The organism is Herpetosiphonaceae bacterium (assembly GCA_036374795.1).
Lineage (GTDB): Bacteria > Chloroflexota > Chloroflexia > Chloroflexales > Kallotenuaceae > LB3-1.
The window spans coordinates 1-57192 of the sequence record DASUTC010000264.1 but is presented as its reverse complement, the minus strand read 5'-3'; the positions used below and the strand labels follow the sequence as shown (position 1 = coordinate 57192).

The 57192-nt window shown below is 63.0% G+C and carries 52 protein-coding genes (1 of these 52 only partly in view); 28 read left to right on the top strand and 24 right to left on the bottom strand.

Going from position 1 to position 57192, the window contains the following annotated elements; genetic code table 11:
• Positions 1 to 223 carry the final stretch of a protein phosphatase 2C domain-containing protein gene (locus VFZ66_19805; protein ID HEX6291439.1) on the top strand. It extends 614 nt beyond the left edge of the window, so 223 of the gene's 837 nt are visible here — the last part of the coding sequence; its start codon lies off the left edge, out of view; its stop codon occupies positions 221 to 223.
• A 237-nt stretch (positions 224 to 460) separates the two neighbouring features.
• Positions 461 to 1795: a zinc ribbon domain-containing protein gene (locus VFZ66_19800; GenBank protein HEX6291438.1), complete on the top strand. Its 1335-nt coding sequence runs from the start codon at positions 461 to 463 to the stop codon at positions 1793 to 1795.
• A gap of 52 nt (positions 1796 to 1847) precedes the next feature.
• Here the strand turns inward: VFZ66_19800 and VFZ66_19795 are convergent, their stop codons facing one another.
• Positions 1848 to 2807 (bottom strand): RluA family pseudouridine synthase, encoded by a 960-nt coding sequence (locus tag VFZ66_19795; GenBank protein ID HEX6291437.1) that lies wholly within the window; start codon positions 2805 to 2807, stop codon positions 1848 to 1850.
• Positions 2808 to 3038: 231 nt separating this feature from the next.
• On the opposite strand from VFZ66_19795, the gene VFZ66_19790 reads away from it, so the two are divergent.
• The 3 genes from VFZ66_19790 (at position 3039) to VFZ66_19780 (ending at position 7131) form a co-directional block, all read left to right on the top strand.
• Positions 3039 to 5312 carry a glycosyltransferase family 39 protein gene (locus VFZ66_19790; protein ID HEX6291436.1) on the top strand — a complete coding sequence of 758 codons (2274 nt, stop codon included), beginning with the start codon at positions 3039 to 3041 and terminating at the stop codon, positions 5310 to 5312.
• Between the two features lie 77 nt (positions 5313 to 5389).
• Positions 5390 to 6070 (top strand): phenylalanine--tRNA ligase beta subunit-related protein, encoded by a 681-nt coding sequence (locus VFZ66_19785; protein HEX6291435.1) that lies wholly within the window; start codon positions 5390 to 5392, stop codon positions 6068 to 6070.
• Between the two features lie 26 nt (positions 6071 to 6096).
• On the top strand, positions 6097 to 7131 hold the full coding sequence (locus VFZ66_19780) for a hypothetical protein (protein ID HEX6291434.1): 1035 nt from the start codon (positions 6097 to 6099) through the stop codon (positions 7129 to 7131).
• A gap of 101 nt (positions 7132 to 7232) precedes the next feature.
• Here VFZ66_19780 and VFZ66_19775 read toward each other — a convergent pair whose 3' ends face one another.
• From VFZ66_19775 to VFZ66_19765, 3 genes are all read right to left on the bottom strand, one after another.
• Positions 7233 to 8675 carry an MFS transporter gene (locus tag VFZ66_19775; protein ID HEX6291433.1) on the bottom strand — a complete coding sequence of 481 codons (1443 nt, stop codon included), beginning with the start codon at positions 8673 to 8675 and terminating at the stop codon, positions 7233 to 7235.
• Positions 8676 to 9235: 560 nt separating this feature from the next.
• Positions 9236 to 10129, bottom strand: a complete 894-nt coding sequence (locus VFZ66_19770) for a GNAT family N-acetyltransferase (protein HEX6291432.1) — start codon at positions 10127 to 10129, stop codon at positions 9236 to 9238.
• Positions 10130 to 10211: 82 nt separating this feature from the next.
• Positions 10212 to 13043, bottom strand: a complete 2832-nt coding sequence (locus tag VFZ66_19765) for a helicase C-terminal domain-containing protein (protein HEX6291431.1) — start codon at positions 13041 to 13043, stop codon at positions 10212 to 10214.
• A 267-nt stretch (positions 13044 to 13310) separates the two neighbouring features.
• Here VFZ66_19765 and VFZ66_19760 point away from each other — a divergent pair, with 267 nt between their 5' ends.
• The 4 genes from VFZ66_19760 to VFZ66_19745 all read left to right on the top strand — a co-directional run bounded on the left by VFZ66_19760 (position 13311) and on the right by VFZ66_19745 (position 16301).
• Positions 13311 to 13700 carry a DUF2089 domain-containing protein gene (locus VFZ66_19760; GenBank protein ID HEX6291430.1) on the top strand — a complete coding sequence of 130 codons (390 nt, stop codon included), beginning with the start codon at positions 13311 to 13313 and terminating at the stop codon, positions 13698 to 13700.
• Between the two features lie 86 nt (positions 13701 to 13786).
• A complete protein-coding gene (locus tag VFZ66_19755; protein ID HEX6291429.1) occupies positions 13787 to 14065 on the top strand; it encodes a hypothetical protein in 279 nt (92 codons plus the stop codon).
• Positions 14066 to 14095: 30 nt separating this feature from the next.
• Positions 14096 to 15535, top strand: coding sequence for a hypothetical protein (locus VFZ66_19750; GenBank protein HEX6291428.1), 1440 nt, complete (start codon positions 14096 to 14098; stop codon positions 15533 to 15535).
• A 154-nt stretch (positions 15536 to 15689) separates the two neighbouring features.
• Positions 15690 to 16301, top strand: coding sequence for an N-acetyltransferase (locus VFZ66_19745; GenBank protein ID HEX6291427.1), 612 nt, complete (start codon positions 15690 to 15692; stop codon positions 16299 to 16301).
• Between the two features lie 60 nt (positions 16302 to 16361).
• Here the strand turns inward: VFZ66_19745 and VFZ66_19740 are convergent, their stop codons facing one another.
• The 3 genes from VFZ66_19740 to VFZ66_19730 all read right to left on the bottom strand — a co-directional run bounded on the left by VFZ66_19740 (position 16362) and on the right by VFZ66_19730 (position 18247).
• Entirely contained in the window at positions 16362 to 16718 is a 357-nt protein-coding gene (locus tag VFZ66_19740) for a hypothetical protein (protein ID HEX6291426.1), read from the bottom strand.
• A gap of 314 nt (positions 16719 to 17032) precedes the next feature.
• Entirely contained in the window at positions 17033 to 17635 is a 603-nt protein-coding gene (gene rdgB, locus VFZ66_19735; GenBank protein HEX6291425.1) for an RdgB/HAM1 family non-canonical purine NTP pyrophosphatase, read from the bottom strand.
• Positions 17636 to 17650: 15 nt separating this feature from the next.
• Complete coding sequence (locus VFZ66_19730; protein ID HEX6291424.1) at positions 17651 to 18247, bottom strand: VTT domain-containing protein; 597 nt, start codon at positions 18245 to 18247, stop codon at positions 17651 to 17653.
• A 916-nt stretch (positions 18248 to 19163) separates the two neighbouring features.
• Between VFZ66_19730 and VFZ66_19725 the strand changes: the two genes are divergently transcribed.
• From VFZ66_19725 to VFZ66_19695, 7 genes are all read left to right on the top strand, one after another.
• On the top strand, positions 19164 to 19763 hold the full coding sequence (locus VFZ66_19725; GenBank protein ID HEX6291423.1) for a hypothetical protein: 600 nt from the start codon (positions 19164 to 19166) through the stop codon (positions 19761 to 19763).
• 154 nt (positions 19764 to 19917) lie between these two features.
• On the top strand, positions 19918 to 21717 hold the full coding sequence (gene lepA, locus VFZ66_19720) for a translation elongation factor 4 (GenBank protein HEX6291422.1): 1800 nt from the start codon (positions 19918 to 19920) through the stop codon (positions 21715 to 21717).
• A 244-nt stretch (positions 21718 to 21961) separates the two neighbouring features.
• A complete protein-coding gene (locus VFZ66_19715) occupies positions 21962 to 22831 on the top strand; it encodes a basic amino acid ABC transporter substrate-binding protein (protein ID HEX6291421.1) in 870 nt (289 codons plus the stop codon).
• Positions 22832 to 22916: 85 nt separating this feature from the next.
• Positions 22917 to 23699: an amino acid ABC transporter permease gene (locus tag VFZ66_19710; protein ID HEX6291420.1), complete on the top strand. Its 783-nt coding sequence runs from the start codon at positions 22917 to 22919 to the stop codon at positions 23697 to 23699.
• Positions 23686 to 24426 carry an amino acid ABC transporter ATP-binding protein gene (locus tag VFZ66_19705; GenBank protein ID HEX6291419.1) on the top strand — a complete coding sequence of 247 codons (741 nt, stop codon included), beginning with the start codon at positions 23686 to 23688 and terminating at the stop codon, positions 24424 to 24426. The genes VFZ66_19710 and VFZ66_19705 overlap by 14 nt, the downstream gene beginning before the upstream one ends.
• A 220-nt stretch (positions 24427 to 24646) precedes the next feature.
• On the top strand, positions 24647 to 25312 hold the full coding sequence (locus tag VFZ66_19700) for a thiamine diphosphokinase (protein HEX6291418.1): 666 nt from the start codon (positions 24647 to 24649) through the stop codon (positions 25310 to 25312).
• A 79-nt stretch (positions 25313 to 25391) separates the two neighbouring features.
• Entirely contained in the window at positions 25392 to 26819 is a 1428-nt protein-coding gene (locus VFZ66_19695) for a hypothetical protein (protein ID HEX6291417.1), read from the top strand.
• 130 nt (positions 26820 to 26949) lie between these two features.
• On the opposite strand, the gene VFZ66_19690 is transcribed toward VFZ66_19695, so the two are convergent.
• From VFZ66_19690 to secD, 3 genes are all read right to left on the bottom strand, one after another.
• Positions 26950 to 27285 carry a DUF2007 domain-containing protein gene (locus VFZ66_19690; protein ID HEX6291416.1) on the bottom strand — a complete coding sequence of 112 codons (336 nt, stop codon included), beginning with the start codon at positions 27283 to 27285 and terminating at the stop codon, positions 26950 to 26952.
• 86 nt (positions 27286 to 27371) lie between these two features.
• Positions 27372 to 28337 (bottom strand): protein translocase subunit SecF, encoded by a 966-nt coding sequence (secF, locus tag VFZ66_19685; GenBank protein HEX6291415.1) that lies wholly within the window; start codon positions 28335 to 28337, stop codon positions 27372 to 27374.
• Between the two features lie 77 nt (positions 28338 to 28414).
• On the bottom strand, positions 28415 to 29857 hold the full coding sequence (gene secD, locus VFZ66_19680) for a protein translocase subunit SecD (protein HEX6291414.1): 1443 nt from the start codon (positions 29855 to 29857) through the stop codon (positions 28415 to 28417).
• A gap of 245 nt (positions 29858 to 30102) precedes the next feature.
• Here secD and VFZ66_19675 point away from each other — a divergent pair, with 245 nt between their 5' ends.
• The 4 genes from VFZ66_19675 (at position 30103) to VFZ66_19660 (ending at position 32647) form a co-directional block, all read left to right on the top strand.
• Entirely contained in the window at positions 30103 to 30228 is a 126-nt protein-coding gene (locus VFZ66_19675) for a hypothetical protein (protein ID HEX6291413.1), read from the top strand.
• A gap of 183 nt (positions 30229 to 30411) precedes the next feature.
• Positions 30412 to 31131 carry an MBL fold metallo-hydrolase gene (locus tag VFZ66_19670; protein HEX6291412.1) on the top strand — a complete coding sequence of 240 codons (720 nt, stop codon included), beginning with the start codon at positions 30412 to 30414 and terminating at the stop codon, positions 31129 to 31131.
• A gap of 93 nt (positions 31132 to 31224) precedes the next feature.
• Entirely contained in the window at positions 31225 to 31500 is a 276-nt protein-coding gene (locus VFZ66_19665) for a hypothetical protein (protein ID HEX6291411.1), read from the top strand.
• Between the two features lie 109 nt (positions 31501 to 31609).
• Positions 31610 to 32647 carry an NAD(P)H-dependent glycerol-3-phosphate dehydrogenase gene (locus VFZ66_19660; GenBank protein HEX6291410.1) on the top strand — a complete coding sequence of 346 codons (1038 nt, stop codon included), beginning with the start codon at positions 31610 to 31612 and terminating at the stop codon, positions 32645 to 32647.
• Positions 32648 to 32770: 123 nt separating this feature from the next.
• Here the strand turns inward: VFZ66_19660 and rimI are convergent, their stop codons facing one another.
• Both rimI and VFZ66_19650 read right to left on the bottom strand, forming a co-directional pair.
• Positions 32771 to 33406: a ribosomal protein S18-alanine N-acetyltransferase gene (gene rimI / locus VFZ66_19655; protein ID HEX6291409.1), complete on the bottom strand. Its 636-nt coding sequence runs from the start codon at positions 33404 to 33406 to the stop codon at positions 32771 to 32773.
• A 90-nt stretch (positions 33407 to 33496) separates the two neighbouring features.
• Positions 33497 to 34414 carry a hypothetical protein gene (locus VFZ66_19650; GenBank protein HEX6291408.1) on the bottom strand — a complete coding sequence of 306 codons (918 nt, stop codon included), beginning with the start codon at positions 34412 to 34414 and terminating at the stop codon, positions 33497 to 33499.
• Between the two features lie 115 nt (positions 34415 to 34529).
• Here VFZ66_19650 and VFZ66_19645 point away from each other — a divergent pair, with 115 nt between their 5' ends.
• On the top strand, positions 34530 to 35216 hold the full coding sequence (locus tag VFZ66_19645) for a redox-sensing transcriptional repressor Rex (protein ID HEX6291407.1): 687 nt from the start codon (positions 34530 to 34532) through the stop codon (positions 35214 to 35216).
• A gap of 56 nt (positions 35217 to 35272) precedes the next feature.
• On the opposite strand, the gene VFZ66_19640 is transcribed toward VFZ66_19645, so the two are convergent.
• From VFZ66_19640 to VFZ66_19625, 4 genes are all read right to left on the bottom strand, one after another.
• Complete coding sequence (locus VFZ66_19640; protein HEX6291406.1) at positions 35273 to 36145, bottom strand: mechanosensitive ion channel family protein; 873 nt, start codon at positions 36143 to 36145, stop codon at positions 35273 to 35275.
• A gap of 114 nt (positions 36146 to 36259) precedes the next feature.
• Positions 36260 to 37246, bottom strand: a complete 987-nt coding sequence (locus VFZ66_19635; GenBank protein HEX6291405.1) for a glycine cleavage T C-terminal barrel domain-containing protein — start codon at positions 37244 to 37246, stop codon at positions 36260 to 36262.
• A gap of 152 nt (positions 37247 to 37398) precedes the next feature.
• Positions 37399 to 37803 (bottom strand): type II toxin-antitoxin system VapC family toxin, encoded by a 405-nt coding sequence (locus VFZ66_19630; protein HEX6291404.1) that lies wholly within the window; start codon positions 37801 to 37803, stop codon positions 37399 to 37401.
• Positions 37804 to 37809: 6 nt separating this feature from the next.
• The gene (locus tag VFZ66_19625; GenBank protein ID HEX6291403.1) at positions 37810 to 38154 is read right to left on the bottom strand and encodes a hypothetical protein; all 345 of its coding nucleotides are present in this window, start codon (positions 38152 to 38154) and stop codon (positions 37810 to 37812) included.
• A 229-nt stretch (positions 38155 to 38383) separates the two neighbouring features.
• Here VFZ66_19625 and VFZ66_19620 point away from each other — a divergent pair, with 229 nt between their 5' ends.
• Entirely contained in the window at positions 38384 to 39190 is an 807-nt protein-coding gene (locus VFZ66_19620) for a class F sortase (protein ID HEX6291402.1), read from the top strand.
• 298 nt (positions 39191 to 39488) lie between these two features.
• The gene (gene acnA, locus VFZ66_19615; GenBank protein ID HEX6291401.1) at positions 39489 to 42308 is read left to right on the top strand and encodes an aconitate hydratase AcnA; all 2820 of its coding nucleotides are present in this window, start codon (positions 39489 to 39491) and stop codon (positions 42306 to 42308) included.
• 77 nt (positions 42309 to 42385) lie between these two features.
• Here the strand turns inward: acnA and VFZ66_19610 are convergent, their stop codons facing one another.
• From VFZ66_19610 to VFZ66_19595, 4 genes are all read right to left on the bottom strand, one after another.
• On the bottom strand, positions 42386 to 42745 hold the full coding sequence (locus VFZ66_19610) for an Ig domain-containing protein (GenBank protein ID HEX6291400.1): 360 nt from the start codon (positions 42743 to 42745) through the stop codon (positions 42386 to 42388).
• 60 nt (positions 42746 to 42805) lie between these two features.
• Positions 42806 to 44857, bottom strand: coding sequence for a M4 family metallopeptidase (locus VFZ66_19605; protein HEX6291399.1), 2052 nt, complete (start codon positions 44855 to 44857; stop codon positions 42806 to 42808).
• A 56-nt stretch (positions 44858 to 44913) separates the two neighbouring features.
• Entirely contained in the window at positions 44914 to 45678 is a 765-nt protein-coding gene (locus VFZ66_19600) for a DUF2270 domain-containing protein (GenBank protein ID HEX6291398.1), read from the bottom strand.
• Positions 45679 to 45809: 131 nt separating this feature from the next.
• Positions 45810 to 47927 carry a hypothetical protein gene (locus tag VFZ66_19595; GenBank protein ID HEX6291397.1) on the bottom strand — a complete coding sequence of 706 codons (2118 nt, stop codon included), beginning with the start codon at positions 47925 to 47927 and terminating at the stop codon, positions 45810 to 45812.
• A gap of 197 nt (positions 47928 to 48124) precedes the next feature.
• Between VFZ66_19595 and VFZ66_19590 the strand changes: the two genes are divergently transcribed.
• Both VFZ66_19590 and VFZ66_19585 read left to right on the top strand, forming a co-directional pair.
• Positions 48125 to 49174 (top strand): tagatose 1,6-diphosphate aldolase, encoded by a 1050-nt coding sequence (locus VFZ66_19590; GenBank protein ID HEX6291396.1) that lies wholly within the window; start codon positions 48125 to 48127, stop codon positions 49172 to 49174.
• 111 nt (positions 49175 to 49285) lie between these two features.
• Positions 49286 to 49849 (top strand): phosphoribosyltransferase family protein, encoded by a 564-nt coding sequence (locus VFZ66_19585; protein ID HEX6291395.1) that lies wholly within the window; start codon positions 49286 to 49288, stop codon positions 49847 to 49849.
• A 33-nt stretch (positions 49850 to 49882) separates the two neighbouring features.
• On the opposite strand, the gene VFZ66_19580 is transcribed toward VFZ66_19585, so the two are convergent.
• Complete coding sequence (locus tag VFZ66_19580) at positions 49883 to 51331, bottom strand: LCP family protein (GenBank protein ID HEX6291394.1); 1449 nt, start codon at positions 51329 to 51331, stop codon at positions 49883 to 49885.
• Between the two features lie 87 nt (positions 51332 to 51418).
• Positions 51419 to 52159, bottom strand: coding sequence for an alpha/beta fold hydrolase (locus VFZ66_19575; protein HEX6291393.1), 741 nt, complete (start codon positions 52157 to 52159; stop codon positions 51419 to 51421).
• A 152-nt stretch (positions 52160 to 52311) separates the two neighbouring features.
• On the opposite strand from VFZ66_19575, the gene VFZ66_19570 reads away from it, so the two are divergent.
• The gene (locus VFZ66_19570; GenBank protein ID HEX6291392.1) at positions 52312 to 52566 is read left to right on the top strand and encodes a hypothetical protein; all 255 of its coding nucleotides are present in this window, start codon (positions 52312 to 52314) and stop codon (positions 52564 to 52566) included.
• An 87-nt stretch (positions 52567 to 52653) separates the two neighbouring features.
• Here the strand turns inward: VFZ66_19570 and VFZ66_19565 are convergent, their stop codons facing one another.
• Complete coding sequence (locus VFZ66_19565; protein ID HEX6291391.1) at positions 52654 to 53466, bottom strand: M55 family metallopeptidase; 813 nt, start codon at positions 53464 to 53466, stop codon at positions 52654 to 52656.
• Between the two features lie 1100 nt (positions 53467 to 54566).
• Between VFZ66_19565 and VFZ66_19560 the strand changes: the two genes are divergently transcribed.
• Positions 54567 to 55469, top strand: a complete 903-nt coding sequence (locus VFZ66_19560; protein HEX6291390.1) for a DMT family transporter — start codon at positions 54567 to 54569, stop codon at positions 55467 to 55469.
• Between the two features lie 14 nt (positions 55470 to 55483).
• Here the strand turns inward: VFZ66_19560 and VFZ66_19555 are convergent, their stop codons facing one another.
• Complete coding sequence (locus VFZ66_19555; GenBank protein HEX6291389.1) at positions 55484 to 56128, bottom strand: TetR/AcrR family transcriptional regulator; 645 nt, start codon at positions 56126 to 56128, stop codon at positions 55484 to 55486.
• Between the two features lie 255 nt (positions 56129 to 56383).
• On the opposite strand from VFZ66_19555, the gene VFZ66_19550 reads away from it, so the two are divergent.
• Positions 56384 to 57192: acyl-CoA dehydrogenase family protein (locus tag VFZ66_19550; protein HEX6291388.1), on the top strand; the 809-nt coding region annotated here is incomplete at its 3' end.

The window sequence follows — 57192 nt, the reverse complement described above, 5'->3', positions numbered from 1 at the left end:
CGAGCGTCTGGTGCTCTGCTCGGATGGCCTGCCGCTGCATGTCGCCGATTACGAGGTGGCCCGCACGATCTCGGACGCGCCCACGCCGCAGGCGGCATGCGATCGCCTGGTCGAGCTGGCAAACCAGCGCGGCGGTCGCGACAATGTTACGGTGGTGATCATCGCCGCCGATCGTCATCAGCCGCTCGTCTCCACACAGCCGCCGACCAGGCTTGAGGTCTAGCGCATCCGCTCCAACTTCCTCATGTGCATCTTCGTCCAGCCCATCCCGCTCCATGTGCCTATGCGATTGGCAGCGCTGGCACCTCGCGCGAGTTGGCTCTGCCGCCGCTCCTCCGTCTGCGCAACCCGGTGCCCGATTCTTGCGTCATAGTGCGTGGTCGATTGACGCGCTATGCTATTATGCGCATAGTTTATAGCAATACAATGCGGCATTCAGTGGAGCCTTAAGGAGGATCAAATGGCCCTTATCTGTCCGAACGGCCATGTCAACGATGAGGGAAATCGCTTCTGTGAGCAGTGCGGCGAGCCGCTGCAAGAATCGCAGGCGAGCGCCGCGCCCTCGGCAGCGCAGGCCGCCCCGTCTTCCGGCGCGACCAGCAGCACTTGTCCCATCTGCGGGCAGGAGAATGTTCCGGGCACGGCGTTCTGCGATAATTGTGGCGCGGCTCTACCGCCGCCGCTGCCTGCTGCTACAGAAGAAACTGCGGCCACCAGCGCGCCGGTCGAAGCGGCGAGTACATCCGGCGCGACCGCCAGCGCCGCGACGATCGCGTGCCCGCAGTGTGGCACCGAGAACGATGCCGAGAATCGCTTTTGCGATAACTGCGGCGCGAAGATCACGGAAGGCGACGCGCCAGCCGCAGCCGAGGGCGGGCCGTCCGACGCTCCTGTCGATCAGCCGGAGCTTACAGCGCCCGAAGCGCCCGATCTCGCCGCCGCTCCCGCAGAGGCAATCGTGCTGCCCGCGCCGGTCGAGGCAGCAGCGCCGGAGGCTGGCACAACCGCCGATGCCGCCGCAGTGCCCGCCGCGCCGGAAGCGCCTGTCGCTCCCGCAGCGCCGGATGCCAGCGCCGAGCGCCAGCGCCTGGAAGAGGTGATTCGGACGCAGCGCCAGTTGATCGGGCAGCTTGAGCAGATGCAGGCGAACTTTGGGGCGGCGACGCCCCCGGCGATCCTGCAAGGGCTGGAAGAGGCGCGCAAAATCCTGGCCCAGGCCGAGTCCGATCTGCAAGCGCTGACCGGCAGCGCGCCTGTCGTTCCTGTCGCGCCGGAAGCGCCACAGCTTCAGGCTGCCGCGCCCGTCGAGCAGCCCGCCGAGCAGCCCGTAGCACAGCCGCAGCAACCGGAAGCGCCCGCGCCGGTATCCGCTCAGGCTGCGGCGCCGAGCCAGCCAGCGCCGAGTCAGCCGGTTGCCCCGGCCATGGGCGGCACCAACCAGCTACCGCCGAGCGCCGCACAGCCTCAGGCGAGCGGCCCGCGCTTCGTCACCCGCGATGGCGGCGTGCTTAGCCTGCCGACTACCGGCAAGGAGATCGTGATCGGACGCGACGATCCCATCAGCGGGATTCATCCCGATGTGGATCTAACGCCTCACGGCGGCGAGGCTGGCGGTGTCAGCCGCCGCCATGCGCTCCTGCGCGAGCAGAACGGGCAGTGGCTATTGACGGACCTGGACAGCACGAACTACACCCGCGTGGACGGCAACCGGATCGCGCCCGATACGCCGACGCCGCTCCACGACGGCGCGCGCGTTCAGTTCGGACGGCTGGAAGTCGACTTCCGCATCGGCTAACCGTTTCGTCTCACGAGCACCGGCTTGTCGGATGGCAGGCCGGTGTTTTCGGCTAAGGCGCTGGCACGCCCAGCCGTGCCAGCGCGGCGGTCCAGGCGGGCGGCAGCGGCGCGCGCAGCTCGATCGGCGCTCTGGTGACGGGATGGCAAAAGCCAAGCTGCGCGGCGTGCAGCAGATGGTGCGGGATCGCGAGATCCTCGATGGTCGTCGCGCCGCCGTAGCGCGTATCGCCGACGATCGGATAGCCCAGGTGGGCCAGGTGGAGCCGAATCTGATGCGTTCGCCCGGTGATCGGCAGCGCGCGCACCAGCGTGGCCGCATCGGCGCGGGCGATGACCTCAAAGCGGGTGTGCATCAGGCGCACGCGCTGCGAGCCGTACGGCAGCTTCAGCCCGACATCGGCGAGCGGGTAGACGCGAAACAGGCCGCTCTTGCCGCGTCCGTGGCCGGTGCTGGCCTCGAACGTCTGCGCATCGATCCTGCCGGTAGCCAGCGCCAGGTAGGTTTTGTGCATGCCGCCGGTCAGAAAAAGCTGCTGTAAGGCCGGGTTGATCGCCGGATCTTTGCTCACCAGCAGCACGCCCGACGTGTCGCGGTCAAGCTGGTGCGCCAGATGCAGCGGCACGCTCTGCTCATCGCGGGCGCTCACAAACGCCGCCAGTGCATACGGCAGCGTGCCGTACACATCCCAGGGCGTGTAGTTCGCGTGCCAGCCGGGCCGCTTATTGATCGCCAGCAGCCAGCGATCCTCCCATACGATGTCCTCAGGCGTGATCGTGAGCGTGTCGTACACGCCGCCGGGTGGAAAATGAATCACAAGCTGCGTGCCGCGCTCCACCAGCAGATCCGGCTGCTGCACCCGGTGCCGGTCGATCCACACCGCGCCGCGCTCGATCAGCTCGTGCGCCGCCGTCAGCGTCAGCGCCGCGCGCTCCGCGACGATCCAGTCCAGCCGCGCTCCTGCCTGGGAATCGTCGATGATCTGCTCGATCTTGGGCCGTGCTGTCGTCATGCTGCAACCATCGCTTCGATCCGAGTAAGCTTGTTCAATATTGAAGGCTCAATCTTACCAAAGGTGGCATCAGTTTTGCATGAAGCGCGGCAGATGCTTCCTACGTGTGTTCGGCGACAGCGCGAACGGATGGCTTACCCACTGGCTGTGGACAGTTAGCAGGCATTGGCGAAGAGAGCAAGGCTTGGATCTGCCGCTCTGCGTGAGGCGGATCGTTTGATGGAGCAGGCTATGGATCATCGGCTGATCAAGCGGCGGATCGTCGCAGCCATCCTGGTGTTCGGCGCTGCCCTGGCAGTGCTGCTGATGCGCTATCTGCCCGCGCGTTCGGCATATCACGAGCTCGGCGATCCGGCCGAGGGCGCGATCCTGAGCGGATTTTGGGCGGCAGAGGCCGACGACGCTGCGGTTGTGCGCTGGGCGATGCCCGATGCCCGTCTGCGGCTGCCACTTGCCGACCGGCGCGGAACGCAGCAGGTGGCGCTGACATTGCGCGGAGACGCATCGCAGCCGCTCGTGCTGGGCGTCGATCGCGTGACGGCTGTGGCAACAACTGCTCCTGAGCTGCGGACCTACCATCTGTTGACGCCGCCATCGACCAGCGGCAGCGTCGAGCTGCGCCTGCAAACCACACCGGCTGTCGCGTGGCAGCCAGAGCGCGGCCTGGCCGTCGATCGGCTCGTGGTCGTCGGGCGTGGCGGATGGCCGCCGCTGCTGGATCTGGCGAATCTGCTGGCGCTGGCACTCGTGCCCGCGCTGCTGCTCATCCTGACCAGCCGCCTGCCGTTCGATTGGGCGCTGGTGCCGAGCATCCTGCTGCTGAGCCTCTACCTGGCGCTGCCCTCAGACGATCTTCCGGCGCTGCTGCTGTTCGGGCCGCTCGTCGCGCTGACGATCGCCGGGCTCGGGCTGCTGCCGAGCGCGCGCCAGCATCCGACGCTGGTGCTGCTGCTCCTGGCCGGCACTGCGCTGCGCGGCTATGCGCTTGGCTGGGGCAGCGGCTACCTGTTCCATCCCGACGAGCAGGCGCTGGTCCAGGGCAGCGCGTCCGAGCCATTGTATCGGATGATCGAGTGGACGGCGCAGCGGGCGGCGCGCGTGAGCGGCAACGCGGGCTGGGCCGATGCCTGGGGCCTGGTGCTGCTGGGCCGCGTCTGGTCAATGCTGCTTGGCAGCGCGCTGATCGTGGTGGTCTATCGCCTGGGCCGCCAACTGCTGCGACCGCGCTGGGTGCTGCTGGCGGTGGCCTACGTCGCGTTCGCGCCCGTGCTGGTGCAGCAAAGCCATGTTGCAACGCCGCTCCTATTCGAGACGCTGCTCGTCGCGCTGCTGATGCTGAGTAGCACCAGCGCGGCGCTCTGGGGCCGTTTGCGCGACTCGATCGCCTGTGGTCTGTGGTCGGGCGCGGTGCTGGCGCTCTGTCCACAGGGCGGCATCCTGTTGATCGCGCCGATCGTCGCGCATCTGGTGATGCGCCAGCGGCGCCGCCGCCTGCCAGCGCTCGGCACGGCGACGGCGCTGGCGATCGTCTGCGGCAGCCTGCTGCTCTGGTCCTTTGGCGAGGTTGGAACACCGGCTGCGGCATCGGCGGGGCTGCCGCAGCCTGCGGACGATGCAAAGGCCGCGATCGGTCGGCAGCTACCTTCGGCGATCGAGGCCTACGCCCACGCGCTCTTCAACGTTCTGCTGTGGAGCCTCGGCCCGCTGCTGATGCAGTTGAGCGTCGTCGGCTGGGGCGTTGGCCTGGTGCAAAGCCTGCACGAGCGGCGCTATCGCGTCTGGCTGCCGCTGCTGTGGAGCCTGGGCGTCTACTTCGCGGTCGGCGTGCGCAGCCCGGAGCCGGTCGAGAGCCTGATTCTGCTTGTGCCGCTGCTGTGTCTGACGGCTGCCTGGCTGCTGCAATCGTTCGGCGAGCGTCTGCCGCATCGTTTTGGACAGCGCACCGTCCGCCTGCTGGCAGGCACCGGCCTCTGCCTGGTGCTGGCGACATCGCTCGGCTTGATCAATGTCTATCGCGTGCCCGATCCGCGCATTGCCGCGAGCCGCTGGCTGATCGCGCATGCGCCCGCAGGCAAGCAGGTGCTTCACGATGCCTCTGTAGCCGAGCGCTTACCGATTGGCGCTGCTCATCTCTACACGACGACGGCGCTGCCCGCGTCGATGACTGGGGCTGATCCGCAGGCGCGCGCGCGCTACGTCGAGGCGCTGGCCCGTGCCGACTATCTGGTGCTGGCGGTCGATCGCGGCGATCTTGGCCTTGAGCAGCGCATCGCCGCCGATCCGGTCGCGGCCTGCTACTACCAGGCGCTCTTCGGCGGGCGGCTCGGCTTCATGCCGCGCGCTGGCTTCGACGCACAGCCGCGCATCGGCCCGTGGATCATGGATGATAGCTGGGTCAATCCCGCGCTGCGCAGGTACGATCATCCACATGTGCGGATCTTCGAGCGTGTGGTGACACCTACGCCGGAGGCGGTCGATCTGATGCTCAACTGCGCGGGATCGTAGCTACTCTCCGCCAGCGGTTCAAGCATGTGCTATCCTGAGGGGAGCAACATTCAATCCGTGCTGGAGGTTAGATCGACATGGTGGTTGTGACGCTCGATCCGCATGTGCAACAACTACTGCCGAAGCTGCTGGTGGGGCTGGTCGAGGCGGAGCAGCTTCGTGTCCAGGCGCATGATGCCGGGCTGTGGTCCATGCTGGAGGAGCTGTGCGAGCATCTGCGCTTCGAGCTGAAGGGCAAGGTTGCCGCTGATCATCCGCACGTTGCCGCCACGCGCCGGGCCTATCGCGCACTCGGCGACGATCCCACGCATTACCGGCCCGCCAACGAGGCGCTGCTCCGGCGCGTGCTGAGCCATCGGGCGCTGCCGCAGATCAATGTCGTTGTCGACATCAACAACTATATCTCGCTCGCGCACGGCTTTGCGGTCGGCTGTTACGATCTGGCGCAGATCGTCGGTGCCGCCGTTGTGCGCCGTGGCGAGGACGGCGAGCAGTACGAGCCGATCGGCAAGCAAGCGGTCGATGCGACCAACCGGCTGGCGCTGGCCGATGAGCGGGGCATCTTCGGCAGCCCCACCGCCGACTCGCAGCGTACGATGGTGACGGCTGAGACGCAGCGCGTGCTCGTTGCGATCTTCGGCTTCGAGGCGGCGCAATCGGCGATCGATCGCGCGGTCGACGAGACGGCTCAGTTGCTCAGTCGTTTTTGCGGCGGGCAGATCGTCGATCGGCGTGTGCTTGCCGCTAACGAGCAGTAAGCGCTATCTGAGGCTAAGGATCTGGCATGGCGGCGGGAAACAGCGCGAGCCTGGAGCATACGGTATCGTGGACGGCAGACCACCTCGAAGCCGACCTGCGGCGGACGTATGCGGTGGCTTTGCAGCGGCGCGCGATGCGCAGTATGCTGCTGGCGATGCTGGTGATGGCGCTTGGCGTGCCGCTGCATATCCTGGCCCTCGGCGCTCACGACGCTCACGGCGCTGGATGGTGGGCGATGCTCGTGGTCTGGTCGAGCGCCGGGCTGACGTTGCTAACCTTCTGGACGGCACGCGATCTGCTGCGCGAAGCGTGGCGGACGCTGCGCCCTGTCCGTCTGCGTGCCGCCGATCTTGTCGTCCTCGGCGCGCTGGCCGCGTTTGTCGCAAGCTGCCCTGCGCTGGCACAGCCGACCGCGCCGATGTACTTCGATGCGTCGGCGATGGCGCTGGCCTGGCTGCTGGCGGGAAGGTCGCAGGCAGCCGAGATCGAGCAGCGCTTTGTCGTCGTCCTTGAGCAGCTCTCCCCGCTCAACCTGCCGCACCCTGGAGCCGAATATCGCTCATGCCGCATCTCACACGAGCACACGATGACCTGGCTGGGTCTGGCGATGCTGGGCTGCGCGGCTGCGGCGCTGGGCTGGCACCTGTGGTGGACCCGCGATCTGGCCCAGAGCGGCCTGGCCGCGCTGGCGACGATCGCTGCTGCCTGCCCATGCACACTTGGTATTGCCACATCGTCGGCCTATCTCGTGGGCGCGGAGCGGGCCGCGGCTGCGGGCTGGCTCGTGCCATCGGGCGCTGCGCTGCGCCAGGCTGCGGATCGGCCCGATCTGCTGGCGGTGCCGATCGGATCTGCGGAGCCGGAGCGGCTGCGCATGATTGCGCGCTCCGTCCAGCGCGCGCTGCGCCTTAATACGCTGTGGGCGGTTGGCCTCAACCTTGCGCTGCTGCCGCTCGCGCTCCTCGGCCCGCTCCCCGCGCTGCTGCCCGCCGCCACGATGATGCTCGCCCGGCTGCTGATTTCTGTTACCAACCGGCGGATCGCGGCGCTGCCGCGTTGAGCCGCCGTCTGCCGAGTCGTCATAGCCCGCTGCGGCTGCCGGACACAGAACAAGGACGGTTGTAGCCCGTCCCTGCCGCGCATGATAGATCGAGGTTTGTCCTAGAACGATTGCTCTGGAACAGCCTGCTTCGCTGTCGGCTGAGGCTCTACGGGCGGCACACGCAGCCAGCGCAGGCTCAACACACCGATGACGAAGATGATAATCCCGATGGTGATAATCATCGTATTGATACGTCCTTCACCCAGCCAGGTGAGGAGCGCACCGGTTGACCAGCCGACACTTGCCGCGACCGAGATCGTGCTTGAGACTCGTCCTAACATCGCGCGCGGGCTGTGCTCCTGCTGCATCGTGCGTATGCTGGTGTAGATCAAGCTGTTGGCCGCCCCCTGGAGAAACACAAACGGCATCGCCAGCAGTAACAATGGTGTCCACGGGTTGCCCTCTGTTTTTGCGGGCAGTGACAGGTAGAAGCCGATGTCCGGCACCAGGCCGACGACTGTTACGGCTGCGCCATAGCTAATTATCCCACTCGCCAGCAGCTTCCAGCGCGTGATGTGCTGCCCGAATCGACCGAGAAGCAGCGTGCCGATGAGAAGGCCGAACACCGTCGCGCCTTCTAACGTCGAGTAACCGACCGCCTCCGTGCTGCCTAGCATCTCGACCGCGAACGGCAACTGAAGCGTTGCCAGCAGCGACAAGGTGAGCGGTACGATCAGGCTCAGGATCGCAAGCTTGCGCAGCAGCGGCAGTTTATTGATTGTCGCGAGGCCGTCGGCAATCTCGCTCAAAATATTGGTGTTTGCGCGGGTTTCGGGCGGTGTGGAGCGGACTTTGACGCGCCAGATCAGCAGCGCCGACAGCAAAAAGCTGACGGCATCGATGCCAAACGCGATCGCCGGGCCGAAGTAGCCCAGGACGATCGCTGCCAGGGGATAGCTCATCAATTCGCCGAGGCTGGTCGTCGACTGATCGAGCGAGTTGGCGGATAATAGCTCATCGTCCGACACAACCTCGGTGAAGATTGCGATTCGCGCCGGGTGGAAAATCTGGTGGAGCGCGGAGGATAAGAAGGTTATCGTATAGAGCGCGCCAAGCTGAACTAGCGACCCCAGGGGCAATAGCACAGTGGCGATCAGCGCACAAAGCAGGACGATGTTCAATAGATCGGTCACGATCATCGTCCGCCGCCGGTCCCAGCGATCGACGAGCGCGCCGGCAAGCAGCCCAAACAAGAGCGGTGGCAGCAGCGATGCAAAGAATGAAAGACCAAGATGTGTGTAGGAGCCTCCCGTGACTCTATAGACATAGATCGGGATGGCAACCCGGGTAAAATAGCTGCCGAAGGTGCTGATCGACTGGCCTAGCCAGAGCCGCCGGAAGTTGGGGTTAGATAATAGTTGCCGATATGAGACTGTTTGAGACTTTGCTGGTTTGTTTTGTGGATCTTTCTGGGGCTCAATGGATTCTTTAAACTCTTCGGTGTTAAATGTTATAGCTGTCTGTGCGGTATCGTGTGTTTCAAGTTGTGATTGCTTTGACAAGGCAGGCTCCCCTCAGAACATACGAATGTGTGCCTATCCCTACTCCGTCCGTTCGGCTATCTTGTACGTGTTGACGCTGAGCACAGGAGCGGATGGGAGCAGTCATCGGTGACGTGTGCAATTGTTATACTCCGGCAAGCCCAGCCATCTGCTCCACCATGTCAGCCCAAGGATGCCTGGTAACGCTAGCCCTAGCACATACCATCCTCAATCGGTAGTCGTGCTCGCGTACGTGTCGTCATGCAATACCTGACCTAAAATTAGGTGGAGTGAGAGCAGTTTTTTTGTTGCCAACGGGAGGCAACGCGAACAGGACGGCAAACTGGTTCAACCTGGAGGGTGAGACTTCCTTGATTCTATGAAGGGCCAGCCATTTCATAGCATGAAAGTCACGACGTTAAACATCTCCTCATCGTACTACAGATCCACGATAAGGAGTGATATTGTTGGCATAATACCATAGTGTTAAATTTCGTCAAGATAGTTTGGCGGCGCTGATTGGCGGCCCTAGAATAGTACCTCTGCCGGGTACGATGCTGCATCGATCCGCGTCGGCTGGCCTACGAGCCATAGAGCTGCGCGATGTTCAGGCGCATATCGAGCGCGCGTCCGGCGATCTGCATCCCAACATCCAGCAGCAGCCGAGCTGGCTTGCTTGGTTCGGGCTCAAGCGCGACGCGGAACATGGTTGTGGAAATATTCTCGAAAGCGCTGCGTGCGGCGAAGCTGAAGAGCGCGCGGATGTGTTCGAGGCCCGATCGTTCGGTAAGACCGATAAACATCGGGCGCACCCGGTTCGGATCGGCTCCTGATGCGCTCCGTGCGACGTAGTGCATACAAGCCACGAGTCCTTGGTCGTCGGCGACCGTGCAGAGCTGGGCATCGCCGTAGGTCAGCAGCGAAGGTAAGCCCCGATCCCAGCACGGCTCCGGCTCGTCCCGCGCGGCGGCGTACCAACCGATGACATCCTCGACCCGTCCTACGGCTAGCCGTAATCGCGGCGGCAGATCCAGCTCGCTGAGCCGCAGATCATCTCCTGAGGCTTCGACGTTGAGATACGTGCGCACATGCTGAAAGCCTACCCGCTGGTAGAGGCGGATCGCGTCGTCCCGCTTTTCCCACACGTCGAGCTCAATGCTTCGTACGCCCGCCTTGGCTGCCTCACGAGCGGCGGTCATCAGCAGGCGCGTGCCCAAGCCTTTGCCACGGTAGGCGGGCAAAATGCCGAAATCGTAGAGCCAGCCGTGCGCGCGGCGGCGACCAAGCAGGGCCAGTCCCATCAGCTTACGCCCGTCGTAGGCGATCAGGCTGTGCTCAAGATCGACGTTATGGACGCGAAAGATATCGGCGAGCTTTGTGGGATTCGATTTCCAGCCGCCGCCGTAGGTAGCCGTTTGCAGTTCCGCGACGGACGGGAGGGTAAGCTGAAGCGCACTTTGAAAGGTGATGCGCATAGCTGCTCCTTAATGTGTTCCAAGTTTCGCGTGCAGGCCCTCATCTGTGTTCTTTGTTACTTTGTTCCCTTGTTCTTTGATGCTATACCAGCCAGCGCGCTGCTGCCAGCGGCAAGTTTTTGAGCGGCCCCTGCTGGATACTACAATCCGGCAGCGATCCGAGAAAGAGCTTGCCGTAGCGCTTGGTGAGCAATCGCCGGTCCAGCACGGCGACCACACCGCGATCTTCTTTCGAGCGGATGAGCCGACCAAAGCCTTGCTTGAACTTCAGGATCGACTGGGGCACTGCGTAGCTGGTGAAGGCGTCGTCGAATAGCTCGGAGCGCGCCGCAAAGACCGGATCGCTCGGCACCGCAAAGGGCAGCTTGGTGATCACCAGCACGCTCAGCGCATCGCCGACGATGTCCACGCCCTCCCAGAAGGAGCTTGTGCCCAGCAGCACGGCGCGCGGATGCTCCTTGAAGCGCTGCAACAGCGAGCGGCGCGAGCCGTCCAGGCCTTGCCCCAGCACGACGATCTCTTGATCTTCGAGCGGCTCCTGAATCGCTCGGTAGGTCTGCCGCAGCGCGCTGTTCGAGGTGAAGAGCGCCAGCATCCGCCCGCCTGTCGCCGTCGCCAGCGCGATTAGCGCGTCTTCGAGCGACCGCTGGTAGCTGCGGTCGCTGGGTTCGGGCATGTCGTTGGGCAGGTAGAGCAGCGTCGAGCGCTGGTAGTCGAAGGGCGAGCCAAGCTGTAGCTCGTCCACGGGCGCGGAGTCCAGCCCCAGGCGCTGCTTGACGTAATCAAACGAGCCGTCGATCGAGAGCGTGGCCGAGGCCAGCACGACGGTTTCTTTGGCGGCAAAGAGCTTCGACTCCAGCAGCGGGCCGACGTGCAGCGGCGCGTCGTGGAGCCGCAGGTTGTCGCGCTGTCGGTCGAGCGCTAGCCACTGAATGCCCTCGGCATCGCCATAGATCACCCGCGCTCCGGCGATGGCCGTATCGATCGCCCAGTTCGCCAGCATGCCCAGGCGCAGCAGCAGCTCGTCATACTCGTTCAGGCCAGCGCCCTCCAGCGTTTTGATGTGCGCCTCAAGGCTCGCCAGGCCCTTGCCGATGTCGGCCAGCGGCAGCATGACGTTCTCCCAGGCTTGCTGGACCGTCGCCCAGATCGGCCCGCTGCGCACCTGGGGCGTGAGACGCACGCGCTGCTCGTAGCCGTTCTCCTTGGACAGCCGCTCGATACAGCCGCGCAACTGCCGCCACAGCTCGTAGGTCGCCTGACGGGTCCGATCGACCTGCGGACGCAGCGCCGCCGCGAAGCCCTCGGCGCGATCGAGGTCGTGTGGTGTTGCCGCCGAGTTTTTGAAGTAGTTGGGCAGCTCCGACAGCAGGCCGCTCAAGAGCCGCGCCCCGCCCGATTGCCACACCTCGTCCAGAAAGCGCAGCAGCTCACCCTGCTCAAGCGACCACCCAAGCTGGTCGGTGGCGACATCCTCCAGATGGTGCGCCTCGTCGATGATTACATGATCGTAGCGCGGCAAGACCTGGCTTTCGGCGCGCACGTCGCTCAGGAGCAGCGCGTGGTTGACGACGATCAGATGCGCGGCCTCGGCTGCGCGACGCGCGTTGTAGAAAAAGCAGCGCTCGAATTCGGGACAGCGCGGGCCGATGCAGGTATCGACTGTGACATTAACATCGGACCAGACGCGCGCCTCGCTCTCGTCGAGCGCCAGCTCCGCCCGGTCGCCGGTCTGGGTATCTTTGACCCACAGCCCGATCTTGATCAGCGCGCGAGCCTGTTCGGGTGTTGGCTGCTCCTGGCGGCGCAGCTTGGCGTAGCGATGCAGGCAGAGGTAATTGCCGCGTCCTTTGAGCAGCGCCGCCGTAAACGGCTCGACATCGACGCCCTGGTCGCGGATGATGCTGGTGTCGATCACGTGTTGCAGCGCCGGAATATCCTTGAAGAACAACTGATCCTGAAGGTTGATCGTGTTGGTCGAGACGACCACGCGCTGTCCGCGCTCGGCGGCGTAGCGCGCGGCGGGCACCAGATATGCCATCGACTTGCCGGTGCCGGTTGGCGCTTCCACCACAAGCGTGCTGCCCTCGTTAAACGCCTGAGCCACCGCCAGGGTCATATCTAGCTGCTGTGCGCGCTGCTCGTAGCCCGGAAACGCCTGCTTGAGCGGGCCGTCGGGCGCGAAAAACACGCGCACGTGATCGAGCTCCAGCGGCGCGGCCCGGTTGGTCGGTTCGAGCGGCTTGATGCCGCGCCAGGCGACGCCCAGCGTTTGCAGATCGACTGTGGGAGCGCCCTGGATTGGACGGCTGAGCGCCGTAAAAGAGCGCTCGCGGGCGATCGTCTCGAAGAGCACGCGCGGTGTCCAGTCGGTGTGCTTGCTCAGGCCGACGATCTCGTTGAGCATCGTGTCGTCGAGCGCCGTGATGCGCTGCAACAGGTTGGTGAAGAGCAGACGGGCAACGTCGGCGTCGGCCAGCGCGCGGTGGGCATCGGGATGCGGAATACCAAGCGCCGTTGCGAGCACGCCCAGGTTGTAGCTCGGCTGGCCCGGCAGCAGCAGCGTCGCCAGCTCGAAGGTGTCGTAGCTGGGCTGGGGCAATTTCACGCCCTGAGCGCTGAGCATGCGCACGTCGAAGCCGACCGAGTGACCGACGATCGGGTAGCTCTTCACGAAGCGCACGAAGTCGGGCGCGACCTGCGGGAAGGGCAGCGCGGTTTCCAGCTCCTCGGCGTTGATGCCGGTCAGTTGCGCGATCTTGATCGGCAAGCTATGGTTGGGCCGAACTAGCCGCTGGAACGTTTCCAGCACCTCCGTATCACGAAACTTTACCGCGGCAACCTCGATAATTTCGTCGGTTCCCGCCTCTAACCCTGTCGTTTCAACGTCGATGGCTACAAAAATCGTGTTCACAAGGCTCTCTTTCTATCTGCAACGGAGGCTTGCCCGTAAGGTGCGCGCTCTGGCTCGATCCGATGCTGCTCAGTCCAGCTTTGGATCGAGCCGCAGTGTGGTTCCCTCATTATACCGGAGTCGTTCAAGGGGTGTGTGCCGGGGATTCTGGTTGAGATTTTATAAAATCTACAAATGATATATTGACTTTTGCTATTTCAGTTGTAATATTGTGACAGATGATTGAGCGGTATTGATACAGGAACCGGTTCAAACAGGAGAAGTGCCATGGCCTACCCGATTCTAACGCGCTGTCCGATCTGCGACGGCGAGCTGATCGCCACCCGGCTCGACTGTACCAATTGCCACGGCGGCGTGGAAGGCGAGTTTGAGCTGGGGCTGCTCAAACGGCTGACGAGCGAGCAGCTTCAGTTGATCGCGCTGCTGGTGAAGAATCGCGGCAACATGAACCGCGTCGCCAGCGATCTGGGCGTCCACTACAACACCGTTCGTAATCGCATGGACGAGCTGGCAACGGCGATGGGCTTTCAGGAAAGCGCGCCGCAACCGGCGGAGCGTCCGCGTATGGATGTGCTTGAGCAGCTGGGGCGCGGCGAACTCAGCCCTGAAGAAGCGCTGGAACGGCTCAAATCGGCCCGCAGCCAATCGTCGAGCTAGCGCGCCGATGGGCCGGAGAACTGAGAACCGAGATTTAAGAACCAAGGATAGGAAACTTGGAACCAGGAGGCAAAGGCAGGTATAGCATGACCAATGCATCGCCAACGGGCGGCTATGCCGCATCGGCTGCGGGGCGAGCGCGCTCCCTGCGGCTACGGATCATCAATGTGAGTAGCGGGCAGGTCAAGGTCGCGCTGACATTGCCGGTCAGCCTTGTCAGCGTGGCACAGCGTCTCGGCGCGCGGCTGCTGCCACCCAACGGCTCGATCGAGGCGCTAACCACACAGGCCGAGCACCACGGCAGCGCCCATCTCGAATGGATCGATCCCGCGCACGATGAGCGGATCGAGCTGACGCTTGAGTAAGCCGAACGTTTCGATTAGGAGGATATGACGATGGCAACCTTTCATGCGGACGTAGACCCGGAGATGCAGCTACGAGTGCTTGGCTGCGGCGGCGATGTCGAGATCGCCGGGCATGAGGGCACCACGATCGATGTGACGGGCGAGGAATCGCTGGAGCCGTATCTGCAGCACGAGGACAATACGGTGACGATCAACGGGCATCCGACCAGCCTGCGGATCGCGCTGCCCCGCCGCGCATCGGTGGAGCTAAGCGGGATCGGCGGCGATGTCACCGTGCGCTCGGTGGGAGAGCTGGGCGCGTACACCATGACCAAGCTCAGGGCGCATAGCGTCGGCGGCGACGCGCGGCTCGCCGATGTAGCCGAGATCGAGCTGGAGGCGATTGGCGGCGATGTCATGATCGGTCAATCCGGCGAGGCGGCATCCGGCGCAAGCGCGACGGTCAAGATCGGCCATATCGGCGGCGATTTTCGGATCGACCGCGCGGACTATCTGAGCATCCGCGCGGTTGGCGGCGATGCCGAGATCGGTCGGATCGAGCGTGTGGGCCAGCTTGGTCACATCGGCGGCGATCTTAAGGTGACACTGGGCGGCAGCGTCGAGGGCGAGATCCGCAGCATCGTCGGCGGCGATGTCAAGCTACGCATGCCGCAGCAGCCCGATCTGACGCTGGTCGCGGTGGTCGGCGGTCATCTTAGCGGCTCCGGCGAGGAGTGGAATATTCGGCGCGGCGCAGGCCGTCACCGGCTGATCTTTGGCGAGGGACGCTCGCGGATGCATCTGATGATCGGCGGCGATCTTGAGGTCAAGGGCAGCGCGGCACCGCAGCAGGCGACCGGCTTTGCCGGGCATCACGGCGAAGGCTCCGCCGACTGGCAGGATATTCGCGGTACCATGGAAGGCTTCGGCGATGAAATGCGCGGCTTTGCCCGTGAGCTGGAAGAGATGGGCCGGACCCTGGCGCGTGACCTGAGCAACCTCGGTCGCGAGATTGCCCGCGAGGTCCGCGTAGCCGGGCGCGAGACGATGCGCGATGCCGCGCGCGGCTACAAGGCCGGACGGTACGGGCCTGGGCGCTGGCCTGGAGGTCCGCAGGGCGGCGATTTTGGCTTCGATCCTGAGCAGATCGAGCGGCTCAAGCGTGAGGCACGCGCCGCCGCAGCCGGCGGTATTAGCCGCGCGCAGGAGGCGATCGAGCAGGCATTGCAGCACTGGCAACAGTCACGTCCTGGGCGACCAACACCGCCTCGTCCGCCTGCGGCACCACCGCGACCGCCGTCGCCGTCGGGCTATACCGGGCAGACAGTACGGATCGAGCGCGAGGAGCCCGAAGCCGCACAGACCGAAGCTGCTCAGCCCGCCAATCGCGATGCCGAGCGCCTTGCGATCCTGCGGATGGTCCACGAGGGGCGGCTTTCGCCCGACGAGGCCGAGATGCTGCTGCGTGGCCTTGAGGATCGTGCGGCGTAGCGCACCAGCCAGATCAAACCGGCACGGGACGTACCAATCGGTATGTCCCGTTTTACGTCGCCTGCGATCAACCTCGGTCTATAATTTTGCAATCGGAACTATTAAATCGTACACTGCACGTGTCAAAGATGTGAGCTAAGCTGGAGGAGCGTGCTTGACCAAAGCCTTTGCGGTTCGTCCTGCAACGCGCGCGGATGTCCCGGCGATTGCCGATTTGCTGCTCGAAGGATTTGGGCATGAATACGGCGGCATGCTGCGCCAGCGCGCAGGGCGGCGCTTTATCGAGCGTATTCATGCCTTGCCGGGCCGTCTCAATGGGATTATTGTGGCTGTGGACGGAGAAAGCGCGCCGATCGGTGTGGCCGGGCTGCGCACGTGGGAGATGCAGGCGCGCTTCGATCGCGCCGAAGAGCAGGCCATGTTTGAAGAGCTGGGCGTCGGGCCGTCGATCCTGCTCGATGTGCGCGCAGCGCTGACCGAGCCTCCGCCGTATCGACCGCAGATCACCGAGGCGTACATTTACAGCGTCGCGGTCACGCAGACCTGGCGCGGGCATGGCGTGGCCGACAGCCTGCTCGAATACCTGCATTGCCGGGCGCAAGAGATGGGCAAATCGACGGCGCTGCTCGAAGTCGTCGCAACCAATCGACCGGCGCTGCGCTTATACGAGCGTCACGGGTACACGCTGGTCAAGCGACGACGAGGATTATTAGCCTGGCTGCCGCTAGGAGTATCGCCGCTCTTGCTGCTCTGCAAGCAGTTGTAGCCTGCCGCTGCCGAAGCGCTCGTGCAGCAGGCCGATCCTGTCAGTGGATCGTGTCGCCTGCTATGCCGACGGTGATGCGTTTTTGCGAGGCCGCCCGCCGCGTTTGGGCTTTGCCTTGGCCTGCTCCGCCGTAATCACGCGGAAGTGAATCCGCGATTTATCCTTGATCGGGCGGAACTCCAGCGCCAGATTGAGTTCTTGAGCCGCCGCTTTTAGGTTCTGCCGAACCGTCCGCTTTTCTTCATCTTCGCCCAGCGAAACATCGCCGCCGAAACCAGGCTCTACACCGCGCAGCGCCTCTTTATACTCGTCGATAATGCGTGTCCGCTCTTCGCTGCGGCGTCGCCCACTGCGGCCTTTGGGTTTTTGCTCCCGATCTTCCAGTTGTTGTGGCGTCAAGATACGAATATCTGCCATGTTAGCCCCCTATTTGGGATGGTACAAGAATCGTGTACCGATCGATTCAAGAACAATCGAAAAAGGAATCCTTCTCTGATTTTCTTGTGTTTACTTTATTCTACAGCAACTATTGATAATTTCAAGATGGTTTCTATCGTTTCGATCATGATTTCATCCTATTGTACGCCATATACCTTTCAGGGGTGAAAAACTTTTAACGATATTCCGATCTCCGAGCAGGGGTTGACCACTATCAGTGGTTACAGGATGCATCGTGCAGCAATAACGCTCCTCTGTATCCGAGGAGCGTCAATGTGGAGGCTGTAGCATGTTCAGGCTGCGTTGTTTGCAGCGATTGCATGTAATACCGTGCGCGCTTTGTTAACTGCTTGCGCGCGATGGCTGATTCGATTCTTTTCCTCAGGCGCCAGTTCAGCCATCGTCATGCCGCGATCGAGCAGATAGAAGATCGGATCATAGCCGAAGCCATGCGTTCCTTTCGGCTCGAATTCGATCGCGCCGGGCACGGTGCCTTCGACAAAGCGGATCGGCTGGCCCGGCTCGGCAATCGCGATCACACAGACGAAGCGCGCCATACGCTCGTGAAACGGCCTGCCCTCAAGCTGTTTGAGCACCAGGGCAAGCTGAGCCGCGCCCGTCACGCCGCCATAGCGCGCCGAATGCACGCCGGGCGCGCCGTTCAGCGCGGCGATCTCCAGGCCCGAGTCGTCGGCCAGAGTCAGCAGGCCGCTGCGCTGGCTGTAGGCTTCGGCTTTGATCTGGGCGTTGGCCTTGAACGTAGCGCCGGTTTCCTCCACGTCGTCGGTGATGCCAACATCGCGCAGGCTGACCAGCTCGAAGGGAAGCTCGTCGAGCAGCGCGGCAAATTCCGCGAGCTTGTGCTGATTGGTCGTTGCGATCAGGAGCTTTCGCATAGATTCCTCTCCGGTTTATAGCCAGCCGTTGAGCCGCAGCCAGTGCCCGAACAGCGCGACCGGCACGAACCGCGTGATTTTTCCCGCGAGACAGGCCAGCTCGAAGCGTAGGAAGGACATGCCCATCGCGCCCGCCGCGAGGCCCGCAAGGTCGATCAGCGGCAGGGGTATCGCCGCCAGGATGAAGACGGTCAGCGTGCCCCGGCGCTCGACCCACGCGGCGATGCGTCGGTAGGCCGGACGCTCCTGAAGATGCGCCAGCTCCGCGCCGCTGCGGCCTGCCAGGTAGCCGGTACTCTCGCCTAGCCCCGCTGCGATGCCCGAAACCAGCCCCACCAGGATCGGGTTGAGCGCGCCGGATGCGCCGAACTTGAGCGCCGCGCCGAGCGCCACGCGCGGCACCAGCACGGTCGCGCTTGAGAGCAGCGTGAGCACGAACGCGCCGAGATAGCCGAGCGCGCCCCAGCTGGTCACGTCGACCGGCAGCGCCACCAGCAGCAGCGTCAGCGCGATCGTGCCGAGCAACGAGAGCAGCGGACGCCAGGGTATGCTGCGCCGGGTCTGCTCCACGCTCCGCAGCGCGGGTCGTTCGGTTGACGTGTCAATCTCCATGAATCGGTCCTCTGGTCGTAAAACAGGCAGGAGCATACCCGCAGCTCGTGGGGCTGTCAAGGGAGGTGGTTGTTTAAATGTTAAATATTGGTATAATCCCGTTGTTCCCTCCCCCCGAATCACTATTTCATCCATGACGGAGTGACCTGATGAAGCTCATGCTCAAAGGTCTGCTGCTCGGTGCTGTGCTTACAATCGGCACACTACCAGCCGCAGCGAACAGCCTGTCCGCACCTTTCAAACCGCCAGCATCAGCACCCCTTGTCGTTGTTGCCGAGGACAAAACAACGGAGTCCGGGTGTAAAATCTCGGTCGACTTCGGACCAGAGCATGCGTGCTCTCCCGGTTCAGTCATCTGGACACGGACGATGACGTATGCTGAAGCACAGCGCGCAGGTATCAGAGACTACGTTATACTGACCGATGATTCTGTTCAAAATAAGGCGTTAGAGGATGAGTTAGCCAGCCGCGTGAGCGCTAGAATCCACGGTACCGGCGTTTATCCAGCCGCCTGCCAGGAGACTTTGGGTAGGTGGATTAATGGTAGGTACCGGTTCTCTACTGGCTGGGAGGTTGCCTACCAGTTGTTTTACAAAATTGAGGGTACATGTAGGGTCTATGGTGTTACTGACCAAACACGTACGGACGGAACAGCTGGAATTACCTGGAATTCATCGTGTACTGATGCAGAATCTGCGGTGAATAGACGTTGTAATTTCTGGAATCAGCCAATCAATGGTAATTGGACGGCTATGAAACCAGAACAGGATAGTTTCATCATGCGCCAATACCGACATAGCACGAGTACCTATCTCCACTCAGCCTACGGATTCTACTACTTCGACTAAGCTATCTACCCACAGCAGCATGCTCTTTAGCTATACTGCTGTTGTGGGTAGTAGGAAATGTAAAACTCATGCGAAAAATCCTAACCTTTGTCCTCTTGCTCCTCGCATCCCTGTTGCCGATGACCGGATGTAATCTTCCGTTCGTAGGCTCAGGCTCAAGCAACAAATTACCCGCGTTGACGCTTGAGGAGGCTGTGCGCCGCACCAACGGCTGTGATCCGCCGCTCGATACGATCCAGATCCAGAGCACCTACCCGCTGGCTCGTGGCTCGTTGATCGTTTACACGGCGATATGCCCGCCCAATCCGGGGCAGCCAATGAATCTCCCCGTTTATGGCTTTGCTGAGGTCGTCCGCGAGATCGGTGGATGGGTTGACGGAGCCGGTCTGTCAATCGGAACACTCGACTCACCAGCGCCGGATGCGCTGATCGATGTTCACCGAGGCGGGAGTGTGTCTGATGATGGGAAGAGCTATGTAGTTATGTTTGGTAGGGTGTACTCGCCGCAAGTAGCAGCGCTTGAAATCGTTTTGTTCAATGGCGAGCGTCGTCGCGAGGTTCCTCAAAACGGCTATTTCGCCTTGATGATTGAAGATGGTATGGCTATTCAGCAACTTCAGGTGTTGGACGAGAACGGGACGGCCCTCCAGAAGCAGAGCTACAACTAATACCTGCCCCAGATGAGCGCAACCCGTGCGCCCTGCGTACGCCGCTTCATGGTATACTACGAGCGTCGTTAAATCTGCATCGCAATGCTGTGTGGCGATCATCGTTCGCCATATTTTTGTACTCGCTTGAGTACCAAGACCGAAAACGCACACAATGACAAAGAACGTACGCAATTTTAGCATTATCGCCCATATTGACCACGGCAAAACCACGCTCTCCGACCGGCTGCTGGAGCTGACGGGCGCGATCTCGGAGCGCGAGCGGCGTGAGCAGGCGCTCGATAGCATGGACCTGGAGCGCGAGAAGGGCATCACGATCAAGGCCAAAGCGGTACGTCTGAGCTACCTTGCGCACGACGGCCAGGAGTACGAGCTGAACCTGATCGACTGTCCCGGCCACGTCGACTTCTCCTACGAGGTCAGCCGCGCGCTGGCGGCGTGCGAGGGCGCGCTGCTGGTCGTCGATGCCGCGCAGGGCATCGAGGCTCAGACGCTGGCGAACGTCTACATGGCGATGGAGCACGAGCTGACGATCATCCCGGTGATCAACAAGATCGATCTGCCGGGCGCGCAGCCTGAGGTCGTTGCGGACGAGATCGAGCGGGTGATCGGCATGCAGGGCGACGAGCTGCTGCTGGTTTCGGCCAAGGAGGGCACGGGCGTCCCCGCGATCCTCGAAGCGATCGTGCAGCGCATCCCGCCGCCGACCGGCGACGATAGCAAGCCGCTCCAGGCGCTGATCTTCGACTCGCACTACAACTCCTACAAGGGCGTGATCGCCTATGTCCGCGTGATGGAGGGCGAGATTCGCGCCGGACAGCAGGTGCTCTTCATGGGCACCGGCGTCAAGGTTGATGCGCTGGAGCTGGGCGTGTTCCGCCCACAGATGATGCCGGTCGACGTGCTGCACGCCGGCGAGGTCGGCTATATCGCGACGGGGCTCAAGGACGTTGGCGATGTGCAGGTGGGCGATACCGTCACGCTGCCCGGCAAAGCGGCGGCGGAGCCTCTGCCGGGCTACCGTCCGGCCAAGCCGATGGTCTTCGCCGGAATCTACCCGGTCGAGTCGAACGACTACGCCGATCTGCGCGACGCGCTCGAAAAGCTCAAGCTGAACGACGCGGCGCTGTCGTATCAGCCGGAGACGAGCGCGGCGCTGGGCTTCGGCTTCCGCGCGGGCTTCCTGGGGCTGCTGCACATGGAGATCGTGCGCGAGCGGCTGGAGCGCGAGTACAACCTCAACCTGCTGATCACCGCGCCGTCGGTGGAGTACCAGGTGCTGACGACCAGCGGCGAGATCCTGGTGGTGGACAATCCATCGGACATGCCGGAGCCGTCCAAGATCGAGGAGATCGAGGAGCCGGTGATGCAGATCAGCGTGATCGTGCCGACGCGCTACATCGGCCAGGTGATGGAGCTGGTGACGACCCGCCGCGGCACCTTCGAGTCGATGGAGTATCTCGAAGAGACGCGGGTGCTGATCAAGTATCGCATTCCGCTCTCGGAGATCGTGATCGACTTCTACGATCAGCTCAAGTCGCGCACGCAGGGCTACGCCTCGCTGGACTACACACTGGCGGGCTACCAGCCAGCCGATCTGGTCAAGATGGATGTGCTGGTCAACGGCGTGCCGGTGGACGCGCTCTCGATGGTTATTCACCGCGAGTTTGCGCAGCCGCAGGGCCGCAAGCTGGTCGAAAAGCTGCGCAGCCTGATCCCGCGCCAGATGTTCGAGGTGCCGATCCAGGCGGCGGTCGGCGCGAAGATCATCGCCCGCGAGACAGTCAGAGCGATGCGCAAAGACGTGCTCAGCAAGTGCTACGGCGGCGACATCACGCGCAAGAAGAAGCTGCTGGAGAAGCAGAAAGAGGGCAAGAAGCGCATGAAGATGGTCGGGAACGTCGAGATCCCGCAGGAGGCGTTCATGGCGGTGCTGAGCCTGGAGCAGGAGTAGTCCCGGCTCGATCCAGACCGCGCCTTCAAAAGAAGGTATCAGATTGCTCGACGAGAGAGGCGACCCACAGGGGTTGCCTCTTGTGTTTGCCGCGACACGCCGGGCACGTCGTGCTCCTACGCAAGACTGAGCGCTCGATGATCACCGCCTCTGCCGCTGTGAGACGGCGCTTCGTCGCTGTAGCGGATCGATCGCATCTTGCTTTATAATGGCTTTCCTCAGACCTCAACAAGGAGGAAGACAGATGAAACGGATTTCGTTTACGGCACTGCTGGGTCTGCTGATGGCACTGCTGGCGGCCTGCGGTCAGCAGGGCACCGGCTCCGACACGACCGGGACTCAGGGATCTCCGGCTGCCAGCGCTCCGGTCAGCTCCACCGCTGTCGAGGGAAGCGGAGCGGCGGGCGGCGCGCTGCCCGATCTCGGCGGTCGCAAAGTGGTGATCGGCACCGACGCGACCTATCCGCCGATGGAGTCGGTCGATCGCAACAGCAACCAGATCGTCGGCTTCGACGTGGACCTGATGAACGAGATCGGCAAGCTGATCAACATCAAGCCGGAGTTCCAGAACGCCGCCTTCGACACGATCTTCACAGCGCTCCAGAGCAAGCAGTTCGACGCGGTTGTCTCGTCGGCGACGATCACCGACGAGCGCAAGAAGATCGTCGCCTTCTCGGAGCCGTACATCGAGGTCGGGCAGGTGGTGGTCGTGCGCGCGGACGACACCAAGATCAACGGCGCGGCAGATCTGGGGAGCGGCGCGCTCGTCGGCGTGCAGACGGGCACCACCGGCGAGGAGGCAGCCGGCACCGAGGCCAAGGTCGCCGACAACAACCTGAAGCGCTACCCGACGATCGATCTGGCCTTTGCCGAGCTGGCGAATAACACGATCGACGCGGTCGTCGCGGACAACCCGACCGTCGCCAACTACATCTCGCAGGAGCAGTACAAAGACAAGCTGAAGATCGTCGGCGAGGCCTTCACCACCGAGAGCTACGGCATCGCCGTGCAGCAGGGCGATACCGAGCTGCTTAACGCGATCAACGCGGCGCTCGCACAGCTTAAGGAGAACGGCACAATCGACCAGTTGAAGCAAAAGTACAATATCAAGTAGCGATGTCGGTCCTCGGCATCAAGTAGCGATGCCGGTGCGCGGCGGGGGAAACCAATCCCTCGCCGACAACCGCAGGAGAATGCGCATGGCTGGTGCGGGCAGCAGAACGCAGCCGGGACGTCGCGGCATTTTGCCGTTGGGCCTGGTGGATCGTACGCCCTGGTGGCTGGTGATCGTCGTCCTGGCGATGGCGATCGTGCTCTTTTCGATGCTGCAAGAGCAGCGCTACGTCCAGTCGCTCACCTACTTGTTGCGCGGCGTGGGCCTGACGATCCTCTTATCGGTGGTATCGTACGCGATTGCGCTGGTGATCGGCCTGATCGCCGGATTGGGACGTGTAGCCCGCAACCAGATTGTGTACACGCTCTCCACGATCTACGTCGAGGTGATCCGGGGCATTCCGCTGCTGGTGATCATCATCTACACCCAGGTCAACGTCGCCTCGACGATGGGCTTCAACCGCCGCCCGGTGATCTCCGGCATCGTCGCGCTCTCGATCGGCTACGGCGCGTATCTGGCGGAGGTCTATCGCGCGGGCATCGAGTCGATTGAGCGGGGCCAGATGGAGGCGGCGCGCTCGCTCGGCATGAGCTATACCCAGGCGATGCGCCATATCATCCTGCCCCAGGCGATCCGGCGCGTGCTGCCGCCGCTCGGCAACGATTTTATCGCAATGCTCAAAGACTCGTCGCTGGTTTCGGCGATTGCGGTCAACGAGCTGACGCAGCTTGGGCGGATCGAGGCGGCGCGCACATTCGACCAGTTCCGCACGCTGAATGCGGTAGCCGTTTTGTATCTGATCCTCACGCTGCTGCTCTCGCTGGGCGTGCGCTTGATCGAACGGAGGACAAGTGGTGGCAAACGGTAACATGATCCAGATCGAGAACGTCTCCAAGCGCTTCGGCAAGCTTCAGGCGCTGGACGACGTAAGCATTAACGTCGATCGCGGCGAGGTGATGATGATCATCGGGCCGTCGGGGTCCGGCAAGTCCACGCTGCTGCGCTGCATCAATCACCTTGAGGTGCCCGACACGGGCCGGGTGGTCGTGGACGGCATCGAGGTCAACGACCGGCGCGGCAACATCAACGCGGTGCGCGCCGAGGTCGGGATGGTCTTTCAGCGCTTCGAGCTGTTCCCGCATCTAACGGTGCTCGACAACGTCTGCCTGGCACAGCAGCACGTCCGCAAGCGCTCGCGCAAGGATAGCGAGAAGGTGTCGATGGATCTGCTCGACAAGGTCGGTATTCCTGAGAAGGCCAGTAGCTTTCCCGCGCAGCTTTCGGGCGGCCAGCAGCAGCGCGTGGCGATTGCGCGCGCCCTGGCGATGCAGCCCAAGATCATGCTCTTCGACGAGCCGACATCGGCGCTCGATCCTGAGATGATCAAGGAGGTGCTCGACGTGATGCTCGATCTCGCCAAAGAAGGCATGACGATGGTAGTCGTGTCGCACGAGATGGGCTTTGCGCGTAACGCGGCGCATCGCGTGGTCTTCATGGACCAGGGCAAGATCGTCGAGCAGGGCGAGCCCGATCAGGTCTTCGGCAACCCGCAGCACGAGCGCACGAAGCTCTTTCTGTCGCGGATTTTGCACTAGGCGGTTCGAGTTTCAAGTTTCAAGTTTCAAGTTTCAAGTTCTGAGTTCCGAGTTCTGAGTTCTGAGTTGGTTCTTAGTTCTTGGTTCCGGGTGCCCTCTGGGCGTCTTGGTTTCCCTTGTTCCTTTGTTCTTTTGTTCTTTTGTTCACCGTACATGGCAGGGAAGAAAGATTGTGGGGGGCACCCCCACACCCCCGGCCTGACGGCCCTTGTTCTTTCGTATGGATGAGCATAACCACTCCAGCGCCATCGTCATCGCCGATGCGCCGACGCACGACCTGCTGCCGTTCCGCGCGCTGTTGCAGCGCGCCGATCTGCTGATCACGGCGGACGGCGGCGCGCGCTATCTGCTGGCGCTCGACATGCTGCCGCACATCGCGGTCGGAGATTTCGACTCGCTCACGCCTGAGCAGCTTGAGATCCTGGTGCAGGCGGGCGTCGAGGTGCAGCGTCACTCGATCCACAAAAACGAAACCGACCTGGAGCTGGCGCTGCTGCAAGCGATTGGACGCGGCGCGCGCTGCATCTATGTGCTGGCGGCGCTCGGCGGACGGCCCGACCAACACCTGGCGAACCTGCAACTGCTGACGCATCCTGCGCTCGCTCAGGCCGACGTGCGTATGCTGCACGAGCGCTGGGAGGTCTTCGCGATCCGCCACTCGGCGCGGATCTCCGGCACGCCCGGCGAAACCGTCTCGCTGCTGCCGATGACCGAGCAGGTCGTGGGCATCGTCACCGAGGGGCTGTACTACCCGCTGCGCGACGAGGCGCTGTTTCTCGGCCCCGCTCGCGGCGTCAGCAATGTCCTGGTCAGCACAGAGGCCAGCATCGGCGTGCGCGGCGGCATTCTGCTATGTATGCACGAGCTGCGCGAGCCGCACACCTGATCATGATTCATCGGTTGCCCGATAACCAGCGCCTATGGTACGATCGCCCACCGACAAGACGCACGAAGGGAGCGTAGCCATGCCCGCAGACGATGGTCGCGACATCGTAATTGTGAGCGACTTTCATATGTCGTCCGGCTATAATCAGCGGACCGGCACCTTCAGCCGAAACGAGGATTTTTTCTACGATGCCGCGTTCGAGCGCTTCATCGACAAGCTGATCGCGCAGGCGCAGAGGGAGCAGCGCGGCTGGCGGCTGGTGATCCTGGGCGATTTCGTAGATTTCTTGCAGGTGGAGCGGCCCAGAAACCACGACAACATTACCTCAAGCGCCGACACGGTTTCAAAGCTGGAGGAGATCGCGCGGGGTCATGTGCGAATCTTTGCCTCGCTGGCTCGCTTCATCGACGCCGGTCATGTCGTCGATCTGGTCATCGGCAACCATGACATCGAGTTCATCTGGCCCGATGTGCAGGCGCGCTTCAAGCAGTTGATCGCGCAGCACGCGCGGGCAGATGACGCTGCCGCCCAGATTACCGTTCATCCCTGGATCTTCTACGTGCCGGGCGTGCTCTACGCCGAGCACGGGCAGCAGTACGACATCTATAACTCGTTCGCGACGCTGTTGCAGCCGATGCTGCCGTCCAATCCGGCGCTGATCGAGATGCCGCTTGGCTCGTTCTTCGTGCTATACCTGTTCAATCACCTGGAGCGTCTCGATCCTTTCGCGGATAACGTCAAGCCCGCGACGCGCTACCTGAGCTGGGCGATACGCACCCATCCGATCGTTGCGCTGGCCTCGCTGGGCTACCATCTGCAATTCTTTGTGAAAGTGTTGCGCAGTGCCAGTAAGCTCAGCGAGGCGGAGCAGCAGGCGCGGCGCGAAGCCTACCGCCGCGCGGTTGTCGCGCCGTATGCCGCGACGATTGGCCTGCCGGTGGAGACGCTGGTCGAGATCGACCGGATGGCGGCGATTCCGGCGATGTCGAACCACCTGCGGCAGGTTGAGGCGCTGGTGGTGCGTCCGATGATTCCGGGCATACCTGCGCTGGCGGCGGTAGCGGCGATCTACCGCGCGACCAAGAAGGTGCGCCCCGGCATGCGCTCGTTCTTAATGCTGATGGGCGGCATCGGCGGCTTGCTCTGGCGCGAGCGGCGCCTGCTCCGTCCAGCGACGCAGCCGGGCACCTACCTCTTCGCAGCCGCGCTCCGCATTCATGAGCAGCTCAGCCGGATCAACGCCGCCGTGCCCGCCTACGTCTTCGGGCATACCCATACCGCCGAGCAATATCCGCTGATCGATTCCGACGACGGCCCGCGCTATCTGAACACGGGCACCTGGACGCCGCTCGTGCCGCATGCGTTCGATCTGGTGAGCACGCGCGAACGTTTCTCATTCGTGCAGATCACACGCGATCCAGCGCAGGGCCAGGTGCAGGCCCGGTTGATGCTCTGGAACGATGCGGCAGAGCGGGTGGAGCCGCTGCCGCTGCTGATGTCGTCGTAGCCATCGGGCTGGGAGTTCCAAGTTCCAAGTTTCAAGTTTCAAGTTTCAAGTTCCTCCTTGGTTCTTGGTTCTTCCCGTTGTTCTCTGTTCTTTGTTCTGTTGTTCTTTGTTCTTTCGTTTGTTCCCTCGTTCACTCGTCTCCCGGTTGGACCACGCCGATGCCGACCAGCTCGTTGTAGGCTTGCTCGGCCAGCGCGGGCGGCACCCAGATCTCGGCGCTGCCGAACGAGCCGATCGACAGCCCGTAGAGCGGCCCCAGGCTGTTGCGCTTGACGTAGGCCGGAATGCCCGCGCTCTGAAGCGCATCGTTCGCCATCTCGATCTCGACCGGCCCGCTGACGACCGCGACCAGAACGGGCGCGTCGTCGCCGTCGCCGCCGAATCGTGTGGTCGCGCTCGTCTGCGGCTGCGCTTCCGGCTCCTCAGGCCGCTCGATCGGCCTGTGCCAGGGCAGTGCGTCCTCCATGCTTCCTCCTTGAAACGTCGAAGCCACCGCCGGAAACACGCGCGATGCTTCACGGGGTGGCTCGAACAAGCGCAGTTGTGTCGAGGCTAGGCCGCCACCTGATTGGGCCGCTGATCGTGTCCGAAGGCGCGCCGCCAATCGTTGCCCCAGCCGTTCTCCCAGACCACCAGCAATTGTGCGGCGTTGAAGATCGAGGAGTACGTTCCCGACAGCAGACCGATCAGCAGGATCAGCACGAAGTGCTGGATCGTCTGGCCGCCGAAGAGCAGCAGCGCCAGCAGCGTCAGCATAACCGTAAGCTGGGTGTTGATCGAGCGGCTGAGCGTCTGGACGATCGAGACGTTGACCACCTCTTCAAAGGGCTGGCCCGTGCGGCGGTACCTCAGGTTTTCGCGCACCCGGTCGAACACGACGATGGTATCGTGGACCGAGAACGAGATCACCGTCAGCAGCGCCGTCAGGAAGAGCGCGTCGACTTCCAGGCCGATGAAATAGCCCAGGATCGAGGCCATACCAAGCACCAGCAGCACGTCGTGCAGCATCGCGAGGATCGCGCACACGCCGTAGCGGAGCGGGTTGGGCGCGTGGCGGAACGCAAACGTCAGGTAGCCCAGGATTGCCAGCGATGCCGCCATCACCGCGATCACCGCCTGCTGGGTCGACTCGCGGCTGACCGTCGCGCCCACCGTCTCGAAGCGGGTAAGCTCCGCGCCCGGAAAGGCCTTGGTCATCGCATCGGTGACTTGCTGCTTCTTGGGGTCTTCCGCCTTGACTTCGGGCGAGCGCACCGTGACGACCTCTTGTTGCAGCGCGTTGGGCGGGCTCACCTGCGCGATAGCCTCGACGCCCTGCTCGTGAAAGATCGTCTGGACTTCGTTCGTCCCGACCGCTGTGGTGCGATTGGGGATCGAAAATTCCCACAGCGTCCCGCCCGCGAAATCAATGCTGGGCCTCAGACCACCGCCGGGCATGACCAGGAAGATCAGCCCCGGAATAATTGCCAGCAGCGAGATCGCGAACCACACATACCGTTTACCGACAAGATTAAGCATCGTGTTTCCTCAAACAGACAAAATGAACTGTGTACGGCTGTGGCTCTCGATCCCGCAGCCGTACCGCATCGTTAGTGTTAGAGCGCCTCGGCAGCGCGGGCTGCGCTCTGCTGTGACGGCTCTTCGACGGCGTACCACCAGCGCCTGCGGAACGCCCCAGACTCGACCAGCAGACGCAAGAAGGTGCGCGTAATCACGACCGCCGTGAAGAGGCTGACGGCGATACCAAGGCCCAGCGTCAGAGCAAAGCCTTTGATGATGCTGACGCCGAAGCTAGAGCCGAACCAGTACAGAATCATCGTCGTGATGAACGTCGAGATGTTCGAGTCGCGGATCGACGGCCAGGCATGGATAAAGCCTTCTTCGACCGCCGCGTTCAGCGATCTGCCCCGCCGCAGCTCTTCTTTCAGGCGGGCAAAGATCAGCACGTTGCCGTCAACCGCCAGACCGATCGACAGGATGAAACCGGCGATACCGGCCAGCGTCAGCGTGATCGGGATGAAGCGGTAGAGCGCGAACGAGATCGCCGTGTAGATCAGCAGCGCGATCACCGACAGCAGGCCGGGCAGCCGGTAGTAGATGATCATGAACAGCGCGACCGCTAACAGTCCGACGATACCGGCGATAAACGAGGCGTTGATCGAGGCTTCGCCCAGCGTCGCGGTCACGGTGCGGCTGGTTTCGACATCGAAGCCGACCGGCAGCGAGCCGTAGCGCAGCACGTTATAGATCGCGTCGCGGTCTTGCGTGGTGTTGGACGAGATCTGCCCGCTGCCGGGGAGCACGTCCTGAATCGTCGCGCTCGACTGGACGCGGTTATCCAGCACGATCGTCAGCGGCTTGCCGATATTTTGCGCAGTAAAGGTTTGCAGGCGCGTCGCCGAGTCGCCCTCGAACTCGAAGCTGACCACCGGCTTGCCGGTCTGGTCCACGCCGGGCTGGACCGAGGTGGTCTTCAGTTCGTTGCCGTCGGCGACGACCTCGAACAGCGGCCCGCTCATGGCCTGAGCCAGCTCTTGAGTCGCCGTGACATCCTGGGTCGCAGAGACGGTATCGGTGCTGGTGAGGCTGTTGGTGCTCGCGATCGACGGGGTGGGGCTGCCGGTGGTACGCACAAGCTGGCCCTGGGGGAGGTACTGCCCCTGCGGATCGATCAGCTCGAGCTTACCGGTCGAGCGGATCGTCTGGAGCGCCGTCTCCGGCTGATCGACGTCGGGCAGCTCGACGATGATGCGGTCGCTGCCGGATGTTTGCACCGTCGCCTCGCTCACGCCCAGGCCGTTGACACGGCTTTCGATCACGCCGCGCGCGACTTCGAGGCTCTCCGCGTCGATGTTGGAATCGCGGGAGCGGAGCAATACCTGCGTACCGCCGCGCAGATCGAGTCCAAGCCGGGTGTGAACGTCGCGCCAGGCCAGTCCTTGTGTAGGCCACAAGGCACGTTTGTCTTCTTCGCTGACACGTGGTGTAAAATCGATCCAGAGTGCGAGGCCCGTGATCACCAGGATCAAGAGCAACATGTTAATTTCTCGTCGCCGCACAGGTGTGCTTGCCTCCTCAAACAAAGGGATTGGTTGGGGTTTGTATGTATTAAGCCAGACCGCGCTGTGGACAAAGGTTATCGATTTTCTGGTGAGCGGTGCTTAAGCTTGAAACGAAGGAATTATAGGCTGTAGCGCACGGCCTGTCAAAGCTTTATCAAAACCAATTTCGGCCAGGCTGCGTATAATGAGTAGGTGTCTGATTTCTCTGGAAGGATGATCGCATGTTGCATGTATTTGCGCGTATTCTCGATAGAATCGCCGCCTGGCTGGAGCGGGTGTTGGGCGGCGGCACGCCTGAGCTGGTGCCGGTTCCCGTCCCGGCCAACACGCCCCGTCGCCGCCGCTAATCGCGCGATGATCGGGTTAGCTGCATACGATTTGCTGTCCTTGTCGTTTCGGCAAGGACATGCGTATTTAACTGGAGTTGCGCCCTTCAATGCACGCGCCCTGGGCAGAATCGTACCCTGCTGCGGCTGGCTGGCAGCCATTGGTTGACAAAGCGCGTAGCTCTCGTATTTATGAGGTACACCATGCAAATCGCCGATGGGATCTGGCTGGTAGATAAGCTGCGCGCGTCGAATGTCTATATCGTCGCGACAAACGGCGGCGCGGTCGTAGTCGATACGGGTATCCCCGGCAGTGCCAACGCGATTATCGACATGCTGCACCACGCTGGCTTCACCGCGCAGCAGGTGCGCGCGATCGTGATCACTCATGCTCACAGCGATCACATCGGCAGCGCGCTTGCCTTGCAGCAGGCCACGGGCGCGCCGATCTGCGCCTCGCCGGGGGAGTCGGCGGCGATCGAGGGCCGCGCGCCGCTGCCGCATCCGCCCGGATTACAAGCCCTGCCGCAGATTATCGCTACCACGCTGATGCCGCCCCCGCCGGTTGCGGTGCAGCATCTTTTGCATTCGGGCGCGGCTATTCCGCACATGCCAGGCTGGCGCGTGGTCAGCACGCCGGGCCATACGCCGGATCACATCAGCTTCTATCATCCCGAACGCGAGTTTCTACTCGTCGGCGACGCGGTCGTCAATATCATGGGCCTGCGCCGCTCGCCCTGGATCTTCACATCGCAGATGTCGCTGGCGCGGTCCTCGGTAGCGCTGCTGGCCGGGCTACGCCTGCGCAGCGCCGGTTTCGGGCACGGCTCGCCCGTCATCGACGATCCGACGCTCATGGAGCGGCTCGCGGCGGTCGCGCGCCAGGACAGGTACCGGGCCGTCTCGACACACCGCTCAAGCTGAAACAAGACTAGCGTCTGCTTCGGAGGAATTGCATCGGCCAGGATTGATGGTAGAATACCCACAGCCCCGTAGCTACCATTGACAGAGGTGATCATGGATTCAAACTACGCCTTGATGCAGGCTATGTTTTTTGCACTTGCAGGTTGGCTGGCGACATGCTACCGGATCGTTCACTCACGAATCAGCCCGCGAACGCGGCGCCTGCTGGTCATTCCCTTGTGGTTTGCGTGGATGGCTGTGGCCCTCGGCGGCCCGGTCTTTCAAGGCGCTATCAGCGTGACCGATGCGCTGACCACTGGTGCCAGCTTTAGCGCGGGCATGGTGATCTTCCTGGTCATGCGTCGTTTGAATAGCCGACGCCCGAACTAACGTCTGAGACGACATTGCCAGAGCGTGCGATAAGGCGCGGGAGCAGCTGCTCCCGCGCTGTGGTGTTTGGCTCGTGATGTTGATCCGCTCGTGTGATAGGAGGCCCGCTGTGGATATCTCATCTCACTCGATTACCGTCGTCGGCACCGGAAGCTGGGGTACGACTCTCGCGATTTCTCTGGCTCGCGCCGGGCGGCGCACGACGCTGCTTGCGCGCACGCAGGAGGAGGCAGGGCGCTTGCGCGCCGCCGGGCAGCACGAGCGCTTTGCTCCGGGCGTGCCCTTTCCGCTCTCGCTGGCGATCGAGAGCGATCCCGCAGTAGCGATGCGCGGCTGCCGTCTGGTACTGCTGGTCGTGCCCTCGCAGACGATGCGCGCGAATGCCGAGACGCTCAAGCCGTACGTGCCATCGGACGCGGTTGTGCTGAGCTGCGCGAAAGGCTTTGAGCAGGGCTCGCTCAAGCGGATGAGTGAGGTGCTGGCGGAGGTGCTGCCGCTCGATCCGGCGCAGATCGGCGCGCTCTCAGGGCCAAATATCGCGCGCGAGATTCTTGAGAGCAAGCCCGCGACGACGGTCGTGGCGACGCCGGATCAGACGATGGCGGAGACGGCCCAGCGCTTGCTGACGACCTCACATTTCCGCGTGTACACCGGCGACGATGTGGTCGGGATCGAGCTGGCGGGCGCGCTTAAGAATATCATCGCGCTTGGCGCGGGCATCGCCGACGGGCTGAATGCCGGTGATAACGCTAAGGCGGCGTTTATGACGCGCGGCCTGTCCGAGATCGCGCGCCTGGGCATTATGCTCGGCGCGAATCCGCTGACCTTCGCGGGTCTGGCCGGTCTGGGCGATCTGGTCGCAACCTGCGCCAGTCCCTACAGCCGGAACCGGCGCATGGGCGAGGCGCTGGCGCGTGGCCTGACTCTCGAAACCGCGCGGGCGCAGCTTGGCGGCATCGCCGAAGGCGTGACGACAGTCCAGACAGCCCGTGAGCTGGCGGCGCAGTATCAGGTCGAGCTGCCGATTGCCGACCAGTTGCATGCGATCCTGTTCGGGGGGAGATCGCCGCAGCACGCGATCGTCGAGCTGATGCAGCGGGAGGTCAAGCACGAGCTTGAGGGCATGCGCGGATTGCTTGGGCTGTAATCGAGTTCCAAGTTTCAAGTTTCGAGTTTCAACTCCCCAGGTCTGCGTTCCGGGTGCCGGGCGGGTGCCAGACCGGGTGCCCTTTGGGCATGGGCACCCGGCGTCGTAGTTCTTGGTTCTCCGCTAGGGATCTTGCTCGGACTGGCGCTTGAGTCGCTCGGCAAGGACCGTGCGCAGTTGTCTGAGCCGGGCCTGATACTCAGGCGTGGTGATCTCGTTGGTCCACATCACCAGCGCGTCTTCGTTGTTATCGGTGTAGTAGCGCCGCCGCGTGCCGCGCGCCTCGAAACCATATTTCAGGTATAAGTTCTGCGCGACGGTGTTCGACACGCGGACCTCAAGCGTCATAAAGTTCGCGCCCAGCTCGATCCCAAGATCGATCAGGCCGTTGAGCACCAGCTCGCCGACGCCCTGGCCGCGTACCTCAGGGGCGGATGCGATCGTGGTGATATGCGCCTCATCCACGGTCAGCCAGATGCCGCCATAGCCGACCACCGGATACGGGCTCGGCGTGGCCGGGGTGCTGAAGCGCGCGGGCAGCAGGTTGGCAAGCCAGCTGCGGCGCGGCTCCGGCGGCGGAGTGTGATCGTCGGGCGGACGTGTACGGCTGCCGCGCGCGACGATGTAGCGCGAGTGCTCGGGCGAGCGCAGTTCGCGGAGGTAGGTTGCTGCCGACCAGGGAGTGGTGAAGCTCTGGCGCTCGATCTCCTGAACGCGCGGTACGTCGGTTTCACGCATCGGCTCGATAAAGAAGTACACGCGCTACTCCTGATTCTGATCGTGTGCCGATGCAACATGGCAAAAGATGTCTTTTGCCATTTCGCGCCGGATCGGCTGGCTGATTGAGCCTTACTGCTTGGGCTGCTCTAGCACTTCGACGCTTTCAACCTTGATCTGCTGCTTGTAGCGGCCATCCGGCCCGAAGTCGCCGGTCTGGAACGTGCCCGTCACCTCGACAAGACCCCAGACAAAGGTGTTGTTCGGCCCGATGTTGAGCTGCCCCGACTTCTCAGGCGGGAAGCCGTCCAGGCCCATGGTGATACCGCCCGGCATCGGAGCCCCACCAGCGCTGCCATCCGGCGTCTTTTCGCTCTCCACTTTTTGCACGAACATGCCCTGTGTGGCCGGGCTCCAGAAGTAGTAGCCGCGCGAGGTCACGCGCTGGCCGCTGTACGTGGCCGGATCGGCGGATAGCGCGAAGATCGAAACCCTGCCCTCGCCAAGCGGCTCGTCTTTGACCTCGGCGACGACACGCTCGATCTCTTGCAGCGATCTGGCCTCTTTGACCTGGAGCCGGTATTTGTACGCGCCGCCGGGGCCGTAGCCGCCGTTTGCCTCGAACAAGCCGGTCACTTCCACCACGCCCCAGACCGAGTCGCCGGGACGATGCAGATCGGCGGTCACGGCGGCGGGAAAGTTCTCCAGCCAGATCGCGCCGGTGCTTGGCTCGCCGACGGCAGTGGTCGAGGGCTGGCACTCGCCGGTGCTGCCGCACTGGACGCTCGCATAGATCGGCTGCGCGTCCTGCGTGCTGCGATCGGCGGTGCTCACGCCCGGCAGCAGCACCGAGGTGGCGGGATCGCCCGGCTTCCACAGGTAAAAGCCCTGTGCCGTGACATCTTTTCCGGCAAACTCCTGCGGTCGCTGGACCAGATCATAGACGGTCGGGGGGGTATTAATCAGCCCGGCAGGTGCGCTACAGGCTGTGAGTAGCAGCGCGAGCAGAATGATTCCAAGCCAACGTGCGCGTTGTGCGCCACGAATCATGCGTTTATCCTCCTGAGATTGGATCGGCGGGGATTATAGCAGACGCGCTGAGCTTTGGGCAATCCCATTTGTGAAATAAGTTGACAACTCTTTCGGGCTTGCCCTATACTTTGTGATGATTTCACAAACATCCACGAGAAAATGGAGATACAGGGTGGATAAGCAGTCTATGCCCCCGGACGTCGTGGTCCGGCGTTTGCCGCTCTACGCCCGTACGCTCGCCTACCTACAACAAGAAGGAGTGAAGTCGGTTTCTTCGCAAGAGCTTGGCGCGCGTATCAATGTGACCGCGGCACAGATCCGTAAGGATCTCTCCTACTTCGGTCAGCTCGGCAAGCAGGGCATCGGCTACAAAGTCGATGATCTGCTGGAGCATATTAATCGCATCCTTGGGCTTAGCCAGGATTGGAACGTGGTGCTGGTCGGCGTCGGGCATCTGGGCCAGGCGATTGCTCGGTACAGTGGTTTCAGCGAAAAAGGTATTCATATCGTCGGGCTGTTCGATACCGATCCCAGAAAGATCGGCTCTGAGCTTGTGGGGCTGACGATCCATCACGTCAATACGATCCCAACCGTGGTGCGCGAGCAGAACGTGCGGATGGCGATTGTCGCGGTTTCGGCGGAGCAGGCGCAGGATGTGGTCGATCTGCTGGTCAAGGCTGGCGTCGAAGCGATCCTGAACTACGCGCCGGTGATTGTGCAGGTGCCCGAAGGCGTGTGGGTGCGGCACATCGATCCCGTGTCGTTGCTCCACAGCATGACTTATTACCTCGCTCGTGAAGCCCCGTTCGAGAAGCCTTAACATCTCATCTCAACGATCATCAGAGTCCGCACTCAGGGTGCCGTTCGCCCGACGCGCTACGATGCGGTGTCTGCCTGCTGGATGGCCTGTGCTTTCAGCGTCTGTGCCAACGCGTTGAGCTGCTCGATCACCTGCGACTGTTTGTGCGCCGCGTCGGGAGCCTGCGCGGGCAGCCAGTACTGCGCGTCGAGCGTGACCGCATCGGCGGACAGCGCAGATACGACGACCTGCGGCGGCGGCTCCTGCTCCAGCCCTGGAATCTCGCGCAGCGCCGCCTCTAACTGCTGGCGCACCGGCTCGATCGGCAGGGTCGCGGGCACGCTGATCGCTACATGAAAGCGACGGCGCGCATAGCGCGTCAGGTTGACGATCGGGCTGCTGTACACGTCGGCATTGGGCACCAGCACCTGCTCGCCGTCGTTGGTGCGCAGCGTGGTGGCGCGCAGCGAGACATCCGTGACAACGCCCTCGAAATCTTTGACTTTGATCCGATCGTCCAGCCGGAAGGGCCGTAGGATCAGCAGCAGGACGCCCGCCGCAAAGTTTTTGGTAATGTCCTGAAGCGCAAAGGCGATGACCAGACCGGCAATGCCCAGGCTGGCGATGAAGCTGGTGACGAGCTGGGTTTGCTTGAACACCGACAGCACGTAGAGCGCCGCCAGCAGCAGCACGCCGATCCGCGCCATGCGTCCCAGCAGCCGCGCCAGCTCACGGTGCTCGTTGCGCAGCCCGACGACGTGCTCCACCGCGCGCTGCGCGCGATCGTCGACGAAGAGCGCAACCGCCACGACGATCAGCGCCTGGATCAGGTTGGGAATATTTTTGAGGACCGACTCGCGCCAGCCGACCGAGAGTGTGCTGAGGCACTGCGCGATCGTCTGGCCGTCGCTGCACTGAATTTGGAAGAGCGCTTGCTGCCATACGCTCATGGGCACCTCCTGTATCAACAGTGGGCGAGTATAGCATGAGCCGCGCCCAAGGATGCAGGGCACAAAAATCGGAGCAGCGCCCGCCGCTCCGACGATCCGTGATGTCTGTCGGTATCACTGCGCGAGCGGCAGCTCGATCACCTCGGCGCTGTTGCCGTCCGCCGTTCGTAGCCGCGTTCCCGGCACGGCGGCGGCAGCGCGAATGTAGGCCAGGCCGATCGAGCCGTAGCGCGGCGAGTGCGCGGCGCTAGTCACGGTGCCGACTTCCTTGTCCTCGTGGTGCAGCCCGCTGCCCGGCGCGACGATCTGATCCAGACGCAGGCCCATCAGCCGCTTCGCCAGCCGGTTGCGGCTTTCCATGCGGGCGATGATCTCCTGGCCGACGTAGCAGCCTTTGGTAAAGCTGACGGCATCCGTAAGGCCCGTCTCCAGCGGAATGTACTCGGTCGATAGCTCGTGTCTGGGCGCGGGATAGCCCTGCTCGATCCGCAGCACATCGTAGGTATTTTCGTCGAGCGGCTCGGCAGCCGCGATGGCCTGCTGCACCTCCTCGGCGTCGGCGCGCTGAGCAAAGACGCTGAAGCCAGCGCCGCCGATCGGCAGCGTGCGCGCGAGCCAGACCTGGGCGGTGCCGATCGCGGCGGCCTGGATGTGGTGCAGCGGCCACTCCTGCGGATCGACCGACGTGGCCTGCGCGAGCAGCGCCGCCACCTGGGGACCGTACAGATCGATCTGGATCGTCGTGCTTGAAAGATCTTCGATGCCGACCTTATCCTGGAAGAAGACGCGGCTCTGCAAAAAGCGCATCAGCGCGCCGCCCTGGCCCGGATTACAGGTCACGAGCAGATGCTCCGGCAGCGCGTAGACCGTGAGCAGATCCAGGATGCGCGCGTGGCTGTTGATCAGCACGCTGCGCGCGCCCTCGCCCGGCGTCAGCCCGACGATGTCGTTAGTTGTTAGTCGCTGGAGCAACTGCGCGCGGTCGCGGTCGGTGAGCCGCAGCCGACCACGCGCGCTGTTATCGAAGCGGACAACGCTTTCGAGCGTCGCCCGGTAGGTCGTCGCGTTTGGCATGGCGATAGATGACACTGCTTGAGTCATTGAGAAACCCTCCTACAGTCTATTATAGCAAGTGCATCTTCGGGGAGTGTTTTCTACGTATAGTAGGCATAATCCAAAATGGGCGTAGTCCGGGGCACGAAAAAACCCCGACATAGGCGGCGTCCCGACGTTGTATCATGCGAGGTCTATGCTTAGCGTAACCAATTTGCCTGCTGAAGGTTGGGAACGGATTGAAAGTCACGATCCGTTGTCAACAAAATGAGATTATAGCGCAGCGCAATGACGGCAATCAATGCATCCACGGTTGCCAGTTGCCGCCCTTGACGTCGGAGCGAAATCTGTAAGTCTGCTGCCAGCATCGCATCCGCTTCATCGGTGAGATAACATGGCAACACAGGTTGCAGCCGCGCCCATTCTGAGCGGTGTTGTGTCGCACGAGGCAAGATGCCGATACCAAACAGTGTTTCTACGAGAGCTGGCACGCAGATAGCAAAGGTGTCACCTACATCCAATTGCTGTAGTACTCGTCCCCGTAAGGGATGCCCCGGTGTTACAAGCGGTGAGGCATGGTTGGTATCGAGTAAATAAGCTGGCATAGAATGCTATTCCCACCCTTCAGCGAGATTATCTGTGCGGGTCATGGCCCGCATCTCTGCTTCGACTTCCGCCCAATCCCGCTCCCACTGGTCAAGGTCAAAATCAGGATTGCCCGGCTCATCTCGCAGCGCATCGGCAAGCGAGCCGCGCGCCGGTCGAATATTCTGCGGATTGGGTGGTGTCGCTTTGATCCTCGCAACAATATCATCGGTGGTCGGGGAGGGCGCTGCTATGTCGAGGGCGTCGCGCAAGATATCAAGCGCAATGTCTTCAACTGAGCGATGTTGGACCTGCGCCTGCTGCCGTAATTGAAACTCCAGAGTATCCGGCAATGTAATTGTCGTCGCCATCACATCACCTCCACGATGTAGGCAGTGAATGATATGCTGATCTTACCATGCCTGCTCCAATTTGCAGAATAGCATGCATTGGCTGTCGCTGTGATGCGATCTAAAAGAGATGGCTGCGACGTATAGTACTTTAGAAAGTAGCCATAATGGGGGACACAGGCCGCCGGATTGTCGGCAGAGGCGCATGGTACAATGCAGCGCGTCTCTCGACTACAAGGAAAGCTCACGAATGCGAACACGAACATTCTGCTCTACGCTTCTTTTCGTCGGCGTGCTGCTGGCAGGCTGCGGCAGTGCCGCGCAGCGCCCGCAAGCCGTTTCCAGCGCTAATATCACACCTGCTCCCGCCACGGCCACGCAAGCGCCGACGGCGACGACGATACCGCCAACCGCAACATCACAGCCCACCGCCGTTCCTACTGCGGTGCCGACAGTCGCGCCAACTGCTGCGCCGCCTCCGCCGCCCGCGCCGCCCCAGGAGGCCGCCGCGCCGCCGCCCGCTGTGGCCGCCGATACCAACGATACACCGCAGATGGAAGATACGTCGGCGCAGGCACAGCCGATCGATCAGTCGATCGCCGCGGTCAGTCCCGCACAGCCAGTGCGGATTGTGATTCCGGCGATCAAGCTGGACTATAAGCCCGTCTCGGTGGGCCTCGACAAAAATCGCATTCCGATCGTTCCCAAGCACGATGTCGGCTGGTATAACCTGAGCGCGATGCCGGGCCAGGGCGATAATGTCGTCTTCTGGGGCCATGTGCTGCGCTTCAAGAACCGTCCGAATATCCCGGCACCCTTCGCGCGGGTCAAGGAGCTGAAGCCGGGCGCGGAGATTATTCTGACGACCGCCAAGGGCCAGAAGGCGTACTACAGAGTGACCCGCGCCGTCCAGGTGACACCCGATCAGGTCAGCTATATCCTGCCGACCGGCAAAGAGCAGGTGACGCTGGTGTCGTGCATCGGAGAGAATGTGATCGTCCAGGGCAATGTTACCAAGAAGTACCGCCTGGTGACGATCGCAGATCGGGTGCGATAGCCTCGGACCAGGAATTCAGCATCCACAGCACAGCTCAGGGCGATCCCATCCATGCATGGGATCGCCCTGGCGCGTTTCCGGCGAGCGTCGGCACGATCAGTGCAGCATCTTCCTCGGCGATCATAGCACGGTCCCGGCGCGGCGAAGCTCGCATTCCTGCATCGATCTATAGATAGTATCTATAGAAATTGATAATAGTATCTATTTTCAATAATTCGAGCAGCGGCTATAATAGGAGCAGCTTCTGGCCCATTGCGTGCTGAAAACACGCTATGTAGCAATAGAAAGGTTCTATCCTATGAACGGCAATCCCTTTGATCCGTTCGGCGCTCGCTCGACGCTGGATGTTGGTGGACGCCAGTACACAGTCTACCGGCTGCAACGAATCGCGGAAGAGGCCGAAGTCGATCTCGCACAGCTCCCTTTCTCGATCCGCATTGTGCTTGAGTCGCTGCTGCGTAACGTCGGCGACGGCTTTACCACGGCGGAAGATGTGCTTGCGCTGGCGCGGTGGTCGCCGGAGAGCGCCGGGCAGCGTGAGGTCCAGTTCAAGCCCGCGCGGGTGCTGTTGCAGGACTTCACGGGCGTGCCTGCGGTGGTCGATCTTGGCGCGATGCGCGACGCGATGCAAAAGCTCGGCGGCGATCCCTCGAAGATCAACCCGCTGTCGCGCGCGGATCTGGTGATCGACCACTCGGTGATGGTCGATGTCTTCGGCTCGAACGAGGCGCTGAAGATCAACGCGGATCTGGAGTTCCAGCGCAACCGCGAGCGCTACGAGTTCCTGCGCTGGGGCCAGCAGGCGTTCGATAACTTCACCGTCGTGCCGCCCGCGACCGGCATCTGCCATCAGGTGAACCTCGAATTTCTGGCGACGGTGGTGCAGACCAAAGAGGTCGACGGCGCGACGATCGCCATGCCCGACACGCTGGTCGGCACCGATAGCCACACGACGATGATCAACGGCCTGGGCGTGCTCGGCTGGGGCGTCGGCGGGATCGAGGCCGAGGCGGTGCTGCTTGGTCAGCCCCTGGCGATGCTCACGCCCGCGGTCGTCGGCGTGCGACTCACAGGCTCGCTGCGACCCGGCGCGACCGCAACCGACCTCGTGCTGGCGGTGACGGAGATGCTGCGCCGCGAGGGCGTCGTCGGTAAGTTCGTGGAGTACACCGGCCCTGGCCTGAGCAAGCTGAGCCTGGCTGATCGCGCCACGATCGCCAATATGTCGCCGGAGTACGGCGCGACCTGCGGCTTCTTCCCCGTGGACGACGAGACGCTGCGCTATCTGCGCGTGACGGGCCGCTCCGAGGAGCTGATCCAGCTGGTCGAAGCCTACTGCAAGGAGCAGGGCCTGTTCCACACGGAAGATACGCCGGAGCCGACGTACACCAAGCTGCTGGAGCTGGATCTCGCCTCGGTCGAGCCGAGCGTGGCCGGTCCACGACGCCCGCAGGATCGCGTGGTGCTGGACGATCTCAAGCACTCGTTCTGGCAGGCGATGAAAACGACCTTCAACCGCGAGATCAAGACCGACGAGCTGCCGGGCCGTGGCTATATTCGCTGGACCGGCGAGAGCGGCAACACGCTTGAGATCGACGATTCCGCGCCGCGACAGCCGCACCGCGAAAACCTGTACAAAGGCTATCAGGTCAACGTCGGCGGCGACGGCAGCGAGGTGCATCTGACTCACGGCTCGGTGGTGATCGCCGCGATCACCTCCTGCACCAACACCTCCAATCCATCGGTGATGGTCGGCGCGGGCCTGCTGGCGAAGAACGCGGTCGAGCGTGGTCTGGAGGTTCCGTCCTTCGTCAAGACCAGCCTCGCGCCCGGCTCGCGGGTAGTGACGGAGTATCTGAAGAAGGCCGGGCTGCTGCCCTACCTGGAGCAACTGCGCTTTAACGTCGTCGGCTACGGCTGCACCACCTGTATCGGCAACAGCGGCCCCGTGCAGGATGAGATCGCCAGCGCCGTCAAAGAGAGCGATCTGGTCGTCGCGGCAGTGCTGAGCGGCAACCGCAACTTCGAGGGTCGCATCAACCCGGTGGTACGCGCCAACTACCTGGCCTCGCCGCCGCTGGTCGTCGCGTTCGCGCTGGCCGGCTCGGTCGACATCGACCTCGATCAGGAGCCGCTCGGCATCGACAAGAGCGGGCAGCCGGTCTTTCTGTCCGACATCTGGCCGACCGAGGAGGAGATTCAGGAGGCGCTCAGATCGGCGCTCAGCGCCGATCTTTTCCGCGAGCAGTACGGCCAGGTCTATACCGGCAACGAGCAGTGGAACAAGATTCGCATTCCTAGCGGCGACATCTACGCCTGGGACGAAAGCTCGACGTACATCCAGAATCCGCCCTACTTCGAGGGCATGACGCTTGAGGTGCCGCCGCTGCGCTCGATCCAGGGTGCGCGCGTGCTGGCGCTGCTCGGCGATAGCGTTACCACCGATCATATCTCACCGGCGGGCAGCATCCCGAAGGATAGTCCGGCAGGTCACTACCTGATCGAGCATGGCGTCGAGCCGCGCGATTTCAACTCCTACGGCGCGCGGCGCGGCAACCACGAGGTAATGCTGCGGGGCACCTTCGCCAATATTCGCCTGCGCAACCAGCTTGCGCCCGGCACCGAGGGCGGCGTGACGATCTATCTGCCCACGGGCGAGCAGATGTCGATCTACGAGGCGGCGATGCGCTACGCGCAGGATCAAACGCCGCTGATCGTGATGGCGGGCAAGGAGTACGGCACCGGCTCATCGCGCGACTGGGCCGCCAAGGGCACGTTCCTGCTGGGCGTGCGCGCGGTGATCGCCGAGAGCTTCGAGCGTATCCACCGCTCCAATCTGATCGGCATGGGCGTGCTGCCGCTCGAATTTCAGGAGGGCGACGGCTGGGAGGAGCTGGGGCTGACCGGCACCGAAACCTATATGATCGATGGCATCGAGATGATGACGCCCGGCCAGACGCTCACGGTGCGCGCGCAGAGCGAGGACGGCGTGGATATTAGCTTCCAGGTCCGCGCGCGCATCGACTCGGCGGGGGAGCTGGCCTACTACGAGCACGGCGGGATTCTCCAGTACGTGCTGCGCCAGCTTGCCAAGGGCAAGTCTGTCACGACGGTGTAGGATTGGATGGCGCGGTGAGACGATCAGGGCACGCATCGCGCGTGCCCTGATGGTTTAAGCGGTCGAGGATGTGTCGATTACTCCACCACCAGCGTGTACGATCGCTCGCCCGTCTGCCCGGATTGGTTGGTGCCATAGCACCAGACATCGATCGTGAAGGTGAACGTTCCGGATGCCTCAGGCGTGCCGGTGATCTCAATCTGATCATCCTCGTTGCGGTGCTGGAGCACCAGGCCAGGAGGGAGCGATCCGGGTTCGACACCAGCGCCGCCGACCGGCGTCACGTTGCCGGAGACGGTGATCGTCGCGGTGTAGGGCTGACCGACACGGGCCGCTGGCAGCGCGTCGGGCGAGAACGTCAGGGCCGGACGAGTATCACCGCAGGCCGTGAGGACAAGCCCCGCCAGCACAAGCAGTATCAGGGAAAGTACGCGCATGGGATGGCTCCGGGTAGGTAAGATAGGCCGGAGGAGCGGATGAATCTTGAGATGCCGCTCCTAGCCACACTCCGCGATCAGGCTGACGTTATCGATATGCTGGAAGCCGTAGCGGTTCTGGAAGACCAGCCGCAGGTCGCGCACGTTCCGCACGTCGAGCGTCTCGGTGAAGCTGAGCCACTCGTTGACCGGATCGCCACCCGTGAGCGTGACCAGCTCGTCGCGGGTTTCGCCATCCGAGGTTTCGGTGAGCACGTAGAAGGTTTCTTGCTCGGCTGGCGCGTTCGGCCCGGCGCGATAAAGATGGAAGCGGAAGGTCGCCGTCTGCGCGCCCGGTGGCAGGCGCACCCATTGCAGCAGTTGATAGCCGATCGTGAGCCGCCCGCTGCGGCTGCCCTCGCCCATCGAGTTTCCGGCGACGACGGCAGGATTCGGCGCGTCTGTGGGCCACGCGCTGTGTCCGGCCTCGAAGGTGCCGTTGCGCACCAGCTCCGTGCCGCAGCGCGGCAGCTCCGGCAGCGGTAGGCGCGACGCAAGGCCGGAGTTGCCTTGCAGCACCAGCGGGAAGATTACCTTGTGCGGCGCGTCTGCGGGCGGCGTGACGGCGCTGGATAGACCAACGCCCGATCGAATGAACGCCATGCGCACATCTTCACAGTCGCGGGGCGTGATGCCCGCCGTGCCGATCAGCTCGATACACGCCTGGATCGTCATCGTGCGCGTGACCAGAAAATCGGAGTTGGCGGTCAGCTTTTGCGCCAGCGTGCGATAAAAAACCTGCGCGGTCTTGGCTCGTCCGATCGTCGTCGCGATCTCGTAGGCGATATGGTTCAAGACCCCGCTGTTGGAGTGGATCGCGCCGCTGTCGTTACTGGCCGACGCATACAGGTACTCGCCCCACAGGCTCGGATCGCCGTAGCGCGTCGGGTCGGCGGCGGAGCGCAGGGCATCGCCGGGAATCTCAGGCGTGTAGACCGTCTCGCCGATCTCCCAGTTGGCCGGATCGATCAAGATGCCGAAAATATCGGAGAACGACTCATTGAGCGCGCCCGGCTGCTGGCTGTAGTAGAGCCGCGCGGTGCGCTCGGTGACGCCATGTGCCAGCTCGTGCGCCACCACGTCGAGCGAGTGCGCCAGCGGCGCGAACATCGCCGCATCGCCGTCGCCATAGACGATCTGCGTACCGTCCCAGAAGGCGTTATTGTAGCCCTCGGCAAAGTGAACCGTCGAGGTGATCGGCATGCCCGCGCCGTCGATGCTATCGCGGCCAAACATGGCGTAGAAGTAGTCGTACACCGTTTTGGCATGATCGTGCGCGGCGTTGACCACCTCATCGGCTACCGGCGGCGTGTTCTCACTGCGCGCCAGCTCGCCGGGCAAGAACGTCATCTGCCCGGCATCGTACGTGCGCCGGTCGCGGGCAAAGGCCAGCACATCGATCTGCTCCAGCAGCGCGCCATCGAGCGCATCCAGCCGCAAGCGCCAGCGCGCCGGTCGCTGGGTGTCGAGCCGCCAGATCTCCCAGGCCAGATGATCCGCCCCATCGATCCGCGCGAGGCCCAGCCGTGGCTCGCCCTGGAGCGTGCCGCCGACAAGCTGCTGGGTACGCGCTACCGCCGCCGCGCGGCTGATCTGTGGCCGCAGCGCCAGAAGCTGCACATTGGGCTGCAAGCGCCCGTTGATTGTTTCGAGCACGCCCTCGCGGCTGATGTGAACGCGCAGATCGGTATCGAGCACGGGATAGCCCGCGACCTGCTGCTCGAAGCGCAGGCTGAGGTAGCCCAGGCGGTCGGCGTCGCGGGCGAGCAGCCGCAACGTCTGCTCAGGCTGGCTAACGCCCCAGGCATCGCCGTAGCGCGCGAAGAACGCCCGCGTCGCCGCCAGCGGATCGCGTCCGGCATCGGCGACGAGCGCGCCGTGGAGGTAGGCGGGCGCGCTCGTCTCAGGATCGAGCTGGACATCGATCGGGCCGCGCTCGCGCTTGATCCGATCCAGCGCCGGACGAGCATCGTGCGGCGGATTGGGCCGAGACTGTTGGGCGGTAGCGGGCGGCACAGCCATGCCGATGATCAGAGCGATCAGCGCAGGCACGAGGAGAATTGAACGTTTCATCAGCTCCTAAGCCGTTCTTAATAAGGCGCTGGGTGAATGCAAGGCCCAGGCTGAGGTTATTCCCACCAATTCCGCTCGACCTCCTCCATCTGCTGCCGGGTTTCCTCACGCGAACGGATCTCGCCGCTCGATGTGAAGCGACTGAACGAGTTGCTGGTCAGCAGCGCCAGCAGGATCAGCAGCCCGTTGAAGACGAAGCCAATCACCAGAACGACCATGCCAGGGAACGGCCCGATCGCGGCGCGATCCACAATCGTGGCGATGTCGGTGGTGCGGGTGGGATGAATCCCAATTTTGACGATCCAGCTCAGCACCAGCACCGTGAAGATCCAACTGTAGTTGCGGCGGAGGCGACGGCCCATCGCCTCCCACATGCTGATCGTGAAGTGCGGCTGCAACAGATCGGCGGCCAGCAGCTCGCGCCAGTGGGTGGTATCGGCATCGTTCTGGTTGGCGACCAGCAGATCGGCGAAGAACTCCGTCTCCATCAGCCGCACGCGCGCCCGCCACAGATCGTAGTAGCGGTAGCGCCGGGCCTCGATGTACAGGAAAAAGCCGATCAGCAGCGAGTTGAGCAGGATCATCACGTGCGTGTTGCCAGGGCTGCTAAACGCGAACGAAAGCGTCGCGCCGGTGGTCAGGACCGCCCAGTTGGTGGTGCCGTCGAGCCGCGTGCGCCAGGTGTTGGCGCGTGAGATCTCGCCGCGATACAGATGGACCAGCGCAGTATTGAATTCGCTCGGCGTGAGAGGCCGTGCGGTCGGGAGCTGAGTTGGCGTCGGCTGTGGCCGCGCCGATATGTCGCGGGGCTGTGCTGCCATACGGTTTTTTTGTGCCTTATTGTTACGGCGACCGGCGCGGAGGTACCAGCGATGTGCTCAACGCGCGCCGATTCGCTCTGGGCCTATTGTAGCACTGCACATGCCACAATGCCACAGGCTGGCGCTTCAGATCAACGATCCCAGCCCATCGCGCGCCACTCCGCCCGCCGCGAGGCCAGCCAAAAAGCCCAGCCGGGCGCGTAGCGATCGAGACGATCGGCAAAGGAGTCGAGCGACGGCCCGCCGATTGTCCGGCCTAGGGCGGCTGTGGCGGCGGCACCGGAGAAGCGCAGCCAGTCGGCGATCCAGCGCGCGGTATCACGCGGCCCAAGCACGGCCAGCGTCGTCGGAATGATCGCCTTGTAGATCGCCAGCGTATGATTGAGGATTCGCCCGTAGTCGCGCCAGGTCATCTGATCCTGAAAGAAGCGCACGGCCACGTCTACGCCAACATCGTTGAGCACGCGCGCAAAGATATTTTGCAGCCGGTTGACATCGTTCGGCGCGCGCCAGGGCTGCATGAAGCGGCTAAAGACCCAGTTGAGCGCGACGTTGGCCTGGTAGGCGCTGATCTGCCCCAGGTGCTCAGGCGCGAGCAGTTCGCGGCGCAGCGCGCGGTCCAGCAGCGATGTCGTGCGATCGAGATTGCGCACGTGCGAGCCAAAGCCGCAGAAGGTCAGCGGCGATTGCTGCGCCGACGAGTCGCCGATCGGCAGCACGCCCGGCAGGAGCGGCACCGTCTGTCGACGCTGGGTGTGTCGCGCGGGAATGAAGCCATAGACCGGCTTGATGTGCCGGAAGCGCGGCCCGGGACGCTTGTACGTCGGCAGCAGGCGAAAATAATCCTCAAAGAGATCGAGCAGGGAGTGACGAGGTTCGAGGTTCGACGTTCGAGTGTGTCGAACTTTGTTCTTTAACGTATCGTAATAAAACACATACACCGTCAGCTCATCGTCGCGTCCGGCGAAGCCCTCCCAGATCAGTTGTCGATCGCGCTGCGTGTCGGTGATCGATACCAGAATATCGCCGACATCGGGATGATGCTGATCGGGCGCGGGGCCGTGCTCCAGGCCCTCCACAACCGTGCCGACTGTGGGGCAGACGCCCGCGAAGGGCTGCCCCGCGAAGCGCCGCAGCGCCAGCGGCGAGGTCGCGCCCATGCCGTCGAGCAGCAGCCGCGCGCCGTAGCGCTCGCGCCCGCCATCCTCGCGCTCCACCTCGACGGCGATCTTGCCGGGAGCCTGCGCGCAGAGCCGCCGGAACGCCCGCCGATCGAGGATCGTGCCACCGGCGGCCTCAAGCTGCTGGCGGGCTAGTCGCAGCAGCGCGGCGGCATCCAGCGCCACGTTCAGCACATCCGGCAGATGCAGCGCGGCGGCACGAACCGCGCTCCGATCGGGCCAGAAGCGGATGATCCCATCCTGGTAGCGCCGCATGATCACCGGCTCAAGCTCCGCCCAGGTACACAGCCCGATCGTCACGAGCGCCTGTAGCTCGCGCTCCGAGATATTCCACTCGCGGTGCGCGCAGCCGACCTCGCCGCGATCGAAGAGCAGCACGCGGTAGCCGTAGCGCCGGGCCATCACCTCGGCGTGCAGCAGGCCCAGGCCACCGCCCGCATAGATCAGATCGTAGTCGGCGAGCGTCGGCGGCAGATCTGCGGCCTGCTGATACACATCCGGGTCGAACGCGCCCGCCTCGGTCGCCTGCCAGCGCTGATCGAGCGCCACGACCGCCGCCAGACCTGACAAGGCGTGCATCGCGGTGAATGCCGCGACGGTGTCAGGATGAGTCGATTGGAGCGCGGCGGCAAGCTGCTGCGGATCGACTGGCAGATTGGTGGACGCCGCGGGAGCGGGCGCGGATTGAAGCGCACGTTGTTTCAGCGAGGCCAGCGCGGCGTCGAGGCCATCGGCAAGCAGGCGGCTGCGGCGTCGATCGCGCTGGAGATGCCACAGGCCACGCCTGGGCAGCGTAACGGCCAGATGAATCTCGACCTGCGTGGCGACAATCGCGTCGTGCAGCGTCGCGGAGAGCAGGAAGCTGGCCTGGGGCAAGGCGGGACAGGTGCCGCGCCAGAGCATGCGGCCATCGTCGAAGCAGCGCTGCTCGATCGTCCATAGCTCGTCCTGCCAGCGCCAGAGCGCGCCGAGCCGCTCGCCGTCGAAGGGCGGCGCTTCGGCAAGCAGCGACCGGGTGAGATCGAGCGGCGCGGGAACCTCGATATAGCGATGGATGTGCATACTCACAGTGTACGGTCGGTATGTGCTGCGGTCAACCGCGCCTGCTCCGGCGCTGTTTTGTCAAGCCGATTGAGGCTGTGCTATACTCGGTCGGAACCTGGCGCGAGACGGTGAGCCGACCGGCTTCGTCTCTGCGCGCAGGCGTCCAGGGAGAACCTCATCTGTTTGTGCAAGAGATCGAGCATCATGGGAGGATAAGTGGTATGGCACAAACACAATCCAAAGTCCGCATGACTCGCGGCAAGTTCGAGGGGATCAATGCCGTCGCCGACGAAAAAGGCATTATTGCGGCGGCGGCGATGGACCAGCGCGGCTCGCTCCAGAAAGCGATAGCCAAGGCCAAGGGCGGCGAGTCGAGCGCTGCCGAGCTGAGCGAGTTCAAGGCGATCGTCACCGAGGTGCTGACGCCGCACGCCAGCGCGATCTTGATGGACCCCGAATATGGCCTTGAGGCGATCAAGCATCGGGCCAAGAACGCCGGTGTGCTGCTCGCCTACGAGAAGACCGGCTACGACGTGACGGTTAAAGGCCGCCTGCCCGATCTGCTGCCCGAATGGTCGGTGCGTCGGCTGGTCGAGGCCGGTGCAGACGCGATCAAAATCTTGCTGTACTACGATCCCGACGACGATCCGCAGATCAATACCATCAAGCATGCGTTCATCGAGCGAATCGGAGCCGAGTGTCGCGCCAACGACGTGCCCTTCTTCCTCGAGCCGATCTGCTACAGCGACGAGATCGGCGACGAGAAAAGCATCGAGTTTGCGCGCGCCAAGCCCGACAAAGTCACCAAGTACATGCAGGAGTTTTCCAAGCCACAGTACGGCGTGGACGTGCTGAAGGTTGAGGTGCCGGTCAACGTGCGCTACGTCGAGGGCTCGAAGGCAAACCACGACGGCCAGGTTGCGTATAGCCGCGAAGAGGCCAAGGAGCATTTCCGCACGGCGGCGCAGGTCGCGCGGGTGCCGTTCATCTACCTCAGCGCGGGTGTCACCGACGAGATCTTCCGCGAGACGCTGGAGCTGGCCGCCGAGGCGGGCACGCCCTTCGCGGGTGTGCTGTGTGGCCGCGCCACGTGGCAGGACGGCATTCCTGAGTACGGCAAGGGCGGCGCGCAAGGGCTGCGTACGTGGCTGGAAGATCGCGGCGTGCAAAACATCGCGGCGCTCAACGAAGTCCTCGCCAAGGGCGCGAAGCCGTGGTGGGATTTCTACGGCGGCAAGGACAACATCGAGGTCGTAGATTCCCAGCGGTAGCGGCGAGGCTCACGGTCGGCGCGAAGGGGCGTTCAGCGGAACGTCCCTTTCGTCTTGGATGGCGGGATTAATTGGTTACAATACCAAGTGTGTGCTAGCAGTGGAGTGCCCATGCAATCATACGATTATTCACATCGCGTCGGGGTCGAGCCGATCTCGTGGGAGCGCTTCGAGGCGATGGTGCGCCAGCTTGCGGTGCAGATCGAGCGGGACGAGCCGCAGATTATCCTGGGCATCGCGCGGGGCGGGTTCTTTCCGGCGACGATGCTCGCGTGTATTCTGCGCCGCGAGCTGTACCCGATCCGTCTAACCCGTCGCTTCAACGACGCGGTGGTGCGGCAGCATCCCACCTGGATCATCAGGCCGCCGGATAAGGTCAAAGGACGGCGTGTGTTGATCGTGGACGAGATCGCCGATAGCGGCCAGACGCTCTCGATCGCCGCCGAGGAGGTGCAGCGAATGGGCGCTACTCACGTGCGCACGGCGGTGCTGTACGCGCACACCTGGGCGCAGCCCCGGCCCGACTTTGTGGCGCTGACCTCGGATGCGCTGATCTTGAACCCCTGGGATCGCGAGGTGCTGGTCGACGGGCAATATGTCACCCATCCAGAGCTGGCATCGGCGCTGCGGCTGCAACAACCGGGCGGTGATGTAAGGACATCGGCGGAAGGATAAGCACAGCGGGCAGATGACCTGCCCGCTGCCCCGCTACTGCTTGATGCCGGTCGCGCTGGTCGGCGGCTGGTAATCATCTCCCAGCCGCACCACAACGTCCACATTCGGCGGCGGACTTTCCGCTGAGGCGTCTTGAATGTACGCCGCGTCGATGCTCAGCAGTTGCGCCAGGCGCCTGGTGACATCCGGCTTGCCGGTGTAGTCGAGGATCAGCGTGTGGGGAATGCCCTTCTCAGGCGCGTCGGTCGGCTTGGCGGTTTTATACCCGCGCACCTCAAGATCGGTCGTCACCTGCCCGGCCAGGCCACGAATCAGCGTCCCGTTCTGCACCTGGACCACCGCAGGCGACGGCGCTTGCTCGCCGGGCGGAAGCTGGAACTGCTGCGCGATCCGCTGCACATATGCCGGGTCCCACTGAATCGCCGAGCTGAGATCGCCCATCAGGTTGCTCGTGCCGTCGGGATTGGTTTCGGGCTTCATCACCAGGCGCTGGATCTGATCGGGCTTGATCTCCTGCGCCAGCGCCGCCAGGCCGCGCAGCGTGCTAAGATCGTTGAGCTTGATCGTGGTCCTGACCGACTGGCTGGCGACATCGAGCAGCTCCGGCGCGGCCTCGACCCGGCTGAGCAAGCCCTGGCGTTTCAGCTCGTCAAGCACGGCCTGCATCACCTGCTGCTGCCGCTGTGCGCGGCCAAAGTCGTTGTCGGCGTGGCGCGTCCGGGCGTAGCGCAGCGCGGTCGTGCCGTCCATGCGCTGGAGCCCGGCGGGAATGTACAGCCGCATGTAGCCATTGTCTTCGGTCGGATACTCGGCGTCGAGGATCGCGCGCGGCACGTCTACGGTAATGCCGCCCAGCGCGTCGACGATCTTCTGGAAGCCGTTGAAGTCGACCTGCGCGGTGTAGTCGATGGTGATGCCCAGAAAATCCTCGACCGTATCGGCGGCGAGCGCCGCCCCCGCGTCTTGCGGGGTGGCCTTCGGCCCGTAGATGCTGGGATTGCTGTAGCCGCATGAGTAGGCCGCGTTGATCTTGGTGCCAGCGGCACCCGCGCACGCGCTGTTAGGAATCTGGACGAATGTATCGCGCGGGATCGAGAGCATCGAGGCCCATTTCTGAACTGGATCGACATGCACCACGATCAGCGTGTCGGAGCGCGCGCCCTCGTCCTGCTGGTTGGCCCGCAGATCGACGCCGATCACCAGCACGTTGAATGGCTCCTTCAAAATCACGGGCGGCGGCCCCGCGGCCACCTGCGTGCTGCGCACCTCCTGCCCGCTGCTGATCGCATTGATCGCTCCCGATACGCGCTTATAGGTGTACGCTCCGCCGACGCACAGCACGGCGAGCAGGGCGGCGATGATCAAGCTACAACCACCGCTGCGCCGAGCCCGTCCGATGCCATATGCCCGCGCGCTTGACGGTGTTGGCCGCCGAGGTGGGACGCGATTGGGTGCGCGATACGGGCGTTGCGGTTGAGCCATGCTTCAGGTATCCTTGTTACTTCATTCTATGCATTGCACCAAAAGGGCGCAGCACCTGCGCCCTAGCATTACCAAGTATAGCAGAATTTACGCCAGCACCGACCTGTTAGTCACCTGAAGCGTCCGAATGAACTGCTCCACCTCGGCGACGACGGCATCCGCCTCACAGTCCTGCAACATCTCATGCCCTGAGACATCGAACCAGCGTATCCGCTTGTTGCGCGAGCTAACGCGCTGGTGGATAATCTCCGCCGACGCGGGCTTGATCACGCGATCGCGGCGGCTGTGGATCAGCAGCAGCGGCGTCTCGACGCGCGGCAGGATGTTGGTGACGACTTTGCCGTAGCGGTGGAGCGATACGAGCGCGTCGGTGGCGATACGGGTGTAGTTGGTGTTGCTGGCGACCAGCGACGCATCGGCGTAGCCGTTCCCCGGATTGGCCTTCCACATCTTGACGAGACGCGCCAGGATCGGGCTGAAGTGGATCAGCGGGTCGGCAATCTGGAGCGCCGCCGCGATCGTGACGACGCCCGCGATGTCGTGGGGATGCTCGGCGGCCAGATGCAGCGCGACCAGCCCGCCCATCGACAGGCCGCAGACGACGATCTGATCGGCCTCGGTGCGCAGGTCGTGCATGGCCGCAGCGGCATCCTCGTACCAGTCGCCCCAGGTGACGCCGCACAGGTCCTCCGGGCGGGTGCAGTGCCCGCGCAGGATTGGCAGGCGGTACGGCAGCTCAAGCCGCTCGACCATTGGCACGAGCGCGCGGACGGTATCTAAGCTGGAGGTGAAGCCGTGCAGGATCAGGCAGCCGAGTGGGGCGGACATACGGGCTCCTTTCGCGAAACGCTCTGGTATTATACTCCGTCCGACGCGGCGGTATGCCATGTTTCAGCGCCGGAACAGTACTTGCAAAGGATCTATAGAGGCATTATACTTGCCGTGCAATTATGTGAAAATCATCTCAAGAGGTGTAGCATATGGGCCTGTTCGATGCGCTCAAATCTTTCGTTGCCGCAGTTGATGGAGAGTACGATCGGCGGGTTCGCACAGCCAGCCTTGTCAAGCACTACGATCCGACGGGTGCCTCGCATCATCACCACGGGGCGCATGAGCCAGAGCACGACGGCCATGCCGAGCGTCTCGAAGGCGAGGGCGGCGCTCGCGGCGATCTTCAGTCCAGCGCCGGTCCGCAGTTGCACGGCGAGCCTGCCGCGCACGAAGTTACCCACTGAGAAGTAACGTACTGATCGTTTGGCCCTCACCCCGTCGCTAACATTCGGGGGTGAGGGCCTACGCTTGTTATCTGCCCCACGATCGACCTAATCCAACTGTCCCAGCGTGAACAGCACCCGCCAGGCGCGAAAAACAGTCAAATAATCGTCGTGCGCGAACTCGACGGTTCGCGGCGCGGTTCGCTCAGCGCCCGGCAGCAGCGCCGCCATGTCCGCCTGCTGCGTCTTCATGAAGTCCACCGATAGCTTGATCGATCCTGTGACACGCCACGGCTCGCGGCGCTGGCGTAGCGCCTGCGTCATCGCCTCGCGGATGCGCTCGCGCGCGACCACCGGCGCGACCGAGCGGGCGGCAAATCGCGCGACGCTCTGCTTCACTGCGACGGTGACGAGATCCGCGCCCAGCAGCGCGTGCGCCTCGGCGACGGCCTGCTGATCGCCCGTCACCAGCCTGACCGGCACGCCGAAGTGTCCTGCCAGCGCCGCGTTGATGCCGATCTCGCCCACGGGCTGATCGTTCAGGCGGACGTTCAGGATGCTGCCGGTGTAGGTGTGATCGATCACCGCCGCCTCGGTCCCGGCCATCGCGTGGTAGCCGACGAAGCAGACCGCGTCGAAGCGCTCGTCGATGCCCTGCATCATCGACCACGGGCGCGGCGATCCCTGGATCAGCTCGGCGGCAGGATTCAGCTCATCGGCGATGATGTTGCGCATGTCCCAGTGCGAGTCGCTGACGACGATCTCGCGCGCGCCCGCCGCAAGCGCCCCTTCGATCGCCGCGTTGGCCTCCGCCGTCATCAGGCGGCAGCTTCGCTCGTACTCCGGCGCGTGTGGCCGCGTCTGCTCCGCATGGACGATCCCCGCGATGCCTTCCATGTCAACCGAGATGAAAACGCGCATGTGTGGCTCCATTAAGTTGCGTCTGGTCAGTTGTTCTGGATAGTGTATCGGAGATCGGCGCTGCTGGCGAGTCGATCGCTACCTCCTGGCCGCGTCACAGTAGCGTATAAGGGTTTGAGGATGAGGTTTATTGAGGGTCAGAATCGTTTTGTGCCTCTTATTGGCGATGTAAAAAAACCGCGAGGCATCACGGGAAGCGGGCGCATCAAGGGGTTTTAGAGCGTCGGGTACGTTTGTGTACGGACTCGCGCTTCTGGAGTTTGATATCGGTCCACAGCCTGGAGCATCTGCCGCTCTAGCAAGCGCTCACTGTTGTTAAGCTCTAAAATGCGTGCAGTAACTTCACCAATCGCTGTGCGTGGTTTGATGATAATCCCATCGAGTTCAAAGTGATCTGCCCAGGCGTCGGTACGGGGATTGTAAAAGCGTACAAAGCTATTGGTTGCCCAATCGATGGAGCCAATATCGCTCCCTTTGTATCGATTACAGAAGATGCAGGCGAGGGCGAGGTTGTCTTCACTTGTGGGCCGCCGTGTTTTTCGCTAATGATATGATCGATCTGGCAGCCGAAGTACGTGTCGTCTTCGTGAATCAGGCAATATTCGCAGATACCGTCGGCACGCGCCGTGACAAGCCGCCGTAATTCCGCACTAATGTAGCTCGTCATGGGCCAAATGGTGTAGCGCACGCGCTTTCGTGAGGCGCATTAAGTGCTCAAGTTGGAGGTAATGAGCCAACTCAGCAGCCTCATCCGACGACAACCCGCCGGTTTTCTCACGGTGAATGAGATCAGCGACACGTGCTTTTGTCGTCTCGGACGGGCGGAAGGCGATAATTTTGCCGGGGCTAGTTCCCGCTGCGATAAAATCAATGATTTCTTCGTATGCACGTACCATAGTCTTGAGTATAGTCCATTTCAAGCATCTTGACCAGCAGCGCGAGGTAGTAAAAGTAGATCAACGCTACGTAGCTCCATCGACATACCTCCCGTGATTCGTATCACAAACCTCTAATTGTGGTACCAACGGAAGCGATCCGACCACCCGGCATGCGCCGAAGGTCTGTTGACACCGCCGACCACGACGGCTACACTCCCCGCTATGCAACGTGGACTTGGCCTGCTCCTGATTATTATCTCGGCGCTCTCCTTCGGCGCACTGGCGATCTTCGCCCGGATCGCCTACGACGCCGGTGCCGATCCGATAACGGTCTTGTTTGTGCGCTTCGTGATCGCCTCGGCGGTGATGGGCGGCATCATGGGCGCGTGGCGGCTGCGCTTTCCGCGCGGGCGGATACTGCTGAACCTCGCGCTGATGGGTGGCATCGGCTACGTCGCGCAATCGCTGGCGTACTTCATGGCGCTGACGATGGCCTCGGCGTCGCTGGTGGCGCTGCTGCTGTATCTCTATCCCGTGCTGGTGACAGCGCTATCGGCGATCTTTCTGCGCGAGCGCATCACTCCGGTTAAGCTGGCCGCGCTCGTCTGCGCCCTGGTCGGCGCGGCGCTGACGATCGGCCCTGCGGGAGGCGGCCAGCCGCTTGGTATCGCGCTGGGTGTTGCCACCTCCGTGATCTACGCCGTCTACATCCTGGTCGGCAGCCGCGTGACCGCCCGAACCGGCGCGATTCCCTCGTCGGCGGTGATCATGACGGCGGCGGCGCTGGTCTACGCCACGATCGCCGCGATCCAGGGCGTACACTTTCCCACGACCATCGCCGGTTGGAGCGCCATCGTAGCTATTGCGCTGATCTCGACCGTGCTGGCGATCGTCACATTTTTTGCCGGCCTGGAGCGCGTCGGCCCGACCAATGCCGCGACGCTTTCGACGTTCGAGCCGCTGGTGACGGTGCTGCTGGCGGTGCTCTTTTTGCACGAGAGAATCATGCTGGTGCAAATTGTGGGCGGCGGCCTGATCCTGGTGGCAGTGATCCTACTGGCGCGCAGCGAGACACGTCAGACCAGAGCAGCCGATGGGTATCTGCCCACAGTCTCAGAGCGCTAGCTCCCGATCGGGCACTATGAGCGTGGTGCCGGTAGCGTGATAAAGCTCCAGATCATCGCGCTGAGCGCCGCCTGGACCCGGGCGCTGCTGATGTGCGTGGTGTAGGGCAGGCCCATGCCCGCCAGCGTTTCGGTCGAAACCTGAATCACAACCGCCGCCGCCTCCGGGTCGGCGATATGGCCCAGCCCGTGCTCGTTGATCTGCCGCAAGAAGCGCTGAATCCGCTCCAGGGCGATCCGGTTCAGCTCGCGCACACGGGCGGCGACTTCCGCGTCCTGCGTGGCAAGGTAGGCCAGCGTCGGGCTGAGCTTGCGGTAGAACATATGCCGCTCGAAAAGCCGCGCGACCGCCCGATCGATCAGTTCGCGCAGATTTTCCGACTCCCCAATCTCCAGCTCGGCCAGCGCGGCCTCGGTTTCTTGCTGGTACAGCTTATCCCACAGCGCCAGTAAAATCTGCTGTTTATCTTTGAAGTAGGTATAGACCGAGCCGACCGGCTTGCCTGCACGATTGGCGATGTCGCTGGTGGTGGTGTTGTCGTAGCCCTGGGTCGTGAATAGCTCGGCGGCGGCATCCAGAATGCGCGTCACTGTCTGGCGTGAGCGGGCTTGCTTCGGCTGGTTGAGCAGCGGCGTCGATATGGGCTGTTTGCGAGTCATGGGGGCCTCATGCGCTTGACAGCGTCGTCAGAGCGGACTTATAATCTGAATACTTTTCAGGTTTCCTCATTATAGCTGTGTCCCGTCGAGTGGCGCAACTGTTTTGTTGAGCGTCTTCTCTGCGCAATGAGGAACAGCAAAGTATAGCTCATACCAGCCATCGCGCTGCTGAATCGCTCGAATGCTGACAGCGCCGTCAGCACCATCCTCGTCGATCCTGCACACGAGCTGTACACGTGCAAAGGAGCCACCACTATGCCTACCGAACTATCCGAAGACTTGAAGATGCTGCGCCAGACGATCCGCGAGTTTGCGGAGAAGGAAGTCGCGCCGGTCGCCCGCCAGTACGACGAAGAAGAGGCCGTGCCGTATCCTGTGCTCAAAAAGGCGGCTGAGCTAGGGCTGATGGGCATTCCTTTTCCCGAAGCGTACAGCGGCATCGAGATGGGCATCACCGGCTATTGCATCCTGATGGAGGAGTTGAATCGGTACGACGCATCGGTTGGGACGATCATCGGCGCGTCGGTGCAGCTTGCGGGGATGACGATCTTCCTGGGCGGCAACGAGGAGCAGAAGCACAAATACCTCACGCCGATCGCGACGGGCGAGAAGATCGGCGCGTGGTGCCTGACGGAGCCCAACGCCGGATCGGACGCGGCGCATATTCGCACCACGGCGCGGCAGGACGGCGATGAGTGGGTGCTCAACGGCAGCAAGATGTGGATCACCAATGGCTCGTTCGCCGATACGCTGGTGGTCTTCGCCACGGTCGATCCGTCGCTAGGGCCGCGCGGCATCACGGCGTTCATCGTCGAGAAAGATTTTCCCGGCTTCAAGGTCGGCAAGGTCGAGGAGAAGATGGGCCTGCGCGCATCGCACACCGCCAGCCTGTTCTTCGAGGATTGTCGCGTGCCCGCCGCGAACGTAATCGGACAGCCCGGCCAGGGCTTCGCGATCTCGATGCAGACGCTCGACATTGGGCGCGCGGGCCTGGGCGCGGCGTCGCTTGGCTCGGCCAAACAAGCCTTTGAGTACGCGCGCGCCTACGCTGTGGAGCGCCAGCA

Bases quoted from the DNA above. Each gene is read 5' to 3' on its own strand.
- VFZ66_19800 (HEX6291438.1), top strand. From the start codon at position 461: ATGGCCCTTATCTGTCCGAACGGCCATGTCAACGATGAGGGAAATCGC.
- VFZ66_19795 (HEX6291437.1), bottom strand. From the start codon at position 2,807: ATGACGACAGCACGGCCCAAGATCGAGCAGATCATCGACGATTCCCAG.
- VFZ66_19790 (HEX6291436.1), top strand. From the start codon at position 3,039: ATGGATCATCGGCTGATCAAGCGGCGGATCGTCGCAGCCATCCTGGTG.
- VFZ66_19785 (HEX6291435.1), top strand. From the start codon at position 5,390: ATGGTGGTTGTGACGCTCGATCCGCATGTGCAACAACTACTGCCGAAG.
- VFZ66_19780 (HEX6291434.1), top strand. From the start codon at position 6,097: ATGGCGGCGGGAAACAGCGCGAGCCTGGAGCATACGGTATCGTGGACG.
- VFZ66_19770 (HEX6291432.1), bottom strand. From the start codon at position 10,129: ATGCGCATCACCTTTCAAAGTGCGCTTCAGCTTACCCTCCCGTCCGTC.
- VFZ66_19760 (HEX6291430.1), top strand. From the start codon at position 13,311: ATGGCCTACCCGATTCTAACGCGCTGTCCGATCTGCGACGGCGAGCTG.
- VFZ66_19755 (HEX6291429.1), top strand. From the start codon at position 13,787: ATGACCAATGCATCGCCAACGGGCGGCTATGCCGCATCGGCTGCGGGG.
- VFZ66_19750 (HEX6291428.1), top strand. From the start codon at position 14,096: ATGGCAACCTTTCATGCGGACGTAGACCCGGAGATGCAGCTACGAGTG.
- VFZ66_19740 (HEX6291426.1), bottom strand. From the start codon at position 16,718: ATGGCAGATATTCGTATCTTGACGCCACAACAACTGGAAGATCGGGAG.
- rdgB (HEX6291425.1), bottom strand. From the start codon at position 17,635: ATGCGAAAGCTCCTGATCGCAACGACCAATCAGCACAAGCTCGCGGAA.
- VFZ66_19730 (HEX6291424.1), bottom strand. From the start codon at position 18,247: ATGGAGATTGACACGTCAACCGAACGACCCGCGCTGCGGAGCGTGGAG.
- VFZ66_19725 (HEX6291423.1), top strand. From the start codon at position 19,164: ATGCGAAAAATCCTAACCTTTGTCCTCTTGCTCCTCGCATCCCTGTTG.
- lepA (HEX6291422.1), top strand. From the start codon at position 19,918: ATGACAAAGAACGTACGCAATTTTAGCATTATCGCCCATATTGACCAC.
- VFZ66_19715 (HEX6291421.1), top strand. From the start codon at position 21,962: ATGAAACGGATTTCGTTTACGGCACTGCTGGGTCTGCTGATGGCACTG.
- VFZ66_19710 (HEX6291420.1), top strand. From the start codon at position 22,917: ATGGCTGGTGCGGGCAGCAGAACGCAGCCGGGACGTCGCGGCATTTTG.
- VFZ66_19700 (HEX6291418.1), top strand. From the start codon at position 24,647: ATGGATGAGCATAACCACTCCAGCGCCATCGTCATCGCCGATGCGCCG.
- VFZ66_19695 (HEX6291417.1), top strand. From the start codon at position 25,392: ATGCCCGCAGACGATGGTCGCGACATCGTAATTGTGAGCGACTTTCAT.
- VFZ66_19690 (HEX6291416.1), bottom strand. From the start codon at position 27,285: ATGGAGGACGCACTGCCCTGGCACAGGCCGATCGAGCGGCCTGAGGAG.
- secF (HEX6291415.1), bottom strand. From the start codon at position 28,337: ATGCTTAATCTTGTCGGTAAACGGTATGTGTGGTTCGCGATCTCGCTG.
- secD (HEX6291414.1), bottom strand. From the start codon at position 29,857: ATGTTGCTCTTGATCCTGGTGATCACGGGCCTCGCACTCTGGATCGAT.
- VFZ66_19675 (HEX6291413.1), top strand. From the start codon at position 30,103: ATGTTGCATGTATTTGCGCGTATTCTCGATAGAATCGCCGCCTGGCTG.
- VFZ66_19670 (HEX6291412.1), top strand. From the start codon at position 30,412: ATGCAAATCGCCGATGGGATCTGGCTGGTAGATAAGCTGCGCGCGTCG.
- VFZ66_19665 (HEX6291411.1), top strand. From the start codon at position 31,225: ATGGATTCAAACTACGCCTTGATGCAGGCTATGTTTTTTGCACTTGCA.
- VFZ66_19650 (HEX6291408.1), bottom strand. From the start codon at position 34,414: ATGATTCGTGGCGCACAACGCGCACGTTGGCTTGGAATCATTCTGCTC.
- VFZ66_19645 (HEX6291407.1), top strand. From the start codon at position 34,530: ATGATTTCACAAACATCCACGAGAAAATGGAGATACAGGGTGGATAAG.
- VFZ66_19640 (HEX6291406.1), bottom strand. From the start codon at position 36,145: ATGAGCGTATGGCAGCAAGCGCTCTTCCAAATTCAGTGCAGCGACGGC.
- VFZ66_19635 (HEX6291405.1), bottom strand. From the start codon at position 37,246: ATGACTCAAGCAGTGTCATCTATCGCCATGCCAAACGCGACGACCTAC.
- VFZ66_19630 (HEX6291404.1), bottom strand. From the start codon at position 37,803: ATGCCAGCTTATTTACTCGATACCAACCATGCCTCACCGCTTGTAACA.
- VFZ66_19625 (HEX6291403.1), bottom strand. From the start codon at position 38,154: ATGGCGACGACAATTACATTGCCGGATACTCTGGAGTTTCAATTACGG.
- VFZ66_19620 (HEX6291402.1), top strand. From the start codon at position 38,384: ATGCGAACACGAACATTCTGCTCTACGCTTCTTTTCGTCGGCGTGCTG.
- acnA (HEX6291401.1), top strand. From the start codon at position 39,489: ATGAACGGCAATCCCTTTGATCCGTTCGGCGCTCGCTCGACGCTGGAT.
- VFZ66_19610 (HEX6291400.1), bottom strand. From the start codon at position 42,745: ATGCGCGTACTTTCCCTGATACTGCTTGTGCTGGCGGGGCTTGTCCTC.
- VFZ66_19605 (HEX6291399.1), bottom strand. From the start codon at position 44,857: ATGAAACGTTCAATTCTCCTCGTGCCTGCGCTGATCGCTCTGATCATC.
- VFZ66_19600 (HEX6291398.1), bottom strand. From the start codon at position 45,678: ATGGCAGCACAGCCCCGCGACATATCGGCGCGGCCACAGCCGACGCCA.
- VFZ66_19590 (HEX6291396.1), top strand. From the start codon at position 48,125: ATGGCACAAACACAATCCAAAGTCCGCATGACTCGCGGCAAGTTCGAG.
- VFZ66_19585 (HEX6291395.1), top strand. From the start codon at position 49,286: ATGCAATCATACGATTATTCACATCGCGTCGGGGTCGAGCCGATCTCG.
- VFZ66_19580 (HEX6291394.1), bottom strand. From the start codon at position 51,331: ATGGCTCAACCGCAACGCCCGTATCGCGCACCCAATCGCGTCCCACCT.
- VFZ66_19575 (HEX6291393.1), bottom strand. From the start codon at position 52,159: ATGTCCGCCCCACTCGGCTGCCTGATCCTGCACGGCTTCACCTCCAGC.
- VFZ66_19570 (HEX6291392.1), top strand. From the start codon at position 52,312: ATGGGCCTGTTCGATGCGCTCAAATCTTTCGTTGCCGCAGTTGATGGA.
- VFZ66_19565 (HEX6291391.1), bottom strand. From the start codon at position 53,466: ATGCGCGTTTTCATCTCGGTTGACATGGAAGGCATCGCGGGGATCGTC.
- VFZ66_19560 (HEX6291390.1), top strand. From the start codon at position 54,567: ATGCAACGTGGACTTGGCCTGCTCCTGATTATTATCTCGGCGCTCTCC.
- VFZ66_19555 (HEX6291389.1), bottom strand. From the start codon at position 56,128: ATGACTCGCAAACAGCCCATATCGACGCCGCTGCTCAACCAGCCGAAG.